This is a genomic window from Salimicrobium humidisoli, from assembly GCF_002295105.1.
In the GTDB taxonomy this organism is placed as follows: Bacteria; Bacillota; Bacilli; order Bacillales; family Halobacillaceae; genus Salimicrobium; species Salimicrobium humidisoli.
The window spans coordinates 1-56,641 of sequence record NZ_NSGH01000011.1 but is presented as its reverse complement, the minus strand read 5'-3'; the positions used below and the strand labels follow the sequence as shown (position 1 = coordinate 56,641).

58 protein-coding genes, 2 pseudogenes and 3 riboswitches (1 of these 63 cut by a window edge) are annotated in these 56,641 nt (G+C 48.5%); of the genes and pseudogenes, 42 read left to right on the top strand and 18 right to left on the bottom strand.

The genetic code is table 11. The features are described from left to right. The 3 genes from CKW00_RS08275 to CKW00_RS13715 form a co-directional block, all read right to left on the bottom strand. Positions 1-70 carry the 5' end (the start) of a GGDEF domain-containing protein gene (locus tag CKW00_RS08275; protein ID WP_269845287.1) on the bottom strand. Its footprint begins 1,004 nt before the window's first position, so the window shows 70 of its 1,074 coding nt (coding positions 1-70); its start codon is at positions 68-70; its stop codon lies off the left edge, out of view. A 130-nt stretch (positions 71-200) separates the two neighbouring features. Next, positions 201-1,202, bottom strand: a complete 1,002-nt coding sequence (locus CKW00_RS08270) for an MFS transporter (RefSeq protein WP_095822193.1) — start codon at positions 1,200-1,202, stop codon at positions 201-203. Between the two features lie 100 nt (positions 1,203-1,302). Further along, positions 1,303-1,443, bottom strand: a complete 141-nt coding sequence (locus tag CKW00_RS13715; RefSeq protein WP_158221297.1) for a hypothetical protein — start codon at positions 1,441-1,443, stop codon at positions 1,303-1,305. Between the two features lie 416 nt (positions 1,444-1,859). Here CKW00_RS13715 and CKW00_RS08265 point away from each other — a divergent pair, with 416 nt between their 5' ends. From CKW00_RS08265 to CKW00_RS08215, 11 genes are all read left to right on the top strand, one after another. Continuing rightward, positions 1,860-3,011, top strand: a complete 1,152-nt coding sequence (locus CKW00_RS08265; protein ID WP_095822192.1) for a betaine/proline/choline family ABC transporter ATP-binding protein — start codon at positions 1,860-1,862, stop codon at positions 3,009-3,011. Between the two features lie 15 nt (positions 3,012-3,026). Next, the gene (locus CKW00_RS08260) at positions 3,027-3,671 is read left to right on the top strand and encodes an ABC transporter permease (RefSeq protein ID WP_095822191.1); all 645 of its coding nucleotides are present in this window, start codon (positions 3,027-3,029) and stop codon (positions 3,669-3,671) included. Between the two features lie 67 nt (positions 3,672-3,738). Continuing rightward, positions 3,739-4,620, top strand: coding sequence for an osmoprotectant ABC transporter substrate-binding protein (locus tag CKW00_RS08255; protein WP_198951626.1), 882 nt, complete (start codon positions 3,739-3,741; stop codon positions 4,618-4,620). A 1-nt stretch (position 4,621) separates the two neighbouring features. Continuing rightward, a complete protein-coding gene (locus tag CKW00_RS08250) occupies positions 4,622-5,269 on the top strand; it encodes an ABC transporter permease (RefSeq protein ID WP_095822189.1) in 648 nt (215 codons plus the stop codon). Between the two features lie 43 nt (positions 5,270-5,312). Beyond that, a complete protein-coding gene (locus CKW00_RS08245) occupies positions 5,313-6,965 on the top strand; it encodes a CocE/NonD family hydrolase (RefSeq protein WP_095822188.1) in 1,653 nt (550 codons plus the stop codon). A gap of 79 nt (positions 6,966-7,044) precedes the next feature. Next, entirely contained in the window at positions 7,045-7,602 is a 558-nt protein-coding gene (locus tag CKW00_RS08240) for a GbsR/MarR family transcriptional regulator (protein WP_095822187.1), read from the top strand. Beyond that, positions 7,592-8,485 (top strand): BKACE family enzyme, encoded by an 894-nt coding sequence (locus CKW00_RS08235; protein WP_095822186.1) that lies wholly within the window; start codon positions 7,592-7,594, stop codon positions 8,483-8,485. Before CKW00_RS08240 ends, CKW00_RS08235 begins: the two co-directional genes overlap by 11 nt. A gap of 4 nt (positions 8,486-8,489) precedes the next feature. Further along, the gene (locus tag CKW00_RS08230; protein ID WP_095822185.1) at positions 8,490-9,485 is read left to right on the top strand and encodes a 3-hydroxyacyl-CoA dehydrogenase NAD-binding domain-containing protein; all 996 of its coding nucleotides are present in this window, start codon (positions 8,490-8,492) and stop codon (positions 9,483-9,485) included. Continuing rightward, positions 9,482-9,958, top strand: a complete 477-nt coding sequence (locus tag CKW00_RS08225; RefSeq protein ID WP_095822184.1) for a thioesterase family protein — start codon at positions 9,482-9,484, stop codon at positions 9,956-9,958. Before CKW00_RS08230 ends, CKW00_RS08225 begins: the two co-directional genes overlap by 4 nt. A gap of 197 nt (positions 9,959-10,155) precedes the next feature. After that, the gene (locus CKW00_RS08220; protein WP_095822183.1) at positions 10,156-11,553 is read left to right on the top strand and encodes an FAD-binding oxidoreductase; all 1,398 of its coding nucleotides are present in this window, start codon (positions 10,156-10,158) and stop codon (positions 11,551-11,553) included. Beyond that, positions 11,550-12,539, top strand: a complete 990-nt coding sequence (locus CKW00_RS08215; protein WP_095822182.1) for a bile acid:sodium symporter family protein — start codon at positions 11,550-11,552, stop codon at positions 12,537-12,539. The genes CKW00_RS08220 and CKW00_RS08215 overlap by 4 nt, the downstream gene beginning before the upstream one ends. Positions 12,540-12,616: 77 nt before the next feature. Here the strand turns inward: CKW00_RS08215 and CKW00_RS08210 are convergent, their stop codons facing one another. Next, positions 12,617-13,516 carry a DMT family transporter gene (locus CKW00_RS08210; protein WP_095822181.1) on the bottom strand — a complete coding sequence of 300 codons (900 nt, stop codon included), beginning with the start codon at positions 13,514-13,516 and terminating at the stop codon, positions 12,617-12,619. 184 nt (positions 13,517-13,700) lie between these two features. Between CKW00_RS08210 and CKW00_RS08205 the strand changes: the two genes are divergently transcribed. Continuing rightward, positions 13,701-14,546, top strand: a complete 846-nt coding sequence (locus CKW00_RS08205) for a nucleotidyltransferase domain-containing protein (RefSeq protein WP_095822180.1) — start codon at positions 13,701-13,703, stop codon at positions 14,544-14,546. Positions 14,547-14,729: 183 nt separating this feature from the next. Here the strand turns inward: CKW00_RS08205 and CKW00_RS08200 are convergent, their stop codons facing one another. Genes CKW00_RS08200 through CKW00_RS08180 form a run of 5 tightly spaced genes read right to left on the bottom strand, consistent with a single transcriptional unit; the run spans position 14,730 to position 18,468 of the window. Beyond that, on the bottom strand, positions 14,730-15,746 hold the full coding sequence (locus CKW00_RS08200) for a thiazole biosynthesis adenylyltransferase ThiF (protein WP_095822179.1): 1,017 nt from the start codon (positions 15,744-15,746) through the stop codon (positions 14,730-14,732). After that, a complete protein-coding gene (locus CKW00_RS08195; RefSeq protein WP_095822178.1) occupies positions 15,746-16,510 on the bottom strand; it encodes a thiazole synthase in 765 nt (254 codons plus the stop codon). The genes CKW00_RS08200 and CKW00_RS08195 overlap by 1 nt, the downstream gene beginning before the upstream one ends. Before the next feature lies 1 nt (position 16,511). Continuing rightward, positions 16,512-16,715: a sulfur carrier protein ThiS gene (gene thiS, locus CKW00_RS08190; protein WP_095822177.1), complete on the bottom strand. Its 204-nt coding sequence runs from the start codon at positions 16,713-16,715 to the stop codon at positions 16,512-16,514. Positions 16,716-16,739: 24 nt separating this feature from the next. Further along, a complete protein-coding gene (gene thiO, locus CKW00_RS08185) occupies positions 16,740-17,828 on the bottom strand; it encodes a glycine oxidase ThiO (RefSeq protein ID WP_095822176.1) in 1,089 nt (362 codons plus the stop codon). After that, a complete protein-coding gene (locus CKW00_RS08180) occupies positions 17,821-18,468 on the bottom strand; it encodes a thiamine phosphate synthase (RefSeq protein WP_095822175.1) in 648 nt (215 codons plus the stop codon). Before CKW00_RS08180 ends, thiO begins: the two co-directional genes overlap by 8 nt. A 97-nt stretch (positions 18,469-18,565) precedes the next feature. After that, a riboswitch (TPP riboswitch) is annotated at positions 18,566-18,676 on the bottom strand. Positions 18,677-18,896: 220 nt separating this feature from the next. On the opposite strand from CKW00_RS08180, the gene CKW00_RS08175 reads away from it, so the two are divergent. Continuing rightward, positions 18,897-19,412, top strand: a complete 516-nt coding sequence (locus CKW00_RS08175) for a pyridoxamine 5'-phosphate oxidase family protein (RefSeq protein WP_095822174.1) — start codon at positions 18,897-18,899, stop codon at positions 19,410-19,412. A gap of 116 nt (positions 19,413-19,528) precedes the next feature. Here CKW00_RS08175 and CKW00_RS08170 read toward each other — a convergent pair whose 3' ends face one another. The 3 genes from CKW00_RS08170 to CKW00_RS08160 form a co-directional block, all read right to left on the bottom strand. Beyond that, on the bottom strand, positions 19,529-21,142 hold the full coding sequence (locus tag CKW00_RS08170; RefSeq protein ID WP_095822173.1) for a sodium:solute symporter family protein: 1,614 nt from the start codon (positions 21,140-21,142) through the stop codon (positions 19,529-19,531). Positions 21,143-21,232: 90 nt separating this feature from the next. After that, a riboswitch (SAM riboswitch) is annotated at positions 21,233-21,340 on the bottom strand. A gap of 144 nt (positions 21,341-21,484) precedes the next feature. Beyond that, the gene (gene aspA / locus CKW00_RS08165; RefSeq protein WP_095822172.1) at positions 21,485-22,912 is read right to left on the bottom strand and encodes an aspartate ammonia-lyase; all 1,428 of its coding nucleotides are present in this window, start codon (positions 22,910-22,912) and stop codon (positions 21,485-21,487) included. Positions 22,913-22,941: 29 nt separating this feature from the next. After that, complete coding sequence (locus CKW00_RS08160) at positions 22,942-24,180, bottom strand: dicarboxylate/amino acid:cation symporter (RefSeq protein ID WP_095822171.1); 1,239 nt, start codon at positions 24,178-24,180, stop codon at positions 22,942-22,944. A 113-nt stretch (positions 24,181-24,293) separates the two neighbouring features. Here CKW00_RS08160 and CKW00_RS08155 point away from each other — a divergent pair, with 113 nt between their 5' ends. Further along, on the top strand, positions 24,294-25,583 hold the full coding sequence (locus tag CKW00_RS08155) for an ATP-binding protein (RefSeq protein WP_095822170.1): 1,290 nt from the start codon (positions 24,294-24,296) through the stop codon (positions 25,581-25,583). After that, a complete protein-coding gene (locus CKW00_RS08150; protein ID WP_095822169.1) occupies positions 25,561-26,466 on the top strand; it encodes a response regulator in 906 nt (301 codons plus the stop codon). The genes CKW00_RS08155 and CKW00_RS08150 overlap by 23 nt, the downstream gene beginning before the upstream one ends. A gap of 50 nt (positions 26,467-26,516) precedes the next feature. Here CKW00_RS08150 and CKW00_RS08145 read toward each other — a convergent pair whose 3' ends face one another. Further along, a complete protein-coding gene (locus CKW00_RS08145; RefSeq protein ID WP_095822168.1) occupies positions 26,517-26,939 on the bottom strand; it encodes a CBS domain-containing protein in 423 nt (140 codons plus the stop codon). Between the two features lie 208 nt (positions 26,940-27,147). On the opposite strand from CKW00_RS08145, the gene CKW00_RS08140 reads away from it, so the two are divergent. From CKW00_RS08140 to CKW00_RS08090, 10 genes and pseudogenes are all read left to right on the top strand, one after another. Next, on the top strand, positions 27,148-27,447 hold the full coding sequence (locus CKW00_RS08140; RefSeq protein WP_095822167.1) for a DNA-binding protein: 300 nt from the start codon (positions 27,148-27,150) through the stop codon (positions 27,445-27,447). 304 nt (positions 27,448-27,751) lie between these two features. Beyond that, on the top strand, positions 27,752-28,039 hold the full coding sequence (locus CKW00_RS08130; protein ID WP_233129747.1) for a hypothetical protein: 288 nt from the start codon (positions 27,752-27,754) through the stop codon (positions 28,037-28,039). A gap of 153 nt (positions 28,040-28,192) precedes the next feature. Further along, on the top strand, positions 28,193-28,858 hold the full coding sequence (locus tag CKW00_RS08125) for a DUF1028 domain-containing protein (RefSeq protein ID WP_095822165.1): 666 nt from the start codon (positions 28,193-28,195) through the stop codon (positions 28,856-28,858). Between the two features lie 43 nt (positions 28,859-28,901). Continuing rightward, positions 28,902-29,936: a S66 family peptidase gene (locus tag CKW00_RS08120; RefSeq protein ID WP_095822164.1), complete on the top strand. Its 1,035-nt coding sequence runs from the start codon at positions 28,902-28,904 to the stop codon at positions 29,934-29,936. 136 nt (positions 29,937-30,072) lie between these two features. Next, positions 30,073-30,831 carry an SDR family oxidoreductase gene (locus CKW00_RS08115; protein ID WP_095822163.1) on the top strand — a complete coding sequence of 253 codons (759 nt, stop codon included), beginning with the start codon at positions 30,073-30,075 and terminating at the stop codon, positions 30,829-30,831. Positions 30,832-30,994: 163 nt separating this feature from the next. Next, positions 30,995-31,110: riboswitch (SAM riboswitch) on the top strand. A gap of 86 nt (positions 31,111-31,196) precedes the next feature. After that, the gene (locus CKW00_RS08110) at positions 31,197-32,225 is read left to right on the top strand and encodes a methionine ABC transporter ATP-binding protein (protein WP_095822162.1); all 1,029 of its coding nucleotides are present in this window, start codon (positions 31,197-31,199) and stop codon (positions 32,223-32,225) included. Continuing rightward, complete coding sequence (locus tag CKW00_RS08105; protein ID WP_095822161.1) at positions 32,215-32,877, top strand: methionine ABC transporter permease; 663 nt, start codon at positions 32,215-32,217, stop codon at positions 32,875-32,877. The genes CKW00_RS08110 and CKW00_RS08105 overlap by 11 nt, the downstream gene beginning before the upstream one ends. A 16-nt stretch (positions 32,878-32,893) precedes the next feature. Continuing rightward, positions 32,894-33,727 (top strand): MetQ/NlpA family ABC transporter substrate-binding protein, encoded by an 834-nt coding sequence (locus CKW00_RS08100; protein WP_095822160.1) that lies wholly within the window; start codon positions 32,894-32,896, stop codon positions 33,725-33,727. Positions 33,728-33,739: 12 nt separating this feature from the next. Next, positions 33,740-34,933, top strand: a complete 1,194-nt coding sequence (locus CKW00_RS08095; protein ID WP_095822159.1) for a M20 family metallopeptidase — start codon at positions 33,740-33,742, stop codon at positions 34,931-34,933. Positions 34,934-35,031: 98 nt separating this feature from the next. After that, positions 35,032-35,644 (top strand): annotated as a pseudogene (locus CKW00_RS08090) (CadD family cadmium resistance transporter). A gap of 89 nt (positions 35,645-35,733) precedes the next feature. Here CKW00_RS08090 and CKW00_RS08085 read toward each other — a convergent pair. Further along, positions 35,734-36,309, bottom strand: coding sequence for a cytochrome c oxidase subunit 3 (locus tag CKW00_RS08085; RefSeq protein WP_095822158.1), 576 nt, complete (start codon positions 36,307-36,309; stop codon positions 35,734-35,736). Then, positions 36,299-37,078: a cbb3-type cytochrome c oxidase subunit I gene (locus CKW00_RS08080; RefSeq protein ID WP_233129746.1), complete on the bottom strand. Its 780-nt coding sequence runs from the start codon at positions 37,076-37,078 to the stop codon at positions 36,299-36,301. Before CKW00_RS08080 ends, CKW00_RS08085 begins: the two co-directional genes overlap by 11 nt. Here CKW00_RS08080 and CKW00_RS08075 point away from each other — a divergent pair. After that, positions 36,980-37,473, top strand: a pseudogene (locus tag CKW00_RS08075) (SDR family NAD(P)-dependent oxidoreductase). The gene CKW00_RS08080 and the pseudogene CKW00_RS08075 overlap by 99 nt on opposite strands. A 75-nt stretch (positions 37,474-37,548) precedes the next feature. On the opposite strand, the gene CKW00_RS08070 reads toward CKW00_RS08075, so the two are convergent. After that, on the bottom strand, positions 37,549-38,142 hold the full coding sequence (locus CKW00_RS08070; RefSeq protein WP_095822157.1) for a YdhK family protein: 594 nt from the start codon (positions 38,140-38,142) through the stop codon (positions 37,549-37,551). 219 nt (positions 38,143-38,361) lie between these two features. Between CKW00_RS08070 and mhqE the strand changes: the two genes are divergently transcribed. The 6 genes from mhqE (at position 38,362) to CKW00_RS08040 (ending at position 44,131) form a co-directional block, all read left to right on the top strand. Continuing rightward, a complete protein-coding gene (mhqE, locus tag CKW00_RS08065) occupies positions 38,362-39,315 on the top strand; it encodes a ring-cleaving dioxygenase MhqE (RefSeq protein ID WP_095822156.1) in 954 nt (317 codons plus the stop codon). Between the two features lie 51 nt (positions 39,316-39,366). Next, positions 39,367-39,960, top strand: coding sequence for an alpha/beta hydrolase (locus CKW00_RS08060; protein ID WP_095822155.1), 594 nt, complete (start codon positions 39,367-39,369; stop codon positions 39,958-39,960). Positions 39,961-40,041: 81 nt separating this feature from the next. Next, positions 40,042-40,950, top strand: a complete 909-nt coding sequence (locus tag CKW00_RS08055) for a DUF5996 family protein (protein ID WP_095822154.1) — start codon at positions 40,042-40,044, stop codon at positions 40,948-40,950. A gap of 114 nt (positions 40,951-41,064) precedes the next feature. Further along, positions 41,065-41,349 carry a GNAT family N-acetyltransferase gene (locus CKW00_RS08050; RefSeq protein ID WP_095822153.1) on the top strand — a complete coding sequence of 95 codons (285 nt, stop codon included), beginning with the start codon at positions 41,065-41,067 and terminating at the stop codon, positions 41,347-41,349. Between the two features lie 419 nt (positions 41,350-41,768). Further along, positions 41,769-42,971, top strand: a complete 1,203-nt coding sequence (locus tag CKW00_RS08045) for an MFS transporter (RefSeq protein WP_095822152.1) — start codon at positions 41,769-41,771, stop codon at positions 42,969-42,971. 11 nt (positions 42,972-42,982) lie between these two features. Continuing rightward, the gene (locus tag CKW00_RS08040; RefSeq protein WP_233129745.1) at positions 42,983-44,131 is read left to right on the top strand and encodes a CaiB/BaiF CoA transferase family protein; all 1,149 of its coding nucleotides are present in this window, start codon (positions 42,983-42,985) and stop codon (positions 44,129-44,131) included. Positions 44,132-44,195: 64 nt separating this feature from the next. Here CKW00_RS08040 and CKW00_RS08035 read toward each other — a convergent pair whose 3' ends face one another. Further along, a complete protein-coding gene (locus tag CKW00_RS08035; protein WP_095822150.1) occupies positions 44,196-45,050 on the bottom strand; it encodes an MBL fold metallo-hydrolase in 855 nt (284 codons plus the stop codon). Positions 45,051-45,286: 236 nt separating this feature from the next. Between CKW00_RS08035 and nagZ the strand changes: the two genes are divergently transcribed. From nagZ to CKW00_RS08010, 5 genes are all read left to right on the top strand, one after another. Further along, positions 45,287-46,936 carry a beta-N-acetylhexosaminidase gene (gene nagZ / locus CKW00_RS08030; protein WP_095822149.1) on the top strand — a complete coding sequence of 550 codons (1,650 nt, stop codon included), beginning with the start codon at positions 45,287-45,289 and terminating at the stop codon, positions 46,934-46,936. 120 nt (positions 46,937-47,056) lie between these two features. After that, positions 47,057-47,908, top strand: coding sequence for a DegV family protein (locus CKW00_RS08025; RefSeq protein WP_095822148.1), 852 nt, complete (start codon positions 47,057-47,059; stop codon positions 47,906-47,908). Between the two features lie 138 nt (positions 47,909-48,046). Beyond that, positions 48,047-49,132 (top strand): Mur ligase family protein, encoded by a 1,086-nt coding sequence (locus CKW00_RS08020; protein WP_095822147.1) that lies wholly within the window; start codon positions 48,047-48,049, stop codon positions 49,130-49,132. A gap of 21 nt (positions 49,133-49,153) precedes the next feature. Further along, positions 49,154-49,510 carry a glutamate ligase domain-containing protein gene (locus tag CKW00_RS08015; protein WP_408640532.1) on the top strand — a complete coding sequence of 119 codons (357 nt, stop codon included), beginning with the start codon at positions 49,154-49,156 and terminating at the stop codon, positions 49,508-49,510. Between the two features lie 110 nt (positions 49,511-49,620). Continuing rightward, positions 49,621-51,048 (top strand): aldehyde dehydrogenase family protein, encoded by a 1,428-nt coding sequence (locus tag CKW00_RS08010; protein ID WP_095822145.1) that lies wholly within the window; start codon positions 49,621-49,623, stop codon positions 51,046-51,048. Between the two features lie 137 nt (positions 51,049-51,185). On the opposite strand, the gene CKW00_RS08005 is transcribed toward CKW00_RS08010, so the two are convergent. Further along, the gene (locus CKW00_RS08005; protein WP_095822144.1) at positions 51,186-51,878 is read right to left on the bottom strand and encodes an HAD family hydrolase; all 693 of its coding nucleotides are present in this window, start codon (positions 51,876-51,878) and stop codon (positions 51,186-51,188) included. A gap of 80 nt (positions 51,879-51,958) precedes the next feature. Between CKW00_RS08005 and CKW00_RS08000 the strand changes: the two genes are divergently transcribed. The 5 genes from CKW00_RS08000 to CKW00_RS07980 all read left to right on the top strand — a co-directional run bounded on the left by CKW00_RS08000 (position 51,959) and on the right by CKW00_RS07980 (position 56,473). Beyond that, a complete protein-coding gene (locus CKW00_RS08000; RefSeq protein WP_095822143.1) occupies positions 51,959-52,498 on the top strand; it encodes a 3-dehydroquinate synthase II in 540 nt (179 codons plus the stop codon). A gap of 80 nt (positions 52,499-52,578) precedes the next feature. Further along, positions 52,579-52,878, top strand: a complete 300-nt coding sequence (locus tag CKW00_RS07995; protein ID WP_095822142.1) for a rhodanese-like domain-containing protein — start codon at positions 52,579-52,581, stop codon at positions 52,876-52,878. A gap of 177 nt (positions 52,879-53,055) precedes the next feature. Continuing rightward, entirely contained in the window at positions 53,056-54,591 is a 1,536-nt protein-coding gene (locus CKW00_RS07990; RefSeq protein ID WP_095822141.1) for a BCCT family transporter, read from the top strand. Positions 54,592-54,729: 138 nt separating this feature from the next. Further along, on the top strand, positions 54,730-56,094 hold the full coding sequence (locus tag CKW00_RS07985; RefSeq protein WP_095822140.1) for a hypothetical protein: 1,365 nt from the start codon (positions 54,730-54,732) through the stop codon (positions 56,092-56,094). Positions 56,095-56,275: 181 nt separating this feature from the next. Then, on the top strand, positions 56,276-56,473 hold the full coding sequence (locus CKW00_RS07980) for a cold-shock protein (protein ID WP_008588184.1): 198 nt from the start codon (positions 56,276-56,278) through the stop codon (positions 56,471-56,473). Positions 56,474-56,641: the final 168 nt, after the last annotated feature.

Here is a 56,641-nt window from a genome sequence, read left to right as displayed (position 1 = left end):
TAAGCTGGGAGTAGATGAACAGGCAGGTTATCAAAATGGCCAGATTAGATGTTAACTCTTTTAAAATCATACAGTCACCCCATGTTTCTGAAGCTGAATTATGAAGCAGATACAGTTTATAGTATACCATTTTCACAAATTTGGAAATCCGTATTAAAAGAAAGCTCCCGCACATTCTGATGCGGGAGCTTTCTGCTTTCCTAAGTGCGGTCCTGCAGGGTTTCTTTCATTTTTACCCAGACGATGATACCGGACAAAAGCGGAAGGAACGCGACGAGACCGATGGCCCGGGTAACGCTTAAAAGATCCGCGATAATACCTGCAATCAGAGCTCCGAAAGCGTAGCCGCTGTCTCTGAAGAAACGATAGATGCCCATGGATGTCGCCCGCCATTCGGGGTGAGCGACGTCGCTGATGGAAGCGAGGATCGTCGGGTAAACCATGGCGGTCCCGGTCTGTGCGACACTCAATCCTCCGGTCGTAAGGAAGATGGGGAACAGCCCCCACGCTATCCCGTCTTTTAAGTTGGTCGTCAGCCCGGCGAAGCTTCCGCTTGCGAGGTCGGGGTTTTTCCAGGAGGTACGTTTAAAAATCTCCCACCCGGACACACGCTCCACATCCTCCTGTTCGTTGGCCTGGGTTTTTACGTGTTCTTCCGTATTCCGTACGGCAAGAGAAAGAAGGAACCCGAGGACGACGAGTACAATTCCTATATAAAAAGGTTCCGGGCTGAGGGAGTAAGTGGAAGCCACGTACCCGGAAACCGAGGCCATAACTGCAAGTCCGAGGTAGCCTGCGAATTCATTGAAACCGACGGCAAGTCCCCGCTCTGTCGACTTTGCGAGGTCCACTTTCATATTGACCGTCATCGACCAGGTGAGCCCCTGGTTAACACCGAGAAAGATGTTTGCGACGATGATCACCCACCAGGCGTGGGCGAAGATGACCATAATCGGTACGAATAAACCGATGCCCCAGCCGGCCAGAAGGACCTTTTTCCGGCCGGCACGATCCGCCAGGTTGCCTGCGAATAAATTAACGAGCGCTTTCGAGAAACCGAAGCTGACGATGAAAGAAAGCGCAGCGCTGGTCGACAGCAGTCCGAAACGCTCTTCTCCTATCATCGGAAGTACGGTCCTTTCCAGACCGACCATAGACCCGACGAACAGGTTAATGATTACGAGCATTACAAATTGAACCATGTTTTCCCTGATTCCTACCTGAACTTTTTACACGCTTCTTCTCTCCTTTTCAAAACTGCATCGGAGTCCAAATATCTATATTCGTGTATGAAGATTTCCTTTACGAACGGCCGGATTCTGCTGCGGCCCGGCAATAAGCCACCACTTTCCTGTCGACCTCTTCTGATTTCGTAATGAAGTCTTCACGCAAAAGAATGATATCAGTAGTCCGGTCTGCGTCTAAGGATTTTATGGAGAACAAATCGACTGCCTCCGGGCTTGTCGATATTTACTGAACCGGGAGAGCTTGTAATAAATGATATCTTTGAAAGTTCTGATACCCAACCCGTACACCCTTTTTATTATATTTCATTCAACTAATCGATTAAATCTTATCATCGGCGAAAGTGAAATGTGAAGGATTATACAGCCCAAAGGATAAAAGAAGAAAGTGTGTTTAACCCCGGCAGCATCATGAGGATGCCTTCAATAAAATTTAGCAACCACCAGATAAGTCATTATAACGAAGGAATTGTACGATATACTTACGTAAACTTTATGCAATTTAAATTGTATAGAAATTTAAAAGTTTACAAGGTTATTTGGAAGTTTGTTTATCAGCTGCCGGCGTTTATACTTTCACACAGATTGAAAGAGAAAAATTTGGAGGTGGCGAGTTTGTTGCAATTTGAACGTGTAATGAAGAAGTATGCTGACGGGACGCCTGCTGTCAGTAATCTTAATTTGAACATTGAGGAAGGGGAGTTCGTCTGTTTCATCGGGCCGAGTGGTTGCGGAAAGACTACGACGATGAAGATGGTCAACAGACTGATTGATATTACCGAAGGCACGATTTACATAAACGGTAAAGATATAAAGTCCCAGAACGCTGTGGAACTGAGACGTTCCATCGGATATGTCATCCAGCAGGTAGGGCTGATGCCGCATATGACGATCAAGGAAAATATTTCTCTTGTAGGAACGCTGCTGAAGTGGCCTTCCGACCGTAAAGAGAAACGCGCTAAAGAACTTCTGGCACTCGTCGACATGCCGGAGGAGTACCTGGATAAGTATCCTCACGAGTTAAGCGGCGGGCAGCAGCAGAGGATCGGTGTCCTTCGTGCTCTTGCAGCCAATCCACCGTTGATTTTGATGGATGAACCTTTCGGAGCGCTGGACCCGATTACGCGTGACTCCCTGCAGGAAGAGTTCAAAAAACTTCAGAAGGAACTGAATAAGACGATCGTATTCGTCACTCACGACATGGACGAAGCTCTGAAACTCGGAGATCGGATAGTCATTATGAAAGACGGGGAAGTGGTGCAGGCAGATACCCCGGAAGAGATTCTGCGCAACCCGGCCAATGAGTTCGTGGAAACGTTCCTCGGTAAAGATCGTCTCATCCAGGCACGACCGGACGTCACGACGGTGGGTCAGATCATGGATACGGATCCGATTACGGTGACTTGCGGTACCAGCCTCAAGGACGCTATCGCAACGATGCGCGAACGCCACGTCGATACCCTGCTTGTCGTCGATTGTGACGGTACGCTTCGGGGATTCCTTGATGTGGAGGCGATCAACCTCAATTATAAAAAAGCTTCTTACGTGGAGGATGTTATGGAAACGGACCTGTTTTCCGTGTCCGAAGACAGCCTGCTGAAGGACACGACGCGTAAGATTCTGCGTCGCGGTGCCAAATACGTCCCCGTTACCGATGGGAATCATCACCTTACCGGAATCGTTACCCGGGCCACGATGGCGAATATAGTATACGACACCATCTGGGGAGAAGGTCAGGAGCTTGATAGTCTGACTGTTACTACATGATAGGGGGAGGAAATGATGCAGACATTTTTTACTGAACACGGAACAGAATTACTCGTGAAGACGTGGGAACACTTATATATATCGTTCACCGCGGTCGTGCTCGGGGTACTGGTCGCCATTCCGCTGGGGATTCTTTTCTCGAGGATGCCTAAGTTTGCGGATAAATTCATCTCGGTGATTGGGGTTTTGCAGACGATTCCGAGTCTCGCCATACTGGCGTTTTTCATTCCGCTCGTAGGTATCGGGAAAGTGCCGGCAATCATTGCTTTGTTCGTATATTCACTGCTGCCGATTTTGCGTAACACATACATCGGACTTCGTGATGTCGACAAAAACGTACTCGAAGCCGGATCCGGCATGGGTATGAGTAACTGGCAGTCCATCATGAAAGTGGAACTGCCGCTGGCGGTACCCGTTATTCTGGCGGGCGTGCGACTGTCCACTGTCTATCTTATCGGCTGGGCTACGCTGGCAGCTTTCATCGGCGGTGGCGGTCTCGGTGACTTCATCTTTGACGGCCTGAACCTGTATCAGCCTGTGCTGATTGTCGCCGGTACCGTTCCGGCTACGATCCTGGCCATTATCGCCGATCGCGGACTGGCTTTTGCAGAAGGAAAATTGACTTCGGATGGACTGAAAGACTCGTATAAAGCTGCTTAAATTTTGGAGGTGAGTGCACGTGAAGGAGAAAACGACCAAACTGCTGCTGATTGCAGTTGTTCTGGTAATGCTTACGGGCTGTACGCTGCCCGGGCTTGCCAGCGGAGGGAAAGACACGATTAAAATCAGCTCGCTGGCTACGTCGGAATCAGAAATTCTGGCGGAGATGCTGTCGATTATGATTGAACGCAATACGGAGGCGGGAACGGAGCTTGTCAGTAAACTGGGCTCCTCCATCGTCCAGCACCAGGGAATGGAACGCGGGGACATCGATATTTCTGCCACCCGTTATACGGGGACGGACATCGCCGGTGCCCTGGGTATGGACCCCATCAAAGATCCGGAGAAAGCACTGAAAACGGTGAAGGAAAAATTCCCGGAACGTTTCGATCAGACGTGGGCTCCGAGCTATGGATTTGAAAACAGCTATTCTGTTGCTGTGACGAAAGAGTTTGCGGAAGAAAATAATATAGAAAATGTCTCGGACCTCGAGCCGTATGCCGATGAACTGCGCTTCGGGGTGGATAACGCCTGGGTCAACCGTAAAGGGGACGGGTATGACGGTTTTCAGGAAACCTATTTTTCCTTCGGAGATGTATTTCCGATGGACACGGGTCTCGTGTATGAAGCCGCTGCAAGCGGGCATATGGACGTCGTGCTGGCTTATTCCTCGGATGGGCGCATCAAGGATTTCGATTTGAAAGTGCTCGAGGACAACGAACAGTTCTTCCCGCCTTATGACGCTTCCCCGGTAATTGCGAACGACACACTGGAGAAGTATCCGGAGATAAAGACCATCACGGAAAAACTGGCCGGACAGATTACTACGGAAAAAATGCAGGAACTCAACTTTAACGCGGCCGTCCAACACGTGAACCCGAGAAAAGTTGCCCGTCAGTTCCTCGAAAACAACAATTACTTTGAAGATGCAGCAAAGGAGGAGAACTGATATGGAAACGATTGTTGAATTCATCGATTATACCCTGCAGAACAGTGGATATATCTGGACCCAGTTTTATCGTCACTTTCTGATGGCGGCCTACGGTGTTCTGTTTGCGGCAATTTTCTCCATCCCTCTTGGCATTCTGATTGCCAGGTACGGCCGGCTCAGCAGCTGGGTACTGGCCGTCGGCAGTATGATCCAGACCATTCCGGCACTCGGGGCTATGGCGGTTCTCATGATTTTTATGGGACTTGGAACTAACACTGCGATCGTAACGCTGATGCTTTATTCTATTCTGCCGATTACCCAGAATACATATGTCGGTATTAAAGATGTCGATCAGACAGTCATCGAGGCCGGATATGCTTCCGGTATGACCCGTTTTCAGCTGCTGCGGATGGTCGAACTGCCACTGGCGATCAGTGTGATTATGGCCGGTCTCCGGACGGCTCTCGTCATCGGTATCGGAATTGCAGCTATCGGAGCTTTCGTAGGCGCCGGGGGCCTCGGAGCCATCATCCTTACAGGAACCAACGCCACCAACGGCACTGCGATCATTCTCGCCGGGGCTGTCCCGACAGCTGTCATGGCCATCGTCGCCGACCTGGTTCTCGGAGGAATCGAGCGGAAACTTCAGCCGGCTAATAACAACTGATCCCGGAAGTTTGAACGAAAACAGCAGTGGGAGGAGGCGGACGATGATTATTGAGAAGAACGCAGCGTGCACGCTTTCGGACGGAGAAGTACTTCGGGCCGATGTTTACCGGCCTGACGATGAGGAGCAGCACCCCGTATTAATGATGCGTCTTCCCTATGACAAAGAGACGCCGAGATATTTCGAAGAATATTTGTCTGTACCCCGAATGGTGGAGGCCGGGTATGTCGTGATTCTGCAGGATGTCCGCGGCCGATTCGCCTCCGGCGGAGAGTTCTATCCGTTCGTCCATGAAGGGAAGGACGGGTATGATGCGGTGGAATGGGCGGCGCGCCTCCCTTTCTCCGATGGCCGGGTGGGCATGTTCGGGATGTCTTATCACGGTTATACGCAACTGGCGGCGGCTTCCGGGCATCCTCCATCCTTGCGGGCGATAGCCCCCGTCATGACGATGGCTGACCCTTGGGAGGGACTTCTGAATGATTCGGATACAGTTTCCGCGACCGGAAAATTCGAGACCTGGGTGCTCGGTTCAATGATAGAGGACCATCTGAGACGGAAAGGTACACTGGATGAAGAAAAACTTCGGCATTATCTCGAGAACCTGCCGGATTATCTGTATGACTCCCCTGCTGAAACATGGGGACCTGTGCAGGATCTTGATCCGGACTCGTATTTTTTTGAAGTAATGCAGCGCCGTGTCCCGTCTGCGATAGTAAAAGAAGCTGACCTGCGACAGGCTCTGCAGTCGGCTACGGTACCCGCTCTATTCATGGGCGGCTGGTATGACGCCCTTCTCCCGTCGACTCTTTCGGCTTATCAGGCCTATAACGGAGAAAAATCGCTCTGGATCGGACCCTGGACGCATGAAGAGATGACGGGAAGGGCCGGCGAAGTCTTTTTTGAAGGAGCGGAGAAACAAATCGGGACTGAGCGTATTGAGGATACGACAGAGCTGCATATTGAATGGTTCGATCACTGGCTGAAATCAAAGCCGGTTCGAGCAAAAGAAAAAGTGAACCTGTACGTCACTGGGAGCGACAAGTGGCAATCCTTTCCGTCCATGCCGCATGGCAGGGAGGCAGAAACATTTTTTCTGAAAGGGTCTCACGAACTGTCAGCGGCTGAAGGGGGAGGCGGACTTGGTAAGGAGAAAGATCAGCAACACCTTCCTCACCATATGCTTCTGGACCCCGGGGCTCCCGTCCCCACTTACGGAGGGAGTGCTCTCGTTGCCGGCAACGAGTCCGGAATGTTCGATATCTCCGGATTGCAGACGCGGCCGGACGTTCTCGTTTATACGAGCGAACCTCTCAAAGAGAAAAAGCTTATTATGGGAGAAGTCAAAGCGCGACTGTGGGGAGAAGCACCTTCCGAATTATTCGATGTGTTCATCCGGCTGTCCGAAGTGGATGAGTCAGGGCGGGCCTGGAATATCACCGAGACGTATCACCGGGAGCGCGTCGTACCACATGAACCGGCCGAAATGAATCTGAGCGTCGGGGTCACAGCTCATGAGGTGAAGGCGGGGCACCGGTTACGGATCGACCTGTCGGCTTCGAACGCCCCTCATTACGACGTGAATCTGAATAACGGTCAGACGACAAGGACCGCCGCGCACGGGGAAAAGGCGACCGAGTTCATATATAGCGGGCCGGAAAGAGCTTCAGCCATCTATTTGCCTGTTGAACGTTAAACAGGTACCGGCTTCTGTTTGGAAACGGCACCGGCTGTGGTATTGTTCAGTTAACACAGGTGAAAAGGGTGGATGGAAAATGGAGAACGAGAATAAAAAAATAGAGGAAATAAGAACACAGTTCGTGGAAAAGATAGCTGATAATATGAATGCTTTCGGTGCCCCGACAAGTCTTGGCCGCGTTCTTGGAATTATCTATATGAATCACGAACCGATGACCCTCGATGAACTGTCGGCGGAAATGGGGATGAGCAAGACGAGGATGAGTCAGGTAGTCCGCGAGATGATAGATATGAACATTGCGGAACGGGTCTTCCAGAAAGGGGTACGCAAAGATTTGTATCAGGTCGAAGAAGACTACTATGAAACGTTCATTTCGATTTTCACCTCGACCTGGCAGAAGGCCAGCACCCGAAGCCGTCATTTTGAGGAACGGATCAACAAGAAGATAGAAGAAATACGGCAGCAGTCCGACCTGACGGAAGATGACGAAAAAGCAATCAATGAGTTATTGGAAGAACTTCATCGATGGACCGAATATTATGACTGGATCCGTCGTGTTACCCACTTTTTCGAAAGTGGTGAAATATTTAAACATGTACCAAAAACAACAGGAGGCGATGTAAATGAGTCGTAAAGTTATGATGTCGTGTGCACTGACAGGAGCAGGAGATACTACCGGAAAAAACCCGGACGTACCCGTAACACCGAAAGAAATTGCGGATTCGGCGATTAAGGCGGCGAAAGCAGGGGCCACTATAGCCCATATTCACGTGCGTGATCCGAAAACGGGAGCTCTCAGTCATGATGTGGAGCTGTTCCGCGAAACGGTGGAACGTATCCGTGAATCGGAAACGGATATCATCATCAACCTCACTTCCGGCGGCGGCGGTGACTGGGTACCGAGTGATGCAGATCCGACCCGCGGTGGAGAAGGGACGGACATGCAGACGCCGGAAGAACGTCATGAACCGATCGGTAAACTTCTTCCGGAAATGTGCACCCTGGACTGCGGAAGTACCAACTTCGGAAACATGCTGTACGTCGGTCCGACAGACTGGCTGCGCCGTCAGGCCAAACTCGTACAGGAGAGCGGTGTGAAACCTGAGCTTGAATGTTTCGACACCGGCCACGTGCGCTTTGCCAACCAGCTGATCAAGGAAGGGCTTATTGACGGAGATCCTCTGTTTCAATTTTGCCTCGGGATCCCGTGGGGTGCAGAAGCCGATGCGGAAACGCTCGCTTACATGAAGAGCCGCGTACCGGAGAACAGCCGTTGGGCTTCCTTTGGTATCGGCCGGATGCAGATGCCGATGGTCGCGGAGTCTGTATTGCAGGGAGGACACATCCGTGTGGGCCTTGAGGATAATCTCTATCTGAAAAAAGGTCAGCTTGCGACGAATGAGCAGCTTGTCGATAAAGCAGCGGGAATCGTGGAAACGCTTGGTGCTGATCTGATGACACCGGCGGAAGCCCGTAAGGAACTTAATCTGCTCGATCCATACGCAAAGAGGGGGTAATACAATGTCATCACCAGTTACACACATCACCGTCATAGGGACCGGTGTCATCGGCAACGGCTGGATCACCCGCTTTCTGGTTAACGGGTATAAGGTAACGGCTTATGACCCTGCTCCGGGTGCAGAAGAGAAAACGAGGGAAGCGGTCCGGAGTGCCTGGGACTATGCCGGGAAACTGGGACTTAAAGAAGGTGCTTCAGAGAATAACCTTACGTTTGAAGAGGATCTCGGGAAAGCTCTGGCTCATGCGGACTTCGTCCAGGAAAACGTTCCGGAACGGGAAGAGCTGAAAAGGAACGTTATCGCCTCCATCGACGAACATGCACCGAAGCATGCCGTCATTTCTTCCAGTACGTCGGGCATTTTACCGTCTGTACTTCAGGCGGACTGTACGCACCACCCGGAAAGAGTGATGGTAGGTCACCCATTCAATCCGGTATATCTCATGCCGCTGGTCGAACTGGTCGGCGGTAATAAAACGGCTGACAGTTTTGTCGAAGGAGCCCGGGAATTTTATGACGGTCTCGGTATGAAACCGCTCATCGTTCATCAGGAAATAGAAGGTCACATAGCCGATCGTCTGATGGAAGCGGTCTGGCGTGAAGCGCTCCATATCGTTAACGACGGTGTGGCTACGACCGAAGAAGTGGATGCTTCCATCGTTTACGGGCCGGGGCTCCGCTGGGCGCTGATGGGACCGTTCATGACCCTCCATATGGGCGGCGGAAAAGCCGGCATGCGTCATCTTCTGCATCAGTTCGGCCCGGCTTTGAAATTACCGTGGACCAAACTGGAAGCACCGGAGCTTACGGATGAGCTGGCGGAGAAAGTCATCACCGGCTGTGAAGCACAGACGGGGGACGTGGATATGCAGAAAATGGAAGAACGACGGGACGACTTCCTCGTGGAACTTCAGCAGCTGCTGGAAAAATACTGGCCGGGTGCCAACCTGACGACCGGGGACAGCAAAGAAGCTATGCAGGGAGGGGATAAGACATGAGTGAAGCCAAAACCCTCATTACGTCTAAAGTATCTGCCGACTGGATCGACTACAACGGACATATGAACGACGCCGACTACGTTCGTGCTTTCAGCATCGGCGTCGATGAGTTCATGAATGTAATCGGGCTGGACGAAGAAGCCCGCGGGAAGCATCAATATACGATATATACACTGGAAAACCACGTATGTTATCTCGACGAAATGCATCATGAGGAAGCGTACGAGGTACAGATGTATATTCTGGATTACGATGCAAAGCGTGTGCATGCGTTTCTCGAGCTTTACGGGGAAAATGGCAAAAGAGCCGCTACGAGTGAGCAGATGCTGATGGGTATGGACCAGAGCGAAGGCCGGCCGGCCCCTTTTCCGGAAGAGGTGGCTGCACAGCTTAAGGTATTCGCAGAACATCATACGCCTTTTGGGGTCCCCGGAGAAGCCGGACGGGTAATCGGTATCAGACGTAAAAAGTAGTACAACGAGCCAAACAACTGTAATAGACCAAAGACTTTCCATCCGTACGAGCGGGTGGAAAGTTTTTTATGAAAAAATGCAGCAGCGGTACTATCAGAAAACTTCATGGAAGTGTATAAGTCCCGTTCCATTTTTCAGATAATTGTGATAATCTGATGTAACAGTTTAATCTGAACATGTGAAAGGAGCCTTAGAACATGACTACATACCCGGCAACGCTGCAGGAAGAGCTGCTGAAGTTTTTAAGAGATGATCAGGTGAGTGCGAACGATACGGTACTCGCCAATCATAGCAAAGATGAATCTTACCACGAGGGGAGTCTCCCCGATCTCGTCGTTTTTCCGGAGAACGCGGAGGAAGTAAGTCAAATTATGAAAGCAGCTGAAACTTCAGGAGTCCCGGTCATTCCGTTCGGACTGGGATCGAGTCTTGAGGGGAATGTGATCGCTTATGATAAGGGGATTACGATCGACTTTTCCTCCATGAATAGAGTGACGGAAGTGCGGGACAAGGACTTCCTCGTGAAAGTGCAGCCCGGGGTGACGAGGTCACAGCTGAATAAAGAACTGAAAAAATACGGGCTGTTCTTCTCTGTGGACCCGGGAGCCGATGCTACGCTCGGCGGTATGGCCGCGACGAACGCAAGCGGGACTACTTCCGTGAAATACGGAGTGATGAAAGACCAGGTCCAGGATCTGGAAGTCGTTACACCGGGCGGAGACGTTATTCATACCGGGAGCCTTGCCAGAAAGTCATCCTCCGGCTATAATCTCACCAGTCTTTATGTAGGCTCCGAAGGAACACTCGGCTGTATTACGGAACTGACGCTCAGAGTGTACGGCATCCCCGAACATGTCATGGCCGCGAGAGCTTCTTTCCCGACCATCGATTATGCGGTGGGGGCAGTGATTTCCATGCTGCAGGCAGGGGTTCCGGTTGCCCGTGTGGAACTGCTGGATGAAGCCTCGATCCGGCAGGTGAACCGGTTCAATGATACGGATTACATAGAAAAGGCGACACTGTTCCTTGAATTCCACGGAAACGAAGCGGGGTTGCAGGAGGACGTCGCTTTTATGGAAGAGATCGTATCGAGTCATAAGTGTGAAGCCATTGATTTCGAAAAAGATAATGCGGCCCGCGTGAAGCTCTGGGAAGCGCGTCACAATCTCGCCTATGCCTACATCCATGACAGCCCGGGCAAAAAAATGATGGTTACGGACGTATGTCTTCCGATATCGGAGCTCGGCGGGGCCATCCGGCACGGCAGAGAAAAGATGACGGAGCTGGGTCTTAATGGAGGGATCCTCGGACATGTCGGCGACGGAAACTATCACGCCCTTCTCATGATTGATATGGATAAAGAGGAAGAACGCAGGAAGGCTGAAATGTTCAATGAAGAGATCGTGGAATACGCCCTGGCTCGCGGAGGCACCTGTACCGGGGAGCACGGCGTCGGAAAAGGGAAAATGAAATATCAGGAAAGAGAGCACGGAAAAGCCCTTGCTGTCATGAAGGCGATTAAAGAAGCGCTCGATCCTGAAGGGATTATGAATCCCGGTAAACTTATTCATAGCGGAAGGGGGAACGGACAATGAAGGTGATCGAGTCCATCAGTCACGTCGCCGGAAAATATTTTGCGCTGTGGGTCATAGCAGCCGCTCTTATATCTTTTTTTGTACCGGGAGTCTTTCTCGGCCTCGGGGCGTATATAACCATTCTGCTTGGAGTAGTCATGTTCGGCATCGGTCTTACGATGCAGCCGGTCGATTTTAAACTGGTCATGAAAAAACCGCTCCCGGTGATTGCCGGTGTGGCGGCCCAGTACGTACTTATGCCGCTGACGGCACTCGGAATCGCTTATTTGCTCAACTTACCGGCAGAGCTGGCGGCCGGCCTTGTCCTGCTCGGCTCTGTTCCGGGAGGCACGGCATCGAACGTAATGGTATATCTCGCCAAAGGGAACCTGGCACTGTCGGTCGCCATGACTTCCTTCTCGACACTGCTGGCCCCGATTCTGACACCTGCCATCTTACTGATGCTTGCAGGCCAGTGGCTGCCGGTGGACCCTGTTTCGATGTTTCTGTCGATCGTGCAGGTCATCATCGTTCCCATTACGCTTGGCCTTCTCGTCAGGAAACTGTTTCCGGAAGCGGTGGATAAAAGCGCTACGGCTGTTCCGCTCATTTCCGTACTGGCGATCATTACCATCGTCTGTGCGGTAGTAGCTGCAAACGTGGAGAGTATTACAAGTTCCGGACTGCAGATATTCGTAGCAGTGATGCTGCACAACCTGTTCGGGCTTATGCTCGGCTACGGAGTGGCTGTGTTGATGAGGCTCGATGAGAGTAAACGGCGTGCCATCTCCATTGAAGTAGGTATGCAAAACTCCGGACTAGGCGTAGCACTCGCTACGGCACACTTCGGCCCTCTCGCAGCTTTACCGAACGTGGTCGCGGCCGTTTGGCACAATATTTCCGGTCCGATTCTGGCCACCTTCTGGTCGAAGAAACCGGTGAGGGTAGAGGACGAGACTGAAGCTGAGGAGGAGCTGGAGAGCAGAGTGAAAAGGTCGGTAATGTAAGAAGGGAAACGTTACAAAAAAACTTTATGTATACAGAAAAAACACGAAGGCATCCTGGTATCCGGTGTCTTCGTGTTTTAGTGAGTGGGAAGTCTTTGTCCGGTGATACGCCGCTTCCGTTGATAGGTCGAGAATATGACACCGCCCACTATAAGTAGAGATCCTGCTATTTCAACATCCGTGATGGGTTTATGAAGCAGTACGAGTCCTGTAATCATGGCCACAAACGGCTCCAGGTTCGATAAGATGGAAGCTTTGGAAGCATCCACCTGCCGGATATTCGTATTCCATATGAGCGTAGCTATTCCGTGAACGGTAATCGCGGTTCCGATCAGGAAAGCCCAGTCGAAAGTCGTGACACCGAATCGTATCGGATCGTCCCACACAAAGACGAAAGGGATGGATATGAGAAAGCCGACAATATTGGAATAGAGAGTGATAGGGAGCGGGTCTATGCGTTTCGAGAGCACGCGTGTCATTATGATCATTATGGCGAAGGTTATCATTGTCAACACTATCCATAATAGTCCTCTATCCACCTGTAAAACCGTAAAACTTCCTTTCGTAACTACGAGAAAGATACCGGTAATCGCAATTACCGACCCGAGCAGCATACGGAACGTCAATTTCTCTTTCAGGAACGTGGCACCCAGAACGCCGGTTAAAATAGGCGTCGTAGCCAGAATAAGAGCAGACGTTGTCGGGTCTGCCGTTTCCAGTCCAACAAAAAAAGACCACTGGTTGATAAATACACCAATAACCCCTAAGACGGAAATCGCTATCCATTCTGTTTTACCTAAACGATCAACACGTTTCTTTGTGAAGGACGCCAGACCGAGCAACAGCAGCACAATAAAGAAAAGCCGCAAAGACGTCAGCAATGCGGGGGAGAAACTCTGCAGAAGTATTTTCCCGAAAACGAAATTGCTGCCCCACACGACGACGCAGAAAACCAGCCAGGAATAAGCTTTTAACATGTATAATCCAGTCTCCTCTTTCTAAAGTAACGACTTATATATCTTAAGCTTTTGAACATTGTTTGTATACCTTTCCGCTTTGATGGATGATATACGGTTTTCCGTGTAAAGTGAGCAGGAAAATCTGGAGAGAGAAAGAATAGATGAAGTATAGAAGAGAAAAAATGGGGGAATTACTTACAAAATGAATGAAATTAAAAAAATAGGTAACTTATGTCCTTTGGACGCTCACGGATACATCATCAATCAGGCCGATTTTACATATATTGATAATAAATTCCGGGAAGTCATCGAACTCATTAATGAAAACTGCCTGTCCGCTTTGCCGGGGGAAGTCCACAGTATCTATTTGAGAGGGTCCGTCCCAAGGGGAGCAGAAGTGGAAGGTGTGTCAGATGTAGACGTAATAGTCGTAACTTACTCCGATCCTGAAAATCTTGATTTGGAGTGGACAGAAGTGGCGACCCGCAGTATCGATGAGAAGTATTCTTTTATCAATGGTGTTGAGCTGGGATTCAGTTCCCTCAGGGAAGTAAAGGAGTACAAGTACTGTTCCATGATACCGTTCATCCTGAAAACTTACGGCGTATGCGTGTACGGGGAAAACCTTATCAGTGAGCTTCCCGATTACAAACCCGACCGTTCTCTTGCTAACGAACATCTCTTCCATCTGCCTGCTCTGATCGACAGAGCCAGACGTGAGCTTGAAGGGAATGAAGATATAGAGGATATTGAGGATTGCTGTTCATGGATCATGAGGATTATTGTGAGAGCGGGCGCAGCGCTTGTCATAGTGCAGGAGGGGGCGTATACGAGAGATTTATATCCGGCTTATGAATTGTTTTCGAAACATTATCCCGAGAAGGAGAAAGAAATGAGGCAAGCCCTCTGGTACGCGATCAATCCTTTATCAAGTGCCCGGGAAACGACAGAATTTCTGAACACTTTCGGAAGCTGGATGGAAAAAGAAGCCGGGAAGTGGCTTGAGACTTATAACAAGGAAAGAAAAGTTCATCTGCCACTTGTTTAATCCGGCACAGGAATCTGTGTGTTTAAAAGTTGATATGATGGAAGTAGTACGTACTTTCCAAATAAAAAAGTCCGGGGAGGTAGTGCACCCCGGACTGCGGAACTTTCAGGAATTGTAGCAGATAAACCTGCAAGGTTACTGCTCTGCATTTGATTAACAACGAGGAAAGTACTCCATTTAATCTTAACCAAAATATCGGTGATAAAGGGATCTGGCTTCCGAAACATCACTGGTGCCATGCACCAGTACGCGTCCATCCTGAAACAGGACTAGCCGGTTTGCATCAGTGGAGAAAGACAGGAGGAACGGGTTTTGTTCCACCTCACCCAATGGAGAAAGGTCTTCGGCCGTGCGCTTCAGATCCGGTTTATGTTTGGAGGAGGGGCGGATTTGAACTGTATCTCTTCCACACAGCACAGCTGTTCTGGTCTGGTTTTCATAATCGAGGAACGGGTAGGATGGAGAGGCGCCGCACGACGAACAGCTATCATTTTTAAGCCTCTGCACATCAATAGAAGAGTACTGATTGCTCCATAGATCGAAAGAAATCAGTTTCTCGCGTAACGCATCCCGGTTCCCGGTCAGAATCTTCAAACCCTCTGCAGCCTGGTGTGCCGTTACCAGTTGAACGATAGGGCTTATGATGCCCGCCGTATCACAAGTCAAACCGCCGAGCGGTATCTGTTCCATCATGCAATGGAGGCACGGGGTCTCACCGGGGATGATTGTGTAACTGATGCCGTAACTTCCGACAACTGCCCCATAAATCCAGGGGATACTGTGCTTCTGGGAAATGTCATTCATAACCATACGGATATCGAAATTGTCTGTAGCGTCGAGCATCAAGTCTACTCCGCCGACGAACTCTTCCAGAATCCGGGGCGTTACGTCCGTAACGTGGGCTTCGATTCTTACATCCCGATTAATAGCTTCCAGTTTCTCCTTCAATGCAATAGCTTTCGGCGTCCGGTTCTGTGCGTCTTCTTCAGTATAAAGCTGTTGTCGCTGAAGATTGCTCCATTCCACGTAGTCTCTGTCTGCAATTGTTATTTTACCGGCCCCGGCACGGGTGAACATTTCTGCAATACTGGTGCCGAGGGCTCCGGCACCGATGATAAGAAGATGAGTTTGCCGTAATTTCCTTTGGCCTTCAGTGCCGATGGGAGAAAATAATATTTGTCTCGAGTAACGTTGTTCCATCACAGACTGATTCCTTCATCCGGACTACTCGCAGTTGCGTAACGTTTTTTTGGTATCTTTCCGGCCTCGAACCCGAGTCTCCCCGATTGCACTGCAAGTTTCATGGCCTCAGCCATTTTTACAGGGTTCGGAGATCCGGACACAGCTGTGTTTAACAAAATACCATCCGCCCCGAGTTCCATGGCCGTGACTGCATCCTGTGGAGATCTTATACCTGCATCTACAATCACCGGTACACGAGACTGCTCAATGATCAGACTCAAGTTCAGGGGATTAATGATGCCTTGGCCCGAGCCGATTGGTGATGCTCCCGGCATGATAGCGTGAGCCCCGAGTTCTTCCAATTTCCTGGCTAAAACTACATCGTCGGAGGTGTAAGGTAGGACGATGAACCCTTCTTTCAGAAGTTCTTCGGTAGCTTTCAATGTTTCCACCGGATCCGGCAACAGCGTTTTTTTATCACCGATCACTTCCACTTTAATCATGTCACAAAGACCGGAGGCATAAGCCAGTTTGGCCGTTCGCACAGCTTCTTCGGCTGTATAGGCCCCTGCTGTATTCGGTAACAGGTCGTAGTTACTGGTACTGATTTTTTCCAGAAGATTGGGTTGGGAAGATTCAAAAATATCCATTCGACGGACAGAGAAAGTCAGTATTTCTGTTTCGGATATATCTACTGCCTGTTTTTGAACATTGACATCCGGATATTTGCCGGTCCCGAGCAGTAAGCGGGAGTGGAAAGATTTATTACCGATAGTTAACATGTCAACCACCTCCTACAAAATTAACCAGTTCTATTTTGTCGCCGTCTTTAATATTTACGGTCGAGTGACTTTCCTTAGTCAGAATGTTTCCATTGTGTTCAACAACGACTGCCGGCCGATCGGCTGTGAAATAATCGATGACGTCGGAAACTGTTTTAATATTGTCCGATAAATGCATCATCGTGCCATTAACTAAAAGTTCCATAGAATTGCCTCCTTAACGTATTTATCATTGAAGCTTAAAGGGTTCATATACAGGTTTTCCTTCAATATAATCCGCCATGAGCGATCCGGTTATCGGAGCTAATAAAACACCGTTGCGAAAATGGCCGGCCGCTACCCACAACCCATCGATTTCCGGGTGTTCCCCCATATAGGGGAGGCCTGTCTGTGTCTTGGGCCTGTGCCCGCTCCAAGCTTCGCCCCATTCCGCATGCTGCAGGTCAGGAATTAAACGGATGGCACGTTCCATTAATGAGTGAAGCCCTTCGACACTTACGGACTTATTCAAAACGTCCGGTTTTTGTGTAGCGCCGATAATGAACCTGTCGTGGGCCTTCGGAACAATATAACACCCCGGTGAAAATATACTTGCCGTCGTCAGACGTTTTTTATGATAAACGGAGAAACATTCACCTTTTACCGGGTACATATTCAACGTGTATCCTGTTTTTTCGAACAGTTCCCGGCTCCATACCCCACCAGCAGAAATGACCTTTTGTGCCAAAATATTTCCGGAAGTTGTTTTGACTCCGATTACGTGTCTGTTTTCGGTCAGAACATCCAGCACTTCCGTACGTTGCATAATCTCTGCGCCGAATTCAACAGCTGCATGTGCCAGTGCTTTCGTTAATGCCGGAGCATTGACCTGGCCATCTCCGGGCATGTAGAGTCCTCCTGTAACGGAGTGGTGAGAAAGGTGGGGTTCTTTCTCCTGTAACCGGTTTTGCGGAAGCCATACTGCATGATCTCCCGAACGTTGCTGGCGTTCGTTCTCCTGTTTTAAATGTTTTCCTTCTTCTTCTGTACGGGCGACTCTGACTATGCCGTTCTGGATTAGTTCAATGTCTATGCCGCTGACACATTTCAGTTCTTCGGCTAAAGAGGGGAACATTTCTCTGCTTTCATGAGCGATTCGGGATAGCGGGCTGTCAGGGCCCACTTCGTTTTGCGCCCCCAGCATTCCAGCCGCAGCTCTGGAGGCTTTTTGTCCGATTTCGTCCTTTTCTATCATGAGCACACGATACTTTCTTTTAGCGAGTTGAAAAGCAATCGAACTGCCGATGACACCTCCCCCTGCAATAATAACGTCATACATTTCCTGCTCCTCCTTTGCGCACTGCCTCTCTGTAGGCCGCCGCTTTTTTAACAGGATCATCAGCCAGCAGCACACCGGAGAGAACGGCAACTCCACTGGCCCCGGCCTCCATCACGGTGCGTGTGTTTTCCGGAGTAATCCCGCCGATTGCCAAAATAGGCACTCCTACTTGGTGAACGACTTTTTCAAGTTCTCGTATACCTTTAGGTGGTAATCCGGGTTTCGAACTGCTGGGAAACACGTGACCGAAGACTAAATAATCAGCGCCGGCGTGCCAGGCTGTGACAGCTTCCTGTACAGAGTGTACGGAGCAGCCTATCATCAAATCCGGATAAAGGCGGCGAACTTTTGCCTGATCCATACTTGCTTGAGTCAGTTGTACGCCTTTAGCTTTCACCTTGTCGGCAATGCTCGCCCGGTGGTTAAGGATAAGTTTATGCCTCGGTACACCGCTGGAATAAAGCTGCCGGGTAAAACGAACTGTCTGCTTATCGGACCACTCTTTTTCCCGGAGATGTACGGCATCCACATAGGGGAGAACTTGTCCGATTATTCCTATCAATTCTTCACCGGACTGTCGGCCGGTAGATATAACATGGATTTTTCCTGCACTGTCCTGATCTGGCTGCTTAAGTTTCACTGAGAACCCCCTTTATCGTTTTTTGAAATTAAAAAAGTCACTTTTCTGATAAAAGAAAAGTGACTTTGAACGTATAATTAAACAAAAGAATAGTGAAAATATCGTCCGTACACTTCCCTTCGCCGGTATCAACCGTATCAGGTTCCGAGGGTCTCAAAGTCGAGTACTCTGATCTCAGCCTTTTGAAAAGGCACCCCTAGTGATTTGTATTAAATTGTAAGTAAAATTCTAACATTTATGCAAGTATTGTCAACAGTGTGTTTTTTAACATTCATTTTTATAGTTATTTCTGTTTTTCATAGCTTCCACATTTTGCAGCTGTAAAAGCGTAATGTACAAGTTGGGGGAGCAGGTGTAACTGCTTCTACTACAGGGAACAGTATGGGTGGATATCAAAACATGCCTGGCACCAGGAGGAGGAAGTTATTATGACTGATAAACATTCGGAAAACGAAGAAACCCTTAAGCAGATCAAAGAACTGATCAAAGATGAAAAAGTGGCGATGCTGACGACCGTATCTCCGGAAGGAAGACTTAGTTCCCGGCCGATGCACACTCAGGAAGTATTGCTGGACGAAGAAGAATTCTGGTTTATCACGGAGAAAGATACAGACAAATACAGGGACATCGGTAATAACCCTGCGGTGAACCTGGCCTATGCCGGCAGCTCCTATGTCTCCATCAGCGGTACGGCAGAATTCGTTCAGGACGTGGAGAAGAAGAAAGAGTACTGGAATAAAATCGTCGAAAAAGTACTGAATGCTTCGGCGGAAGACCCGAACGTCGTGCTTGTAAAAGTGACGCCTGACGTTGCTGAATACTGGGAAGCAGGTGTGAACGTCAAAACCGTCAAAGAGTTCGTTAAAAAAATGGCGAGCAACAATTCCATGGACGATAAGAATAAACTGAAAGATACCGTCCATTTCGATGATAATTCGAACTAGATACGAGTATCTTTCCGAAAACAGAGAATCCCCGCCCGGAGTATTGACCCGGGACGGGGATTTTGTTTGTAACGGAGGATGTTTCTGTGTAGTGGGGACAAGGTTCTCAATAATTTTTAAGATACCACTTCCTTCTTCGCGGCCATTGTGGTCGATTTTGGTTTAATACACATGATACTCCCGATGAACAAGGCTAGTACATTCAGAAATAGCGTAAGTCCGATAACTCCGGCGGCGTGAAGTGTCTCGTAAAAATAACCGTTAACCGCCAGAAGGACAATGACCGTCCCGAGTACGGCACTGCTTTTAACAGGGTTAGTCATGGATATTTTCCAGGTGCCGTAACTGAAAACGACAGTGAATACTACCATGGTAAGAATATTGACGCTCATCCCCACCCAGACCGGATGGATATTGAGAAAGAAATCCGAAGGGTGCCAGTTACTCAGGTGATACCAGAGCAGACCTGCTGCGAAACCCCCGAACAACGAACCGAGGACAGCCCTTTTTGTAACGAGCGGCCAGAACAGAGCAGCAACTACGGGGGCGAAGGTGGCGGAGTTTCTCATCGTCCAGGCGAGCACGTTCCACCAGGCCGACTGTTCCGTACGCAGGAAGCCGAAGACGATCATCAGGCCTGTAAGGAACAGCAATGACCATTTCGTATACTTGACCAGCTTTTCGGGAGAAGCGTCAGGGAAGATCGCGCTCCCCACATCTTTTCCGAGACTTGTAGCGCCTGAGAACTGACACGGAGCGCCCCATCCGAGAGCGCAGGCCCAGATACCGAGGAAGAACAGCCCGACCAGAGGAGCGGGAAGGACCCCCATCAGGTACTGCGGCAGTGCGATAAGACCGAGACTTGCATCAGGTACGACTGCAGCCGCCGAGAGCCCGAAAAGAATACCGAAAAGAATGAAGGGGATGCTCATCGCTTCCGCCACGAGCAGCCCTTTCTGTCCCTCTTCCGGTGTTCTGCAGGACAGTGCCATCTGAAAAGCGGCCTGGGCTAAAATGACATTTACGAGAAACGTGGCGAACCACACGAGAATGACCTGAAGACCGGCCCCTCCCCAGTCGAACATCCCGGGCTGGTCGATGGCCAGCTGCTGCAGGCCGGAGATGCCCGGATTAATGAAGAAGGCCGCTGCTCCGATTACAAACATGATCGCGAAGACGATGGTGTTCATCGTTTGCGTAAAGGCGACCGCCCACATGCCGCCTGACTGTAAATAAACGAATAGAAGCAGGGCCGTGAACGCCACGGATAAAGACAGAGACACGCCGGTGAAGACGTGGAAGGCAGAAGCGAATGCGATGGCCGTGGCCACCGACCACATCGGGAAAGCGAAGGCCGTAATGGCCCCGGATAACGCTTTGGCCCGTCTGCCGAACTGATCACCTATCAATCCGGTGATGGTGACGATCAATTTCTCCCGGAACGATTTTATGAGCAAAAGAGCGATCAACAGGACCTGCAGTGTTTCTGCGACCCCGTACCATATAGCTGAGATTCCCGTAAGATACGAAAGTTCCACGATCGATATGTATGTCGACCCCGAGAAAAGTCCGGTGATACAAAAAGCGACCGTCCACCACTTGAACGTCCGTCCTCCTATGAAATACTGCTCGCCCCTGCCGGCTTTCCGTTTCGCCACGTTGCCGGCGATGATCAAAGCGAGCGTATACAGCAGCGCCAGTGTAATGACCCATACTCCGTAAGAATTCATTTCGTCTCCTCCTTTGCATATCTGTACATACAAAAAGAACCCTTCCACTTTTCCGTAAGAAAAATAGAAGGGTTCACCTGAACGTCCCTGCTCTTATCTTTCAGACAGAAAGTGTCTGCTGGAAGGAGCACCTTGTTCTTTACAAACAGGTTGCCGCGGGATCAAAGGACCAGATTCCTCCACCGCTCTTGATAAGATTTGTATGAAATTAACGTTTATTCTACCGGGAGGAGAAAAGGAATGTCAATGATTTTTAGAAATTTCAAAAAAACGGGAAAGATCCGGCCGTGTTCCTTCCGTAAAAAAAGGGACGCCGGAGTGCGTCCCTGTGAAGCTTTCGTATCAGACTGTCATTTCTTCTTTCAGGTGTGCTCCTGCAATACCCGGGTAGGTCATCTCGTAGCTATCGAGAATGATTTCCAGGTCTTCGTAATTCAAAACCTCATACTCCATACAGAGGGTGCGCACTGTTTTGCCGGTTCTGATGCCTTCCTGGGCGATTTGTGAAGAGCGTTCATAACCGATGTGCGGGCTTAAAGCCGTAATGATTCCGAGGCTTTTCTCCACGTTCTCCCGGAGTACTTCTTCGTTCGCCTGCAGATCTTTCAGACACAGATCCGTAAAAACACCGAACCCGTTGTTCATAATAGTGATGGATTCAAGCAGGTTGAAAATCATGACCGGTTCCATGACGTTCAGTTCCAGCTGCCCGGCTTCTGAGGCCATGCTCACGGTGTGGTCATTTCCCATAACCTGAAAAGCGATCTGGTTAATGACTTCCGGCATGACCGGGTTCACTTTTCCGGGCATAATGGACGAGCCCGGCTGTCTGGCCGGCAAAGTGATTTCGCTCAGTCCGGTTCTCGGCCCGGAGGCCATCAGACGAAAATCATTCGCTATTTTGGACATGCTCGTCATAGTGTTTTTCAAAGCAGAGGAAACTTCCGTGTAAGCATCGGTGTTCTGGGTGGTGTCCACCAGGTTCTCTGCTGCCCTGAGCGGAAGTCCGCTGATGTCAGCGAGATACTCCACTACGAGCTTCGTATATACCGGGTCGGCGTTCAGACCGGTACCGACCGCTGTTGCCCCCATGTTGATTTCGAACAGATTATCTTTGGAGCGTCTGATCCGGTTGAGGTCACGCTCGATTACCCGCTGGTAGCTTTTCAGTTCCTGCCCGAGCCGGATCGGAACGGCGTCCTGCAGGTGCGTTCGTCCCACTTTAATGATGTGATCGAAATCGGCCGCCTTCTTGCCGAATGTATCCGCCATCGTTTCCATCGTCTGTTCCAGCCGGGTCATCCCGGTTACAGCAGCGATATGCATCGTAGTAGGGAAGACGTCGTTGGTCGACTGTGCCATGTTCACATGATTATTGGGATTGATATAATCGTAGTCGCCTTTGTCCCGTCCCGCGATTTCAAGAGCCCGGTTTGCGATAACTTCGTTCGCATTCATATTCACGGAAGTACCGGCCCCGCCCTGGATAGGATCTACGAGAAACTGGTCATGGTGAAAGCCTTCCAGCAGTTCATCGGCAGCCCCGATGATAGCTTCGCTTATGTGAAGAGGGAGGTGACCGGCGTCCCTGTTCGCCATAGCTGCCGCTTTTTTAACCATAGCCACGGCCGTAATCATGGAATCATCGAGGTTGTACCCCGTAATCGGGAAGTTCTCTTTGGCACGCAGCGTCTGGATGCCGTAATAAGCTTCGGCGGGAATCTCTTTTTCCCCGATAGAGTCTGTTTCTGTACGATATAAACGGTTCATGGTATCTTTCCTTTCCGTGTGGATTCTTATTACCCGTAGTGGGCTGTTGTATAGTTTTCTTCGTCTTCCAGAACATCGGGGCGGTTCCTGTCAGATGGGCTTACAACGACTGCGGCTGATGCATCCCCGAGAACGTTCACGGAAGTTCTGATCATATCCAGAATACGGTCGATTCCTGCGAGCAGTGCTATACCTTCGAGTGGCAGACCGATGGAAGTCATAACCATCGACAGCATAATAAGTCCGGCACTCGGGACGCCGGCGGTTCCGATGGAAGCCAGTGTGGCGGTCAGCACGACGGTGAGCTGATCGATCAAAGTCAGCTCCATTCCAAAGTACTGAGCGACGAACAGCACGCAGACACCCTGATACAGGGCTGTACCGTTCATATTGATGGTCGCGCCGAGCGGCAGAACGAAACTGCTGATTTTTTGCGGTACTTTTAATTTTTCTTCGGAATACTTGATTGTCATAGGCAAAGTTCCCGAGCTGCTGGACGTACTGAAAGCCACCATAATGACCGGAATCAGTTCCTTGAAGAAAGTGACGGGACTCATCTTGCCGAAAACTTTCACGGAGAACGAGTAGACGAGCAGTACGTGCACGAGTGAGCCGACGAGCAGCGCGAGAATGACTTTGAATAAAGGCCACAGTACGGACACACCGTACTCCCCGACGGTAGGTGCGATAAGGCCGAATATACCGATGGGTGCGAATCTCATCACGACACCGGTGATTTTATACATGACTTCCGCCAGCTGATCGAATATTTGATAAAGCGTACGGGCTTTCTCACCTGCCATCGTGATGCCGATCCCGAGGAAGATGGCAAAGAAGATCACCTGCAGCATGTTGCCTTCCGTAAGTGCGGCAACCGGGTTGGTCGGCACAATGTTCAGCAGCGTCTCTTTAATACCGGGAGTCTCCTGGGCAGCGACCTGTTCCCCTTCCGGAACTTCAATATCGACTCCGGTTCCGGGAGAGAACAGATTTCCGCTCAGAAGCCCGATGGAGATGGCGACCGCTGTCGTCACCATATAATAGGAAACCGTTTTGAAACTCAGGTTCCCGAGCTCTTTCAGATCCCCGGTACTGGCGACTCCGACTACAAGGGAAGACAGAACGAGGGGAACAATGATAAATTTAATAAGTCTGAGGAAAAGATCCCCGAGCGGCTGTACTACTTGTATATCAGGTCCGACGAAAACGCCGAGAACAATTGCTAAAAAGAAAGCGATGAATATTTGGAATACGAGATTATTTTTCATAACAACCCTCCAGTCAATATGTAATACACAATGTAAGCGCATACCTACGGATACATACAGAAACCTACGCATACATACAAATAAATCCGTGAATTTTTGAAGGAGAGACCCTGATGATTAAAAAGAAACTGCTGATTGTTATAATGGTTATTGTGATGGTACCGCTGGCCGGAGAACTCAAGTTTTATCCGTTCGAAGGAAGTTTCCGGGTAAGTTTCGGGACCCCCCTGTTCTTCTTTTTTCTGTTGTGGAGGGCGAATCTGCGCCAGGTCACCCTGACGCTGGCAGTGGCGACGTCCGTCGTCCTGTTCCGGACGGGACTGGATATGTACGGGGGCGCCGTTCCGCTTGAGGAAGCGTTCCTTACCCACTTTCCGGTATTCTTTTACTATCTCACCTACGGCCTGCTGTTCCGTTTCCTGAAGGTTTCAAAGTACTACCATAAACCTATCGTCGTCGGACTGTTGGGTGTTTCCCTGGAGATTATGGCAAGTACGGCCGAGATCTTGCTGCGAAGCGGAGTTATGAACCAGCCGGTGAATTTCGGAACGATAGGGCTGTTGCTGGAAGTCGCTTTTATCCGCAGTTTTTTCGTGCTTGGTTTTTTCAACATTCTGCTGTATAAACAGGCGAAAACGGAAGAACTGCAGCAGAAAAAGCAGAAGGAGCATATGATGATGGTGTTGTCCGGTCTGTACACGGAGGCCGTTCATCTGTCCAAAACGATGCGGGATGCCGAAACGGTTACGAAAGAGAGTTACGAGCTTTACCGGAATATGAAAGAGGAAAGCGGAAGGGAGGAGTCTTCCTCTCTGCTTGTCATAGCGAATAAAGTGCACGAAATAAAAAAAGATAACCAGCGGATCTACGCCGGGTTATCGAACGTGATTGCAAGGGAAAGTGATACTTCCTGGCTGAGTATGGAAGAAATAGGAGACATACTGAAAAAGTCCAATGCTGCTTATGCTGAGCTTCTTCGAAAAGACGTACGTTTCACTCTCAGTAATAAGACGGGGGAGAACCGGTACCCTACCTACGTACTCCTTTCCGTACTGAATAACCTCATCTCCAATGCCGTAGAAGCCATCGAAGGGGAAGGAAACGTGGAAATGATGGTGGAAAGGAAAGAAAATCATCTGGAAGTAACGATTTCCGATAACGGACCGGGCATCCCTGAAAGGATGGAGGAGGTCGTTTTTGAAGAGGGCTATACGTCCAAGTTCGATTCTGCCGGTGCCCCCTCTACAGGGATAGGGCTGTCCTACGTACGGGAGGTCGTGAAAAAAATGGAAGGGAGAATCCGATTGCTTCCGTCAGTACAGGGAACTTCTTTTTTTATTCGGATTCCTGAAGAAAAATTAATGGAAATGGGGAGTGACAATGAATTACTTCATCGTGGATGACGATATATCGGTGAGGGCCATGCTCGCCGAAATGATAGAGGATGCGGATCTCGGAACGGTAGCCGGGGAGAGAACCGACGGCCGGGAGGTGGATGCTGCACTGCTTGAGGCTCACCAGGTGGACATTCTGCTGATTGATCTTCTGATGCAGGAAAGAGACGGCATAGAGACGATGCGAGAAATCAGTGGAAGCTATACGGGGAAAACGGTGATGATATCCCAGATGGAGAGTAAAGATCTGATAGGAGAAGCGTATTCGCTCGGTATCGAATACTACATTACGAAACCGTTGAACCGGATCGAAGTGGTCAACATTTTGAAAAAAGTTAACGAAAGACTGGTACTGGAGCGATCCATAGAAAGTATTCAGCAGTCCCTGCATGCGGTAACGGGAAAAAGTGGCGGAGCAGGGGTTCCGGCTCCTTCTAAAAGCATTAAGGAAGAAGGGTACAAAGTGCTGGTAGAACTCGGAATGGTCGGGGAGAACGGCTCCAGGGATCTGCTGGATATCATCTATTATCTGGATCAGAATAACATAGCAGGAGGAGAAGAAATCACCTCCCTGAAAAATGTTTATCAGAAAGCGGCTGCCGTCAAGATGAAAGAGGGGGAAAAACAGCCCGGCCTGCAGCGGGAAGTGAAAGCAGCGGAACAGCGTGTCCGGCGGGCTGTGCATCAGGGGATTTCGCACATCGCCTCGGTCGGACTGGATGATTTCAGCAACCCTGTATTCAGTAAATACGCTTCGACCTTTTTCGACTATGAACAGGTACGGAAGAAGATGATGGAGCTTGAGAAAGAGAAGAGATACAGAATAAGAGTGGATACGAAGAAATTTATTCAGATGCTGTACTGGGAGGCAAAACGCCGGATGCAGACGTAAAAAAGCTGAGACGAGGGAGGGAGAGCCCTGTCTCAGCTTTTTGTTTGAACTCAGTTGTTAGCTGAGCCTTTGGATAGTTCACCCATGATATAGCCTGCAATCTCATCGGATCCCTGCAGTCCGATATCACCGATACTTACGACACCGCTCACTTTATCTTCATCTACTACAAGCAGACGGCGGATTTGGTGATCCTGCATGAGACGTGCGGCTTCCTGCACTTCCATATCAGAAGTAGCCGTAACGACTTTGTCCGTCATGATGTCAGAGGCTTTCACGTTTTCCGCAGATCCTTTGGCGAGACCGTTCACTACGATATCACGATCCGTAATTACGCCTGCGTACTTATCCTGTTCTGTAATGACGACAAAGCCTACTTCTTCTTCTTTCATCCGTTTTGCTATCGTTGTCAAAGTGTCGGATGCCTCGCAAGCTACTACTTCGGTGTTCATATAATTTCTTAGTTCTGGCATGATTCCTCCACCTTTATGATTGAATAATTCGCTTTCCACTTAGGAGTTTTTACTTTTTATGGGTATTTTAAACAATAAATCCCTGGTTTTGCTTCGATTCCTACAAAAGTCAGGGGATGGTCCTGAAAAATAAAATTGAGTTTCTGCTGTTAATTTGAAATAATTGTAACTAATAAAAAAGGTGGAGGAAGAAAGGAGAGGAACGGAAATGGAATTCGATTTTTTCTGGATAGCAGTGGGGATAGCCTTTGCCGGATATTTTATCGGGGAAGGTCTTAAAAACTTCAAAAATCCCGAGGCCGGTGATTCGTTCAGTGAAATCTTCAGAGAGGAAGAAGACTACAAGTTAATAAAGGAAAAAGATGTACATTACTACATAGGCGTATCAAAAGAAGATGCCAAAACATTGCTGCAGGAGTACCCGGACATTCCGCACGTCACAATCAACGATAAAATTTACTACCCGAAAGCTCAACTGCACGAATGGTTGAAGAGTATTGGAACGTAACCTGAAGAGCGCACAATGATAGGGAGGGAACTTTCATGCTGAAAAAAAGTTTGCGGTTCAGCATAATATTCTTTGTAGTAACCACCATATGGCAGTGGAGCTTTCGACCAGTAATTTCGTGGAAGGAAAATGTAGGGAGCGCATGCGCAACCTTTCTGATTTATTTGCTGGTAGAGTGGGCCGCGAAGGATTTTGAGAAGCAAAAAGAACGCAGAAACAGTGAGCTTTAAATAAATGGAAACACGTCCTCATTTTAATCGTATGCTGATAAAAGCGGTTTTTCTCATAAAGGAGGTCCAGGCCAATGGAAATGTTTTTGGTGTTAATTCTTGCAATACTTCTACTTTTCGGTTTTAACCGGCTGATGGGTTACAAAAAAGGTAACATTACGATCGATTTTGACGATAGATATGTAAATCATAAGCAGTACGTAGAAGCTATAAAACAGGAACTCTCGTCACAGGGAAGGCAAGTCAGCTATGAAGGAAACCGGAAGTTTATCATAGATGGCCGGTCCTACGTTTTTATGGAGCAGAACGTTTCCATGGGCGGTGTTCCTCTCCAAAGGACGATTCTTAAACCTAAAAAATGACAGCCTTGCAGCTCGCAGAAATAAAGAAGAAGAAAATGCCTACTGCTCGTTTGAACAAGGCAGGCCTGCTGGTCATAAACAGGATTTCCGGATACAGGTAAGGTCCGATAACGTAGAATCTAACATAGAAATAAAATACAGGGAGGACAATAAATGACTTTTTCAATTACAGCAAAATGCAAAGAGACCGGTCAGTTTGGAGTGGCGGTCTCCACCAAAGTACCGGCGGTAGGGGCGCTCTGTCCGTTCACTGCACCAAGAGCGGGAGCCGTGGCTACCCAGTCTTTCGTTAATCCTTACATAGGTATTAACGGTATCCGTTATCTAAAGGAAGGATTTTCCGCAGAAAAAGTGAAAGAAAAGGTTTTAAAAGAAGACGCACAACCAGCTATCCGTCAGTTCTGTATCGTGGACAAAGATGGAAACAGTGCCGCTTTTTCAGGAGATGAGTGCGAAGGATGGTACGGACACCGGGAGGGTGATCACTTTGCGGTAGCGGGGAATATGCTTACCGGACCCGAGACCATTCAGGCGATGTATGACTCTTTTCTGGAAACAGAAGGTACCCCTCTCTCCGAAAGGCTTATTATGGCTCTGCAGGCCGGTCAGGATGAGGGAGGGGACAAGCGTGGCAGACAATCAGCCGCCGTCCGCGTTTCGGACACCGAAGAGTACCCTTTAGTCGATCTTCGGGTTGATGAGCATCCTGACCCTGTGAAGGAGCTGTACAGAATCCATCAGGTAGCGGAAGAGGAGCTCTTCCCTTTCGTCGGGGATCTTCCCACTAAAGATAATCCTAAAGGGAATTTCGATTCCTGATAGAGAGAGCTCTAATAATAAAGCAGGAAAGGAGACGTTTTCGTTGTTGATCAAGCCGCAAAAACTGAAGGCAGGAGACAAAGTGGCGACAGTAAGCCCTTCCTCAGGGTTAGCCGGGGATCCGGACATCCGGTGGCGATATGAGCAGGGCGTAAGAAGACTCAGAGAAGTGTTTCATTTGGAAGTGGTAGAGATGCCTGGCAGTCTCAAGGGATCGGACTTCATTTACGAACATCCGGAAGCACGTGCCGAAGACTTGATGAATGCATTTAAAGACGAAACGATTAAAGGGATTATAGCCAATATCGGAGGGGACGACAGCATCCGGCTGCTGCCATACATAGACTTTGATGTGATCCGCAATAACCCCAAAGTTTTTATGGGATTCTCGGACGTAACGGTCCCTCATCTGTTCTGTCACAAGGCAGGTCTCTCATCTTTTTATGGACCGGCGATCTTAACGGACTTTGCGGAAAACGTGGAAATGGATCCATATACAGTAAATATGCTGAAGCGGACTCTCTTCTCCGGAGAAACCATCGGTAACATCCCTCCTGCCGAAGAGTGGACGAGTGAACATCTGGAGTGGGAAGAGTCGAACAAAAACACCCGCCGTACGATGCAAAAAAACTCAAGTTATGAAGTTCTTCAGGGCTCCGGTATAGTGCGGGGAAGACTTATCGGCGGCTGTATCGACGTTCTGGAAATGGTGAAAGGAACGGAAATCTGGCCGGAGAAGGAAGCGTGGGAGGGCGGAATTATTTTCTTTGAAACGTCTGAAGAAAAAACTCCGCCTGAGGACATGAAACGCTGGCTTCGTAACTACGCGGCCCAGGGAATTCTGCAGAGGGCCGACGGTATCGTGTTCGGTAAGCCGAAAGATGAAACTTACTATGAGGAATACAAAGAAGTTATTTCCCGGGTAATGAAAGAGTATGATCTGATGAACTTGCCTGTGCTGTACAACTTGAATTTTGGCCATACGGAGCCGAAGTTCGTCCTGCCTTATGGAGCGCAGGCGGAAATCAATTGCAGCGAAAAGACTTTTTCTATTCTGGAAAGTGGAGTGAAGCAATAATTTTCCTTAAAGAATATTTGTTCTTTATTTTGAATATTGTGTATGAAGTGATAAGATAAAGACAGGGGATTTTTTCTCCGGATCAACTTTCGATTCTAAAAGGGTTCAACTATCTTTCAGGAGGGAGAACTGCTTTATGAAACTTGAAAGTCAGGTAGCCGTAGTAACCGGGGCAGGTTCAGGGATGGGAAGACAAATCGCTATATTGTATGCACAAGAAGGAGCGAAAGTCATCGTTTCTGACGTTAATGAAAAAGGATCAAAGGAAACGGTCGAGGAAATTGAAAAGAATAATGGAACGGCTACAGCGGTCCTGGCGGATGTGACGAAAGAGGCAGATGTACAGCATTTGATCGACACAGCTGTCGATACGTATGGCACGCTGGATATTCTGGTTAATAATGCCGGGATGATGGATAACATGATGCCTGCTGCCGAGGTGACCGATGAACTATGGGAAAAGGTGCTGGCGGTAAATACAACGGGACCTATGAGGGCTACTCGTAAAGCTCTTCCGATTTTTCTGGAGAAGGGCCGTGGTGTTATTGTTAACATGGGCTCATCCGCAAGCCTTGCAGGCTCCAGAGCCGGAGCTGCGTATACAGCTTCCAAGCATGCTCTGGCCGGTTATACAAAAAACGTAGGTTTCCAATACGCAAATAACGGAATCCGTTGCAACGCTATTGCTCCGGGCGGAGTGGCTACGAATATTGGAACCACCATGTCAGAACCGGATGAATTCGGTATGGAAAGAGCCCTTTCCGGGTCCGGGAACAACCCGAGGAATGGGGAGGCGGAAGAAGTAGCCAGGATCGCACTCTTTCTGGCCAGTGATGACTCCGCTTTTATAAACGGTGAAATAATCAGGGCCGATGCCGGCTGGCTGGCGTACTGACATTTAATCGAAGCGGCCCTCCCGAATTTTTCGGGAGGGCTTTATAATGTTCTTCACCTGCACACTCAGTAACTTATTTAATATAATTTTCAAAAAACTGATTGACGGTACAGTCATGATTGTATTAAGATAGGTCACATCACAAAAAAACTATAAACGTATCTTCTTATCCAGAGAGGTGGAGGGACTGGCCCTTTGAAACCTCGGCAGCGGAACTGATGGAATTCCATCGGAAACCGTGCCAATTCCAGCAGGTGCATCGCACTTGAAAGATGAGAAGAGACGGTTTTCTAAATTTTATTAGAAGGCCCCTCTTCCATTTTTCTGGAAGAGGGGTCTTTTCGTTTAAGTAAGGGGGAAGGAACATGATTCAGTTCGAGAACGTTTCGAAAGTGTACGAACACAACGGCAAAGAGTTGCGGGCGGTGGATGGCGTAGACATATCGATTGAGAAAGGCGAGATTTTCGGAGTAATCGGGTTCAGCGGAGCCGGGAAAAGTACGCTTGTCCGGTTGGTGAATCTACTGGAGCAGCCTTCCGGAGGCAATATATTGGTGGAGGGGGAAGACCTGTCCCGGTTATCCAAGCCCGGGCTCAGGAAAATGCGCAAGCGTATCGGGATGATCTTCCAGCATTTTAATTTGCTGGAGTCTAAAACGGTTTTACATAATGTCGCCTTTCCGCTGATCATTTCCGGTACTCCGAAGAAAAAAATAAAGGCCAGAGTGGAAGAAGTACTTGATTTCGTAGGACTTACGGATAAAGCGCATCAGTACCCGGAAGAACTCTCCGGTGGTCAGAAACAGCGGGTAGGTATCGCCCGGGCGCTTATTACATCACCGGATATTCTATTATGTGACGAAGCGACTTCGGCACTTGACCCGGAAACGACGAAGTCGATCCTTCAGTTGCTGAAAAGGGTACGCGACGAGTATAACCTTACGATCCTGATGATTACCCACGAAATGAACGCAGTGCGGGAAGTGTGCGACCGCGTTGCCGTCATGGAAAACGGCCGGGTTATTGAACAGGGGTCCATTTTCGAACTGTTCTCGAATCCTCAGCACCCGACGACAAAAAACTTTATCCAGTCCGTGATGGAGAGTGATATCCCGCCTTCCATCCTCTCGGGTATTGAAGAACGCGGGGGAGGACGTCACGTGTACCGGGTCACATTCGTCCGGGAGAAGGCGGCTCAGCCCATCTTTTCTCAGGTAGCCAAGAACTATCAGGTCGAAGTGAACGTTCTTTTCGGACAGATCACCGAGCTGCAGGGAATCCCGTTTGGCCAGCTGGTGGTAGAACTGCTGGGGGAAGACAGGGAGATTGTCAGAGCGCTCGATTACATACAGCGGACGGTAAGCGTTCAGGAGGTGGAAGCAGATGCAGGTTAATATACTTGAATTCTGGCCGAGAATTTTGCAGGCCATCAACGAAACATTGATTATGGTAGGGGTGTCCCTCGTCGTAGCGGCACTCATCGGTATTCCGCTTGGAATTGCACTTGTCGTTACGAGGCAGGGAGGGCTTCTCCAAAACAATGCCTTTTTTAAAGGATTGAGCGTAGTAATCAACTTCTTCCGCTCCATCCCGTTCATTATTCTACTTGTTGCCATCCTCCCTCTTACAAGATTTTTGGTCGGTACGTCCATAGGGACGGCAGCGGCTGTCGTACCGCTCGTACTGTTTTCGGGTCCATACATAGCAAGACTGGTGGAAAGCAGTCTCCTGGAAGTGAAACCAGGTGTCGTGGAGGCGGCAGAAGCGATGGGAGCCTCTCCGTGGCAGATCATATTACGTGTTTATGTACCGGAAGCCTTAAGTTCCATCGTGTTGAACCTGACGATAGCCACGATCGGCCTGGTCGGAGCATCTGCCATGGCCGGATTCGTCGGAGGAGGAGGTCTTGGAGACCTGGCGATCGCCTACGGGTACCAGCGGTTCGAAACGGATATCATGATCGTTACGGTGCTGCTGCTCGTACTGATTGTACAAATCGTGCAGACATTGGGAAATGTGTTATCCAAAAAAATGAGAAGACAATAGGCGGGAGGATTTATAAATGAAAAGATTTATTGTACTACTTGGTCTGGTAATAGCGGCAGGGACCTTATTCGCAGGATGCAGTAAAGAAAGCGGGGCTTCGGGAAGTGACGACGTCGTTAAAGTAGGTCTGAACGGTTCCGGCGTACCCATTTGGGAGAAAGTGAAGGAAAAAGCAGCTGAAGAGGGAATAAAAATAGAGCTCGTCGAGTTTTCGGATTACGTTCGTCCCAACATGGCTCTGGCGGACGGGGATATCGATTTGAATGCCTTTCAGACCGTTTCCTACTTCGATTCTTTTATTGAAGAACGGAACCTCGATCTGGAACCTATCGCTACCACAATGATTGCGCCGATGGGTGTGTACTCGGAAGAATATGAAGACGTGAAAAATATTCCTGAGGGAAGTTCGATTGCCTTGCCGAAAGAAGCCACGAACATGGGGCGTGCTCTGCTTCTGCTGGAGAAAGCGGGACTGATCGGTCTGCCGGAAGATTTTGACGGAAACGGTTCGCTGGATAAGGTGACGGACAACCCTAAAAATCTGCAGTTCGAACCGGTCGCGGCTGCCCAGACTCCGCGTGTACTAACTGATGTAGCAGCTTCTGTCATTAACAACGGGGTAGCTGTGGAGGCAGGTTTTGTTCCGGTGGACGACGCTATTTTCATAGAAGATGAGACAGCTGAACCTTATATAAACATTATCGCAGCGCAGGCCGGGGAAGCGGACAAAGAAGTGTATCAGAAAATTGCCGATATATACCAGCAGGAAGACGTAGCAGAACACATTCGTGAGGTGTTCGATGATTCATTGATACCGACGTTCGTCCCTCTCGAAAAAATCGGATGGTAAAGGAGTACAATTATGACTTTGACGACGGCACACGACTTACAGGAACACATCGCGAGTTCTATTGAAAACAGGAAAGAAACTTATATTACGACGAGTCACTCGATTCACGATAACCCCGAAACAGGAAACGAGGAATATTTCGCCTCGGGGCTGCTTACCTCTTTGCTGGAAGACGCCGGGTTCACTATTGACAGGCAGATTCCGGAGCACGAAACCGCCTTTTTGGCACGTAAGAAATCTCGACGGCCGGGCCCTGTCATCGGATATTTAGCGGAATATGATGCCCTTCCAGGTCTCGGACATGCGTGCGGGCATAATATCATCGGTACGGCATCGACAGCGGCAGCGATTGCTCTCGGAGAAGTGATAGAGGAAACAGGAGGGGAAGTGGTGGTTCTCGGAACCCCGGCAGAGGAAGGAGGGCCGAACGGAAGCGCTAAGGGAACGTTCGTAAGACATGGGTACCTCCGGGACATAGACCTCTGCATGATGGTCCATCCGCTCGGAACTACTTCAGGTTCCGCTCCGACGCTGGCGGTGGATCCGGTGGATTTTGAGTTTTTCGGTCAGGCTGCCCATGCTGCCAGTAATCCGGAAGATGGAATCAATGCTCTCGATGCTGTGCTTCAGTTATTTAACGGCATTAATGCTCTCCGGCAGCACGTATCTGAAGACGTACGTATGCATGGTGTGATCCTGGACGGAGGAGAAGCCCCGAACATAGTGCCGGAATATGCACGGGCCCGGTTTTACTTAAGGGCGAAGACGAGGGAGAACTGTGATCGGCTCACGGCCAGGGTAACAAAAGTCGCTGAGGGGGCTGCTGGGGCAACAGGTTCTTCCTATACTATGACGAGAATTCAGAACGGGGTGGATAATTTCAACGTGACGCCCGCGTTTGAGGAGATTTTCAAAGAGAAGATCGAAGGGCTCGGGGAAGATTACCGGAAGCTGGAGAAAGGGCTGGGCTCCACGGACGCCGGTAATATCAGCCAGGTGGTACCGACCATCCACCCTTACATCAAAATCGGCGAAGAGAATCTCGTTCCTCATACGAAGGAATTCAGGGAATCGGCCCGCTCGGAAGAAGGGGACGCGGCCTTATTGAAAGGAGCGAAAGCCCTTGCTTTCACAGGGCTCGACCTTCTTTTTGACCCGGAGCTGGTAACGAAGGTGAAAGATGAGCATAACAGTAAGAGAACCTGAAGTTTCCTCCTCCCCTGTCAAAGAAGGCCTGTAAAAGGGCCTTCTTTTGCATATAGAGAGATTTATAAGGGAAGATATACGGGGGGGAGGTACGCTTTATGGTTCAGACAATCATCACGTCAGCGGTTATCTATTCGGCAACTACTCTGGATTTAATCGTGATACTGCTACTTTTTTTCGCAAGGGCTGATACTAAAAAGCAGGTCCGGGACATCTATATAGGATAGTACGCGGGTTCTCTCTTCCTGATTGCCGTCAGCCTGTTTCTGGCTTATGTACTGGAGCTGGTACCCGAAGAATGGATTCTTGGACTGTTGGGGCTGATCCCCGTTTATTTCGGTCTGAAAATCGCTATTTTCGGAGATTCGGAAGAAGAGGAAGTCGAGGAGCGGCTGAATAAAAGTGGCCTCAGTAAACTGATGAGGACGGTCGCTATAGTAACGGTGGCCAGCTGTGGTGCCGATAATATAGGACTGCTCGTACCGTATTTCACTACTCTTTCGTTCAGCGAAGTACTTGTATCACTCCTAGTTTTCATCATCCTGATTTATATACTGGTGTTTACCGCTCAAAAAAATTGTTCACATTACAGGAATCGGTCAGGTCATCGAAAAGTACAGCAGATGGGTGATTGCAGCGATTTATACAGGTCTCGGGTTATTTATCATCTATACGAACGAAACGATTCAGACATTGTGGTCATTCATATGACAGAGTGTGAAGACGAAAGAAACCTCCGCGGGTTCAGGAAATTTTTTTCAACCCGGCGGAGGTTTTTTATTTATATTGTATTTTGAAAGTCAGAAGAGGTAGGGAATATAAACGACGAGAAGAATGACTATCCAGATGGCGTCTACGAAGTGCCAGTAGTAATTGAAAATTTTATGTTTTTCCTTGAACAGGTTGAAAGGCAGAAGTCTCCCCTGCACAAGAAGCACTATCATCCAGCCCAGCCCGAACGTTACGTGGACAGCGTGGAGACCGACTAATACATAGTACGCGGAAAGGAAGTTGTTCGTTGAGACGACGTGCCCTTCCGTGATGAATTTGCGGAATTCTTCTATTTCGAAGTACATGAAGCCGGCTCCGAGCAGAAACGTGATAACGACCCCTGTCATTATCAGCTTCATCTTCCTTTCATTCAGACCCTTCTCCGAAATGAGCAGGGTACCACTGCTCGAGATCAGAAAGATAGAAGCGAGAAGTGTCGTCTGCCACTCGAACAGTTCACCCGGGCGTGGCCCTGTCTGCGGGGGAGTATAAATGAGGTAAGTGGCGAACAGTGTCGTAAACATAATCGCTTCCACAAAGAGATATATGAAAAAGCCCGTCCTTTTGTCGGCAAACAGCTCTTCGGACATCAGTTTACTGCTCATTTTCCTCCTCCTCTCTCTTATATGCCTCCGTGCGTTCATCGGAAAACGCTCTGATGACGAAAGTACTTAACGACAGGATACCGCCGAAGATTTGCATCCACAACCATCCGTAAATGAAACCGAAACTTAAGATGAATAAGCTCCCGGCAAGAAACATCGGCTGGAACGTTCTTCTCGCAATGGGAGAAGGACGGGGATTTTTCGCGACCGGTAACGGCTTGTTATTGATTTTCGACCACCAGAACATGTCTCTGCGGTCGATGACCGGCATCTTTTCGAACGGATGCTCCGGAGGTGGGGAAGGAACGCTCCACTCCAGAGTCCTCCCGTCCCACGGGTCGTCTCCGGCTCTGGCGCCGCTGCGATGGGTTTTAATGATGTTCCACAGGAAAAACAGCATGGAGATAGCCATGAGATAGGCCCCGATACTGCTGATGAAATTGTAGGACCACACTCCGTCTTCCTGTGTATATTCATAGATACGTCGCGGCATTCCGTCGAGACCGGCCAGGTGCTGGAGGAAGAAAGTGAGATGGAAGCCGATAAGGAACAACCAGAAATGCCATTTCCCGAGTGTGTCGTCCAGTATTTTCCCGGTCATGATCGGGTACCAGTAGTAAATGGCAGCAAAGGCTGCCAGTATGGTGGATCCGATGATGACGTAGTGCAGATGGACGTTACAGATCGCGAGTCCGTGCAGAACGGAATAAACAAAACTGTGGAACAGTTCGGCACGGTGGACGTACTGTACAACGGCGCCGGAGTGCACGATGCTTATAAAAATGTCGTGGAAACGGATGAAGATACGTTCGATAAATTAATGAACGTGAATGTGAAGGGGCCGTACCTGGCATCTAACGCCGCAGTGCCGGAGCGGGCGGCAATACCTACGTAACGAGCAAACATGCTATACATGGATTTACAAAACAGCTGGCGTACGACTTTGGCAGTCAAGGCATCAAAGCGAATCTGATTGCTCCAGGATATATTGATACACCTATGACGGAAGGCATTGATGATGAGAGGCTGAAGGACATTCCTGCCGGGAGAGCGGGAAAACCTGAGGAGATTGCTGCAGCGGCCGTCTTTCTTTCCTCAGACGAGTCCGACTATATGCAGGGTGCGGAATTGAAAGTCGACGGCGGCTGGACCGTCGGTCGGTGACAGAAGAATAATCAACATGTACGAAGGCAGCCCGCTTTTTGAGCGGGCTGCCTTCGTACTATCGTTATTCCATTATTACTCTACGGGAGCCAGTTCTTCTTCCGTTACCCACTTGTGATTCTCCACTTGTTCTTCTGTATCGGTTGTCGTGAAATCGACCATGTATACAGTTGTTTCTTTCGCAGAGTCAATTGTGGCTGTGGCTCCTTTCATGCCCTTCATATGAGTGGCAGTCATTACCGCTTCTTCTCCTTCTTCCATCGGAGCTTCTCCCGGGTTTTCAAATTCCTCGTGGATCACCCATTTGTGGTTCTTCACCGGGTCTCCCCCGTTCGTAGGTGTATAGGAAACAGTATAGACCGTTGTGTTAAAAGCTCCGGAAATTGTACTTTCCGCACCTTTCATCCCTTTCATATGTTCGGCTTTGATTTCAGCTTTGTCACCGATTGCAAATTCAGGGTCTTCTGCTTTTTTTAGACCATCCGGTACAGAACCGTCACTGGACATCTCTTCCGCAGAGTGTCCCATTCCTCCCTCAGTGTCTTCTTTTTGTTCTTCCTGTTCTTTTTTGTCACCCGAACTTTCCGTTTCTTCTGAGGAGTTCCCGCATGCAGCGAGTAATGCGGCCAAAAACAGAGCCATTACACCGAAAATAATTTTCTTTTTCATTTATGGATCCCTCCTGAATCATTAATGTCACGTATATGGTACCTTTTCTATGTGCATTTTTCGTGCACCTCCGGTGACAGAATGGCGACAGTATCAAATGTATAAATGTTGACATATAAGGTAACTTATTTTAAGATATAATTATCTTGAAATCGAGATAAAAAATCTTAGACATTTAAATATGCAGATGAATACTATCAATTAAAGGAGTTGTAACACATGACAGACGGTTTGTTAGGAATTCACCACGTAACAGCGATTACGGACGATGCAGCAAGAAACTATAAATTTTTTACAGAAGTACTTGGTATGAGACTGGTTAAAAAAACGGTGAACCAGGACGACATCCAGACGTACCATACGTTTTTCGCAGATGACGTAGGTTCTCCGGGTACAGACGTCACGTTTTTCGACTTCCCGAACATTCCGAAAGGAAGACGCGGCACGAACTCGATCTCGAGAATCGGTCTGCGCGTACCTAACGATGCGGCACTGGAGTACTATCAGAATCGGTTTGAAGAGTTCGGCGTAAAAAATGACGGCATCCAGGAACTATTCGGGAAGAAAGTTCTTCCATTCGAAGAAGCCGACGGTCAGAGATTTCAGCTTTTTTCCGATGAAAACGATGATGGCGTAGCGCCGGGCACGCCATGGAAGAATGGTCCGGTTCCGGAAGAAAAAGCAGTATACGGTCTTGGTCCGATTGAAATCACTGTAAGCTATTTCGATGATTTCAAAAAATTGCTCGGTGACGTATACAAAATGAAGCCGATCCGCGAGGAGGAGAACGTAACGCTTCTTGAAGTGGGCGACGGTGGTAACGGTGGCCAGGTTATTCTGCGAAAAGACGAAACATCACCTGCCCGTCAGGGGCACGGCGAAGTCCACCACGTCTCTTTCAGAGTGAAAGATCACGATACTCTGAAACAGTGGGAAGAGAAGTATAATGAACTCGGAATGGGACACTCAGGAAACGTGAACCGTTTTTATTTCGAAGCCCTTTATACACGCATCGGAGACATTCTCGTGGAACTGTCGACAGACGGTCCCGGATTTATGGGTGACGAACCTTACGAAACGTTGGGAGAAAGTCTGTCCCTTCCACCATTCCTGGAGTCACAGCGCGAACAGATCGAAGCGAAGGTCCGCCCTTTCAACACTAAGCGTTCCTGAACAGGGGAACAGGAAGATAAGTATTTTTTTTGAAAAGGAGTTGTTTTACAAATGGAACATATTTATAAAGAAAACAAAAAAGGAGCCCCGGTATTTATACTGTTGCACGGTACAGGTGGTACAGAAAACGATCTCGTTCCTGTAGCCCAGTTACTGAACCCTGATTATAATATTCTAGGCATCCGGGGAAACGTTCAGGAAAACGGCATGAACAGGTACTTCAAACGTCACGGAGAAGGGAAGTATGACTGGGAAGATCTCGAATTCCGCGGTAATGAACTGTACGAATTCATTACAGAGAAGGCTGAAGAGTATGGATTTAAATTGGAAGATGCCGTACCTGTCGGCTTTTCGAACGGTTCCAATATTGCTATCCAGATGATGCTGAAGCATCCGGACGCTTTCAAAAAAGCCGCGCTGTTTGCACCCCTTTATCCCGCGGAAGTGGAAGAGGAACAGGATTTCAGCGACGTGGAAGTCTTCCTGTCACTTGGCAAAGGAGACCCGATCGTTCCTGAATCCGAAAGTGAAAGAGTCATCAACCTTTTTGAGGAAAGAGGAGCTGACGTTACCACGGCCTGGGTCCAGGGGCATACGCTTACAGAAGATGTAGCGCGCAAAGCGAAAGACTGGCTTAATAAGTAAGGCGGTCGAATGGACAGAAAAAGCCTCAAATGAAAAACTTATTCATTTCTTAACTAACCGAGACCGGGGAGGAGAATTTGTATGCTATACAAGGACTGGGCTGAAGAAAAGACTACGCTTCATCTGTTGTCCCAGATTTTGGGTAAATACCAATTGGAGCTTGAACATAAAGCTCCTCAATGGGAACACGTAATATTGGATATTACGACCCAGGGTGTTTCTACGGGGCTGTTAAGTTGCGACGGGAAAGCTTTTTCCATCGCCCTGAATCTCGTGCACCACCGTCTTGAAATAGTTACGAAAGAGAAAGAAGAATTTATCGATCTGAAGAATGGCCGTACTGTCAAAGATTACTATCTTACTTTAAAACAGATTCTCGAGAACGAAGGCATCGATATACCGATCAATACTGTACCTCAGGAAATGGAGTCGACTATACCTTTTGAAGAGGACACGGAGCATCATCATTACTCTGAACAGGTGTCGGAACAGGCACTCGGGTATTTTCAGTTCGCTTATGAAGTGGAGAAAAGCTTCCTGAACCCGTTCCGTGCCAGAAGAATCAAACCAGGGCTGTTCTGGGGGACATTCGATGTTTCCGGTGCACTCGTATATAACCGTCACGAGCCCTTCGAGGATGACAGTAAAGTGATTGAACGTGCCGCTTTCGATGAACACATGATAGAATTCGGATTCTGGCTCGGGGACGACACGTTTAAAGGACCGACGTTCTTCGTGCTTGCTTATCCGTTCCCTACTTCTGCATTTGAATGCGGTCCGTCTTTTCCGGAAAGCAGTTATTTCGATACGGAGATGGGAGAATTCATTCTGCAGCTTGAAAATGGCGGCGGAGCTCCCACTGCTGCTGATATAACCACTTTTTTTGACGAGTCGTATCATTTACTGAAAGATTATCTGGAGTGGGAAAACTGTGATCATTATCATATCGGGCTTAAGATGAGGGAGAACTTCAAAGACGCCGGCAGGTAAATGGAAAGTCCACAAGTTACAACTGAACCGGGGTACTCACGTAGAAAAAAAGAAAAGTGACTGATCTTACTGTTTCGTGATGAGAAACGAATAGAATTGAAGGAGGTCGTAGCAATGAGAGAGATCAACAAAGATGAAAACAAGTTTTATGCCGGCGAAAATCCTGAAAACCCTTTAGCCGAAATTCACTGGGTACCGACAGGGGAAGACCAGATTATTCTGGACCATAGCTTCGTGTCGGAGGAGTTACGCGGTGAGGGAATGGGCGAAGCCCTTGTCGAACGCGTAGTCGATTATGCACGGGAAGAGGATAAGAAAGTCATCGTGACCTGTCCTTTCGCAAAAGCACAGATACAGAAACACGAAGATTTTCAGGACGTGCTCGCAGAGGATCAATAACAGGCCGCTACATCGGAGGAACAGATTATGGCGCGGAACGTTGAAGCATTTTGAAAAGGTCAGCTTCTTTTGAAGTATTTGACGAAGTCTGTTCTTATCCTCGTCTCTATCTCACGGACGTGGCCAGGGCAGACTTTCTATATAAATAGAGACGGAAAAGGTTTTTTGGAACAGCGGGGCTGCCTTATTGATCCATTGCTCATTGAACCGGATATTTTATTGTTTCTGCAGCTGACTGTATTCTTTGTTAAGCCTCTGTATATTGCCTTAAGAGTTATACCGTATAGAAGACGTTTTGTCTGTTTCCCGGAGAATGGACAAAGCGTCTTTTTCTATATGCAGAGGGAGCGGTGAGAATGTTTTCTTCTCCTCCGCTGGAGGTAACATTATTCCACTATAGATGAGGAAGGAGAAAAACCATGAAACGCTTAGAGATCCCTCCGATTTCAATCCTCGGACTGCTGGCATTAGCTATTATTTTCGGATGGTTCAGATATGGGTACGGGCTTCTTCTGCCGGATTTCAGGGAGTCTTTCGGCTTATCTGCTTCCGTACTTGGAGTGATTTCCAGTTTAACTTTCATCACCTTTCTGACGGGCGCTCTTACCGTCATCATCTTCATTTCCAAGTCGGGACCCAGGCTCATGATTCTCGGTGGTATCCTGACCGCCTCCACCGGTCTTCTAGTAGCGTCACTTACGGATAGCTGGCTGGTTTTCGCTGGGGCCTATCTGGTGGCCGGCCTCAGCTCCGGGCTGACCTGGACCTCCTTCTCTGAAAGTGTAAGTGAAAATGTAAGGAAGCACATACAGAAAAGGACTCTATCCATCATCAGCACCGGCTCCACCATAGGGCTGGTTTTCATTTCCCTTTTATATATCCTTCTTGACGGTGCATGGAGATGGATATGGGGAGGAGGGGCAATGGTCGGGTATCTTATTCTCCTTTGGGCTTATAAATCCGTCCCGTCCCAGCAGAGAAATAAAGAAAGAACCGCTATCAAAATGAGAGATCTTCAGCCTTTATTCACAAAAGCATCCCTCCCGTTTTACCTGGCCTCTTTTCTGTTCGGTTTAACCGAGTCGACGTATTGGACGTATGCGGCAGATTTTGTCACCGAAAATTTTTCCGTTCCGAATGCCAACGCTATTCTTTTTCTAGTGGCGGGGGCCGGAGGGATCTCCGGCCTCTTTGGAGGAGATCTGATCAGCAGGATGGGGATGAGAAGGAGTTTCGTGCTTACTATCTTCCTTTATTCTCTCAGTATCGCAGTACTTTATTTCTCTGACGGCTGGTTTTTCGTGATGACTTCCGCTTTCGTTTTCGGCGCCTCGTTTATGCTTTATGCAGCCTACCTGCCTATTTGGAGCGCCCGCGTGTTTCCGGAAATACCTGCCCAGGGGTTCAGTATTTGTGTGATAATATTAAATGTAGGCGCTATCATAGGTCCGGCCGCTTTTGGGTGGATGTTAACGTTCGCCGCCTACAAACTGATTTTTTGGTTACGGGAGTCCTGGCGTTGTCGAAACTGCTGGTACTTCCTTTGCGAGCACAGGATTATGGAGAAAATGCCTCTTCGTAACGAGCAATGTCAGTCGAACCGTGAAATACATACCGGCTGAGGAAAGGGGAAATGGAAATGTCGCTGCCGCTTGAATCGATACGGGTGCTGGATCTGACACGCTTACTGCCGGGACCTTACTGCACACTGATGCTTGCAGATTTCGGGGCGGAAGTAATTAAAGTGGAGGATCCCTACCACGGGGACTATGCCAGAGGATATGAGCCGAATCTTAACGAAGACAGTACTTTTTTTCATTCACTGAACCGGAATAAAAAGAGCGTCTGTCTGGATCTGAAAACGGAGGAAGGAAAAAACTGTTTCCTGGAACTGGTGAAACAGGCAGACGTTGTGGTAGAGTCTTACCGGCCGGGAGTAATGGAGAGGCTCGGTCTTGATTACGACCGGTTGAAGAAAGTGAATGATCGCATTATATATTGCGCGATTACCGGATACGGCCAGACCGGTCCTTACCGTAATCAGCCCGGTCACGATGTGAATTACATAAGCTATGCCGGTATGCTGAACCTGACAGGAGAGAAAAAAGGAAAACCGATTATCCCGTCCGCCCAGATTGCCGATATCGGCGGTGGGGCGCTGCCGGCTGCTGTCGGTATTCTGCTTGCTCTGCTGGAGCGCGAAAAATCCGGCACAGGGCAGTTTGTCGATATTTCCATGCTTGACGGTGTCGTATCGTGGATGCAGCTGCTTCTCCCTGCTTTTCTTAAAGATAGAGAGGAACCGAAGCGCGGAGAACAAATGCTGAACGGCGGCCTGGCCTGTTATGAAGTGTATCGGACGAAAGACAGGAAATGGCTTTCGGTGGGGGCGCTGGAACCGAAGTTCTGGAAAAACTTCTGCGAAGCGATCGGCCGCGAAGATCTGATTCCTGAGCTCAATGCTCCTCCGGAAACGCAGGAACGTATGAAGGCCCAGATCAGCGGTATTATATTGACGAAAACTTCTTCGGAATGGATAGAAGTATTCCGTGAAGTGGAAGCCTGCGTCACGCCGCTGCTTACCTTTGAAGAAATGATAAAAGATCCACAGATAACGGCGAGAGAGATGATCCGGACATTCGAGCACGATACGCTCGGTTCTGTAAGGCAGATAGGAATTCCTATAAAATTATCAGAAACTCCTGGAATCATCCACTCCCTTGCCCCAAAACTCGGAGAACATACGGATGAAATACTTGAGCAGCTCGGCGTAAAGAAATGAAGCTGACTCAACATGAAAAGCCACCCGTGACTTTCAAGTCGCGGGTGGCTTACGTAAGAGCTGATTATTCTTCATCTTCCACGTGCCGGCCGTAATCCGGTACGGCAATTTCTTCGAAGTTATCGGCCAGATAACTTAGGTTTTTACTGAGTTCGTTATTTTCCATCGGGAGCCCGTGTCCCGTAATGGCCCGTGCCGGGTTCAGGTCTCTCAGTCTCCGGACTGAGGTGTGAGCAGCTTTCCAGTCAGGGGTAAAATAACGGGGAGGACCGCTGATGTCTTTCTTCTGCATAGTTACATCCATCAGATTCTCCTGCTTCACTGTAGTGAAAGCATCTCCCGCAATCAGCGCCTGGTCACTTTTCCTGAAAAAGGATACGTGACCGGGCGTGTGGCCGGGAGTGTGGATCCATTCCCACTCTTCAAGAAACGGTACGCTGCCATCTTGTGGAAGAGGATACACTTTGTCTCCAAGATCTACGGGATCTTTCGGAAAAAGACCGGATAGTTTAGCTACAGCCCCGCCCTGAACGGAAGAATCCGGTTTCATATAAGCTTTTTCTCCGCGCAGAAATGGAAGCTCCCGTTCGTGAGCATATACGGGCACATTCCAGTATTCAACGAGCTCTACTATCGAGCCAACATGATCGAAGTGCCCGTGAGTCAGTACGATAGCTTCAGGCGGGTTGTCTTTACCGAAAGTTTCCTCTGCCCGATTTATGATGTCGTCGGAGGAATTTGGCATGCCGGCATCAATAAGGACCCAGCCCCCGTTAGAGACGTTCGCAACGTAGCATAAGTTCACGATTTGAACAGTGTGGTACCACAGGTTCTCAGCAAGTTTCCCGAATCTTCCGCTTTCCTTCGACGTTGCCGGGATATTTTTATAGTCTTCTCCGTATTGAATATCATCTTTCATATTTCTGCCTCCTTTACCGGTCATTACCTTCATATGTGAATTTTTACCCTTGGAATTTTCTTATGAAACATGAGCGGGAGCCGCTGTCTTCTGAAGCGTAAGATTTGCAGTAAAGGGATAAATTCTGAAATATTTTCATAATACTGAACATCTCATGATTTCATGTATAATGTAGTCACAGTAATTGCCCTGCTTCAGAAAAATAAAACATGAGCGGGGGAGAGCGGAGGCGTAGTATGCGTAAAAGAATGGGGATCATTATCGGTATTATCGTTCTTGGTCTTAGTGTGTTCCTGATTTTCGGCAACGAACGGAGTGAGCCGGGGACCGGGAAAGAGCAAGGTACTTCCGAAAACGAAAACGGGGAAGCCGGTGGTCGTCCGGCGGAAATCTTTTCCCGTGCTGAAAAAGGAGAGGTGCCCGGGGTGCCGTTTACAGTCGGCGAAACGACCCGTGAAGAAGTGCGGGAGAAGTGGGGGGAACCGGAAGAGACAACTGATGAAAAAGGGGAGACTGTGCTGGACTATTCTTCCCGCAACGTGAAAATCGGACTTAGCGGCGACACGGTGACTATGCTGAAATCGGATAGGAAAGAAGAGAGTTCCTTCGGCATCGACGATGTTAAGTCCCACAAAAAGCCCGACCGTACGGAAAATAAGGGAAGCGGAAAGGACCAGACGCTCGTCTATGCGCTTTCCGGAGGACGCGTGCTGGAGTTTGTTTTTCCCCGGTCTGACGATGAAGCGAAGAAAACAGAAGTGGACTACGTGACGTTGAGTGCGGGGGCAAAAGAAGCGTCCGATACGAAAATCAGTAACATGAGTCTTGATGAAAAGATCGGTCAAATGATCTTCGGCGGCGTCAGCGGTACCGGGATGAATGAGGAGACGAAGGAAGTTATTGAAAAATATCACGTGGGCGGTCTTATTCTGTTCGGCAACAACATTACGAGTGCCCCTCAGACCGTCGATTTTCTGAATGAAATGAAGCAGGTTAATGAAAACAACCCTTATCCGCTTCTGCTCGGAGTGGACGAAGAGGGCGGACGGGTCTCACGTATGCCTCCGGAAGTCACTAAACTTCCGCCGGGCGGGGAGATAGGAGAGCTGGAGGACCCTGAACTCGCTTTTAAAACCGGTGAAATCCTCGGGGCACAGATGAATGAACTCGGCTTTAATCTGGATTTCGCCCCCGTTCTGGATGTGAACAGTAACCCGGACAACCCTGTCATCGGAGACCGCTCCTTCAGCAGCGATCCGGAAACCGTAAGCGAACTCGGTATTCAGGTAATGAAAGGAATTGAAGAGCAGGGAGTGGTACCTGTTATCAAGCACTTCCCGGGGCACGGAGACACGAGTGTAGATTCCCATCTGAACCTTCCGAAAGTGACGAAAAGTTATGAAGAGCTGAAACAGATGGAGCTTATTCCGTTCAAACAGGCTATCGAGGCGGGAGCGGACGTCACGATGACCTCCCACATTCTGCTGCCGGCATTCGACGACCAGTATCCGGCTTCGATGTCCGAAGCGGTGATTACGGACGTCCTGAGAGACGATCTTGGTTTCGAAGGTGTAGTCATTACGGATGATTTAACGATGGGGGCTATTACGAATGAATACAGTGTGGAAGATGCGGCCGTGGAGACGGTGAAAGCCGGAGGGGACCTGCTTCTTATGGCGCATGACTCCAACCTGATTTCCACTGTTTTTAACGAACTGAAAGCAGCTGTCGAGAATGGGGAACTGTCGGAAGCAAGAATAAACGAGAGCGTCGAGCGCATCGCAGATTTGAAGGAGAAATATCAGATTACCGGGGAAGAGACGCCCCCGCCTGACTTTCAGCCTCTTAACCGCAAAGTGGAGGAAGTTCTTGAGCGGGTGTCCTGACAAACACTATTAAAAGTTCTGCTGCAGGGAAAGGGAGAAGGATGGAACGTTTTCATGATCCGACGTACAGCAATATAATTCCGCAGGAGATTTTTCAACTGCGAACCGGGAGGAAAAAGCATGAAAGAAATCATCTTATCCACCGAAAGCGGTGCCGACCTGCCAGAGGATTTGAAAGTGAAATACAATCTTTACACAGTTCCTATGCACATTATTATGGATGATAAGGATTATCCGGATGGCTCTCTCCCCGTGGAGGAGATCTACAGTTATTATGAACGCACGAAAAAAATCCCATCCACTACGGCTACGAACGTACATGAATATGAAGAGCTTTTCACTGCAATTCGGAAGGCACACCCGGGATGCGATATTATTCATATCGGTTACACCTCCAAGGCATCTTCCTCTTTTCAGAATGCCGTCATCGCTGCGGAAGAATTTGAGGACATACATCTCATCGACGCATTGAATGTAACAGGAGGGCTTGCTGCAGTCGTACTTTATGCTGCAGAAATAGTGAAGAAGGAGCCTGAAACGGGAGTAGACCAGCTTATAGAAAGGATAAAACGGACGGTACCGAAAGCCAGACTGTCTTTTATCCCGGGCAGTCTTGAGTTTCTGAAAGCAGGCGGCCGGGTGAGTAATGCAGGATCACTGATCGGAACGCTGTTGAAAATAAAACCCCGGATAGACCTGAAAGACGGAAAATTGATTTCAACGAAGAAATACCGGGGGAAAATGAAAGGTGCCGGGAAGAAACTGCTCCACGATTATTTCAGTGAATACAACCTGGATCCCGATCAGCTGTATTTCATTTACTCTGCCGGTCTGGACGAGGAAACCAGGCAATTGATGGAACAAACAGCTGAAGATTACGGTTTTCGAAATATCAGATGGATTCAGGCAGGGGGTATGATCTCCACACACTCCGGACCCGGCGGTTTCGGGGTGGCCGGCCTCGAGAAATGAAAGCAGATGTACAAGTCAGGGTAGTCGCCCCGGCTTGTATTTTTTCCGTTCACTCGTATAATGAACTAATACATAACGAAATCAGATTTTGACAGCAGAGCAGAAATCCATTCTAAGATTTATAAAAGGAGTCCAGCTATGAAATTTGATCGGATAAACCATATATTGAAAGAAGAAGCAGTGGCACTCCCGGACGGATTGCCGAATGTAACGATTAAAGGAATAACTTATAACTCGCAGGAGGTGAAGGACGGGTACCTTTTCTTTGCAATTGAAGGATATCAGAGAGATGGCCACGACTATATCCAGGATGCGGTCGGGAAAGGTGCGGCTGCGGTTGTGGGGGAACAGGGGGACGTGGAAGTCTCCGTCCCTTATATCCAGGTGGCTGATGGCCGGAGAGCATTGAGCGTGATCAGCGATTACTATTACGGCTTCCCGGCAGCAGACAAGACGGTGATCGGAGTAACCGGGACCAACGGCAAAACTACGACCGGCCACCTCTTAAAAAGTATGTTTGAAGAAAGTGGGGTTTCCTGCGCCCTTTTCGGCAGCACGGGTAATATCGTCAACAAAGAAAAACATCCGGCAGGGAACACGACTCCCACGTTACTGGAAATCAACAGGCTCCTTGCGGTAAGTGATGATGAAGTTGTAATTGTGGAAGTGTCTTCCCATGCTTTAACGCAGCACAGAGTGGAAGGTCTTGTGTTCGATTACGCCCTCTTCACCAACCTTACCCACGACCATCTGGATTATCACGGTTCCATGGAGAATTACTTTGCTGCTAAGAAGAAGCTGTTCCGTATGCTGACAAAGAAAGGACAGGCGGTAATCAACACGCAGAATGAATGGGGAGAGAAGCTTGCCGGTGAACTGAGGAAAGAGAATACTTCCGTCGTGTCTGTCGATGCCGGAGAAGACAGTGATGTGTACATCAGTGAATATGACGATGGGGCCGGGGAACTCCTCCTTCGTCATAATGGAAAGGAAATCTTTCTGGAACCATCGATTGCCGGTATCCACAACATGTATAACATAGCTATGGCATATGGTACCGTGAAGCTGATGGGAGCAAGGGATGAGGCAGTCGCTCGGGCGGTTACCGGTTTCAAAGGAGTGGAAGGAAGGTTTTCGGTCCACTATTTATCCGGAGATCGTACAGTAGCGATCGATTACGCCCACACCCCGGATGCCCTGTATCATTCCCTGGACACAGTCTGAAGTCAGTGCACCGGTAAATTCATCCATCTGTTCGGTTTCCGGGGGGACAGAGACGAGGAGAAAAGAGAAGAGATGATTACAGTTTCCGCCAGAATGAGTGATCAGTATATCCTGACTCTCGATGACCTTAATTCAGTTTCAAAAGAAGAGATGGAAAAGATCCTTTATGAGATTCAGCGCCGGTACGGACGGGGGAACGGGGAAGTCATTCCCGATCGTACCCTGGCTATCGAAGAAGCTCTGAGAAGGAGCGGAGAGAAAGACTGGGTGGTAATTACCGGTAAGGGGGAGGAGTCTTATCAGCAGGAATATCATTACCCTGCTCCCACTGATTCGGAGACGGTTTTTTACCTTGAAAAAAGCACAACCCGGAGGTAGCTCTCTCCTGCACGACGGGTGCCTGATGTTTAACATTTGCAGAATTAGGAAAGACTCTCCTGTGTAGATAAAGATAGTACATTCAGTGAAAAATAAAGGAGGCTTTCATTATGAAACGATATCTTAAACACTATATTAACGGAGAATGGGTGGAGTCCACCGGTTCTGAAACGACAGAAGTCATCAACCCCGCTACCGAAGAAGCGTTCGGAGAGATAAGCCTCGGAACAAAAGAGGATCTGGACAAAGCGGTGCAGGCTGCACGCGATGCTTTCCCTCACTTTTCACAAATGCCTAAAGAGGAAAGAGTGAAAATGCTTGAGGATATTGCCGAAGAGTACAACAACCGCAAAGACGACATTATAGACACGATTACAGAAGAACTCGGTTCTCCTGTGGAAGTTTCGGAAAAAGTCCACTTCATGATGGGGTATAACCACTTCGCCCAGGCAGCGGAGTCGCTGAAGAATTTTCCGTTCATCGAAGAACATGAAGGACATACGAGGATGAAAGAGGCGAGTGGTGTCAGCGGCCTGATCACTCCGTGGAACTTCCCGACGAACCAGACATCGACGAAGATTGCCAGCGCTTTTGCTGCAGGCAGTCCTGTTATATTGAAACCGGCGGAACAGACGCCTTTTGCAGCGTTTATTCTTACGGAAATATTCGATAAGGTAGGCGTTCCAAAAGGTGTGTTCAACCTGGTGAATGGTACCGGAGAAGTTATCGGGGACGGCATAAGCTCTCATGAGGATATCGATTTCGTTTCCTTTACCGGGTCGGGAGCCACAGGTGAGAAGATTATGAAAAACGCGGCAGAAAATATTACGAATGTAGCGCTTGAGCTCGGAGGGAAATCTCCATTGATTGTGCTTGATGACGCAGATGTGAAAGATGCCGCCCGTGCAGCTTTGACACACATTACGAATAATACCGGTCAGGTATGTTCAGCAGCTACAAGGACCCTTATTCCTTCTTCGATGAAGGATGAATTTGAGCAGGCGATCAAAGACGTACTGCCTGAATTCAAAGTAGGAGACCCGCATGGCGGAAATCATATGGGGCCGATCGTATCCCAGAAGCAGTGGGATACTGTCCAGTCCTATATGGAAAAAGGGACAGAGGAAGGCGCCACGCTTCTCGTCGGCGGCCCGGGGAAACCCGAAGGTCTTGAGCAGGGATACTACGCGAAGCCGACTGTCTTCACGGAAGTCGACAATGACATGGTCATTGCACGTGAAGAAATCTTCGGACCCGTCATGTGTGTTCTCACATACGACTCCCTCGATGAGGCTATCGAAATCGCCAACGATACGGAGTACGGTCTTGCGGGATACGTATACGGAAAAGACGAAGAGAAACTAAGAAAAGCTTCCGCAGGTATACGCGCCGGCCGTGTTAAAGTCAATGATACGAAAGCGGACTTTGCTGCACCGTTCGGTGGTTATAAACACTCAGGCATCGGCAGAGAATGGGGAGACCACGGTATTGAAGAGTACCTGGAAGTAAAAACTATTCTGGGGTACCCTCATAAGTAAAGTTCCGGAGACGGTTCCTTCGTCCTGACAGGGATGAGGGATTCCGACGGAAAAAAGAGTGATTTTCTTTAGCAATACAAGAAAATCACTCTTTTTTTATAACGGACAGGGAGGACTTGGGATGAATCGCCGGAGATTTATTTCCCCGGAAATATTTGATTCTGTTCGACGGGTATAGTCTCCCAGTTCAGCTGATCGGCCACTTTTTTAAGTCTCGGTTCCGGCTGTACCGCGACCGGATTCCCTACGGCCTCAAGAACGTCGAGGTCGGAAAAACTGTCTCCGTACGCATAACTGCCGTCCCAGTCGATGACGGCCGAGCGGAGATGTTCCATCACTTTTTTCATTTTCCGGTCCCCGTTCACGTGCTGGATCCGTTTTTTATGGTCGAGGTAACCTTCTTTGTAGGGAACTTCTGTGCCGAGCACGAGATCAAAAGGCAGATCGTTCGTAATCGTTTCAAGCATCGGTTCGAAAGCGCCGGAGACAAGCACCGTATAATCTCCCCGGTTTCTGTGCCACTCCAGACGGTCGAGTACTTCCCGGTTCAGCCTTTTCTTCATCTGATTCGCAAGCTGGGCGAAAAATTTATCCACGTCTTCACGGGACGTTTTCTTAAAAGAAGAAATATAACTTCTCATGGAGTCTTCCTTCATTTTTCTTTCGGGATAGAGTTTCAGTTTGTAAGCAGTATACATAGGAGTTATCTTTCTCATGAAAGTGTTGTATTTTCTGTAATGCATCGGGTGTGTCTTAAGATGGGTCATCATGAGCGGGAAGGTTTCTTCCGGAAACAAAGTACGGTCAAAATCGAAAATGGCTACTCTCATCAGAATCCTCTTTTCGTTTATAGTAATACTAATAGTATAGAAGAAGGGTAAGTTGGAAATCAACCAAAGGAGAATGCGATATGAATGAGGAAAAATATATGGAAGTCACTAAAATCGAAGAAATCGGAGAAGGGGTGAGGGTATGTCTGGACTTCGTGGATATACTGAAGCCCGTTGATGGGGTGTTTGTAGGGAACACGGGGCACGGATATATCAAAGTACTCGCAGAAAACAGAGAGTCGGAAGGGTACCCCGCACGTCCTTTCAGGATCAATGCAGGGGCGCTTCATCAGTATATTCGTCAGGGTGAACAGACAAAATACCTCCATGAGTGCCGGGCGGGCGAAGAGGTCAGTATTACGGACGGGGAAAAAGAGCGGACGATTCCTCTCGGCCGCGTAAAAATGGAAAAACGTCCGCTTTTACGGGTGGAATGTAAGGACGGAAAACAACTCGTCTCGGTCACTCTACAGAAATCGGCCAGTGTATATGTAAGTGAGAAGGAAAAAGGGGAATGCCCTTTACTGGAACTTAAAGCCGGACAGGAAATTCTCGCTATCTCAGACGAGCCGGGGAGGCATCTCGGTACAAAAGTGGACGAAGAGATAATAGAGAGATAAAAAGTTTTGGAAAATGTTTTTTTGTCGTGCTGCTGAGGTAAACAGGGAACAAAGATTGAATGATAAAAGGAGGTTCATAGATGGCTATAGAAATTGGTGAAGAAACCCTGAAACAGAAACACAATCATAAGAATGTGGAAGTGCTCGATGTCCGTACAGATGAGGAAGTGAAAGAAGGCATGATCCCAGGGGCTATCCACTTTCCTTTGGATGAGATAGAAAGCAGGCTGAGTGAACTGGATAACCACAAAGAGTACGTAACAGTGTGTGCTGCAGGCCCCCGCAGTACCCAGGCTGCAGATATCCTTACAGAAAACGGGATACAGGCCCAGGTATTGAAAGGTGGCATGCGCGACTGGAGTGGCAGTATCAGTAAGTAGAAGCTCTCCAGGTTAATAGATTCAGCCTCAGGTGGATTCCTGAGGCTTTTTTATCCAGGAGATCACCTGCTTGAAAACCCTTTTGTTAGAAAATATGTTTAAACATGTAAATGAGTGGGGATTGTATAGTCGTTCTGCTTAAATTAAGTAACGAAAATATATATTAGGAGGATTCGAATGGGAAAGAAAGGTCTTATTGATTACAAAATATTTATACCCGCCTTATTGATTGTAATCGCCATTAGTATCCCTTTTGCCATGTACGAAGCAAAATCACTGGAGCTTTTGAACTCCATTTTTGATTCAATCGTCACATCATTTACATGGGGATATCTGTGGTACGGAATTATATTAGTTGTAGCAGGTTTGTATTTGTCATTTTCAAAATACGGAAAGGTAGTTCTTGGTGACCCCAAAGAGAAACCACGGTTCTCGTTGTTCGAGTATTCTTCCATACTTATCGCCATGGGACTCGGTTCCACTATCATGCGTACCGGTATGCTTCAGTGGACGTCGGTAGCCAACGATCCGCCCGCCGGAGTGGAAGCCGGGTCTCCGGAAGCGATACTGTGGGGAAATGCTTACAGTATGTTTCTATGGGGATTCCAGGTATTTGCGATATTCGTTCTGATCGCCCCTGCCATGGGCTACATTCTGCACGTGCGTAAGCGTCCGCTTATGCGTGTATCGGAAGCATGCCGGTCTTTATTCGGAGATAAATTCTCAGACGGAATAGGCGGAAAAATCTTCGACATTCTGTTCCTGATCAGTATTCTTTCCGGCGCTGCTGTTACTCTCGGCCTCGGCGCTCCGATTGTAACGTACAATTTGGCTCACCTTATGAATATTGAAATCACGTTCACATTAACGCTTATCGTTACTATCGTCTGGGTGTTTTTATTCTCCCTCAGTGCCTATGCAGGTATCGAAAAAGGGATCAAGAGGCTCAGTACGCTAAACATGTATCTTGCCGGAGCATTAGGTCTGTTCATTATCTTTGCAGGCCCCGGGATATTCATTCTCAACTATTTCTCCGACAGCGTGTCTTTCCTGATTTCAAATTACATCAATCTTTCATTGAACACGGATTCCGTTCATGAAGGCGGAATGTCCCACGTCCAGAGTAATACCGTATTCTTCTTTGCCTACAGTGCAACGTGGGCGATGCTGCACGGCGTGTTTGCGGCTAAAATCTCACGCGGTCGTACGGTCAAGGAAATGATTCTCACCTATTTCCTGGCACCGACTCTGATCTCATGGATAGCTACCGGCATACTCGGTGGCCTTGGAGTGTATCAATACCTGAACAAAGATATGAACATTCTGAAGCTTGTCCAGAACGAAGAGAGAATGGCAGCAATTCCTGAAATACTGTCCACTCTGCCTCTCGGCTGGCTTGCTATCACTCTTTTCATGATCGTTGCCCTGATTTTCCTTACGACGACGCTGGACTCCACGACTTATACCGTAGCGGCTTATACAAGTACGCGCGATATGAGTAAATTCGAACCGCCGAAAACGCTCCGCATCATCATAGCTGCGATTATTACCGTAGTAGCTTTAGTATTGATGCGTATCGGCGGTCTGCCACCGCTCGAAGTCGTCTCCGGTCTGATGGGACTCCCTATTATAGTCATTCAGTTCATTCTCATCTGGGCAGCTATAAAAATGATGAACGAAGACGAGGCATTCAAGTATAATATAAGGAAATGATACAGCTTCTCCCCGATACTTCAGAGGTATCGGGGAGTTTTTATAAAGCAGACGGATCGCGGGCTCCTTTATTGTAAATACGGACTTCTATAAATAGAGGGCCGCCCGGATTTTACGGTCGGAGGATGGGAGGAATATATGAGGGAATTTCTATACAGTCACCTGTACATTTTTTATTCGGCGGTATTTTTACTGAATATCATACATATATTCACTGAAAACGATACGCTTTATTTCGTTATCGGCGTTTTTAGTATCGTAATGATTTTACTCGCGTTTCCGAGAGCATCACGGGTGTTTCGGATTCTCGGCACAGTTCTGCTTACAGCCGGAGGATTTTTCTTCATTTCGGGCTCTCTTTCACTTCGGGATATACCGGGGTTATTCGCCGGGAACGTCGGACTTCTGCTTCTCTTATCCGTGCTACCGTGGATGAACAGTGCCGTGAAAGCGGGACGCTACAACAAATTGCTTAAGGATCTGCTGCAGTCAGGGACAGGAACACTCGGGCAGCTTTACGGAAGAAGTGAAGCGACGATGGTGTCGCTGGCTGCTTTTCTTAATCTTTCCTCGGCTACGATTTCCCAGGACTTACTGAAAGAGCAGTTAAGCAGATTCAGTCCGGAGGTGAGAAACAGCTTTGTTTCCATGGCTACGTTACGCGGCTACTCCCTCGCGCTGCTTTGGAGTCCGCTTGAGATTTTACTGGCGACCTCCATTTTCATTACCGGAGCAAATTATCTGCAGGTGCTCCCGTGGATGCTGCTCATTTCTCTGGCCGGTATTTTTCTGGATACACTGGCAGGTCGCCGGAAATTCGGGAGTCACGAACTGCAAAAGGAAACAAAACAGAAAAACAGTTATGGGAGAGCGAAGTTGAAAGAGTTTATTCTGGCACTCATTCTGTTTTTAAGTGTGGTAGTCTTTCTTGCGAATGTCATAGATTTTGAATTTCTTTTCTCTGTAACTATTGCCATCGTACCTTTTGCTTTTCTGTGGAGTACGATTTTGAAAAGACGGAAAAGTTTCTGGTTAATCGGATGGCCGGCCTGGAAGCGGCATACGAACCGCCTTGATAACTTTATCGTACTGTTACTGAGCCTTTCCGTTTTAACAGAGACGCTGAACGCCTCTCCATATCTTGAACTGCTGCAGCAGCCGGTCATCGCCTACAGTGATTCTCCTGTAGTCATTATGATCATCATTCAGCTGACTTTTCTGCTCATGACACTTGCCGGAGTTCATCCACTGGCTACTATGGGGATATTCGGAGGGATCAGCGGACTCCTTATGGAAGCTCTGCCCCCTGTTACTCTGGCCGTTCTGTTATCAAGTTCGGCGATCGCTACCGTCCCTTCTGCCCCGTATGGACTGATCGTCACCATCACTTCCGTCAACTTTCAGATGAATCCTTACCGTATCGTCTGGAAAAACCTCCCCTTTACAATTATTTGTGGAAGTATCGGTACTGCCGTCGCTTTGCTGACGATGATCGTGCATTAGTATAGATATATTTGAAAAGGGGTTGCTATTTGATAATAACGGTGCTATAGTAGTAATTAACTTATTGTTGTTCGGAACGAAAGCAACGAGCATGAGTGTGAAAGCTTGTCGTCTTGAATGCACGTCGTGAGCAGGAATAGTAATACATTGGTGATTAAGAATCACCGCAGGAGGAAACAATATGTTACAAGGTAACGTGAAATGGTTCAACGCAGAAAAAGGTTACGGCTTCATCGAAGTAGAAGGTCAGGACGATGTATTCGTACACTTCTCCGCTATTCAAGACGAAGGCTTCAAAACACTTGAAGAAGGTCAAACAGTATCTTTCGAAATCGTCGAAGGTAACCGTGGACCACAAGCTGCTAACGTTCAAAAATAATTGTTCGTTGCTATAGGAAATCCCCGCGTTCATTGCGAACGGGTAGTGAACCCCGGAAGTTAGAGTAAAAAATCTAACTTCCGGGGTGTTTTTATGTCCAAGTATAGTGAAGAATTTAAGGTAAAGGTGGTAAGGGAATATCTTGAGGGCTCTCTGGGGTACACTTCA

Bases quoted from the DNA above. Each gene is read 5' to 3' on its own strand.
- CKW00_RS08125 (WP_095822165.1), top strand. From the start codon at position 28,193: ATGACTTTTTCAATTACAGCAAAATGCAAAGAGACCGGTCAGTTTGGA.
- CKW00_RS08260 (WP_095822191.1), top strand. From the start codon at position 3,027: ATGCAGACATTTTTTACTGAACACGGAACAGAATTACTCGTGAAGACG.
- CKW00_RS08055 (WP_095822154.1), top strand. From the start codon at position 40,042: ATGCTATACAAGGACTGGGCTGAAGAAAAGACTACGCTTCATCTGTTG.
- CKW00_RS08025 (WP_095822148.1), top strand. From the start codon at position 47,057: ATGAAAGAAATCATCTTATCCACCGAAAGCGGTGCCGACCTGCCAGAG.
- CKW00_RS08150 (WP_095822169.1), top strand. From the start codon at position 25,561: ATGAATTACTTCATCGTGGATGACGATATATCGGTGAGGGCCATGCTC.
- CKW00_RS08170 (WP_095822173.1), bottom strand. From the start codon at position 21,142: ATGAATTCTTACGGAGTATGGGTCATTACACTGGCGCTGCTGTATACG.
- CKW00_RS08205 (WP_095822180.1), top strand. From the start codon at position 13,701: ATGAATGAAATTAAAAAAATAGGTAACTTATGTCCTTTGGACGCTCAC.
- CKW00_RS08175 (WP_095822174.1), top strand. From the start codon at position 18,897: ATGACTGATAAACATTCGGAAAACGAAGAAACCCTTAAGCAGATCAAA.
- CKW00_RS08240 (WP_095822187.1), top strand. From the start codon at position 7,045: ATGGAGAACGAGAATAAAAAAATAGAGGAAATAAGAACACAGTTCGTG.
- CKW00_RS08115 (WP_095822163.1), top strand. From the start codon at position 30,073: ATGAAACTTGAAAGTCAGGTAGCCGTAGTAACCGGGGCAGGTTCAGGG.
- CKW00_RS08195 (WP_095822178.1), bottom strand. From the start codon at position 16,510: ATGTTAACTATCGGTAATAAATCTTTCCACTCCCGCTTACTGCTCGGG.
- CKW00_RS08140 (WP_095822167.1), top strand. From the start codon at position 27,148: ATGGAATTCGATTTTTTCTGGATAGCAGTGGGGATAGCCTTTGCCGGA.
- CKW00_RS07985 (WP_095822140.1), top strand. From the start codon at position 54,730: ATGAGGGAATTTCTATACAGTCACCTGTACATTTTTTATTCGGCGGTA.
- CKW00_RS08145 (WP_095822168.1), bottom strand. From the start codon at position 26,939: ATGCCAGAACTAAGAAATTATATGAACACCGAAGTAGTAGCTTGCGAG.
- CKW00_RS07990 (WP_095822141.1), top strand. From the start codon at position 53,056: ATGGGAAAGAAAGGTCTTATTGATTACAAAATATTTATACCCGCCTTA.
- CKW00_RS08010 (WP_095822145.1), top strand. From the start codon at position 49,621: ATGAAACGATATCTTAAACACTATATTAACGGAGAATGGGTGGAGTCC.
- CKW00_RS08040 (WP_233129745.1), top strand. From the start codon at position 42,983: ATGGAAATGTCGCTGCCGCTTGAATCGATACGGGTGCTGGATCTGACA.
- CKW00_RS08210 (WP_095822181.1), bottom strand. From the start codon at position 13,516: ATGTTAAAAGCTTATTCCTGGCTGGTTTTCTGCGTCGTCGTGTGGGGC.
- CKW00_RS08220 (WP_095822183.1), top strand. From the start codon at position 10,156: ATGACTACATACCCGGCAACGCTGCAGGAAGAGCTGCTGAAGTTTTTA.
- aspA (WP_095822172.1), bottom strand. From the start codon at position 22,912: ATGAACCGTTTATATCGTACAGAAACAGACTCTATCGGGGAAAAAGAG.
- CKW00_RS08160 (WP_095822171.1), bottom strand. From the start codon at position 24,180: ATGAAAAATAATCTCGTATTCCAAATATTCATCGCTTTCTTTTTAGCA.
- CKW00_RS08225 (WP_095822184.1), top strand. From the start codon at position 9,482: ATGAGTGAAGCCAAAACCCTCATTACGTCTAAAGTATCTGCCGACTGG.
- CKW00_RS08235 (WP_095822186.1), top strand. From the start codon at position 7,592: ATGAGTCGTAAAGTTATGATGTCGTGTGCACTGACAGGAGCAGGAGAT.
- CKW00_RS07995 (WP_095822142.1), top strand. From the start codon at position 52,579: ATGGCTATAGAAATTGGTGAAGAAACCCTGAAACAGAAACACAATCAT.
- CKW00_RS08130 (WP_233129747.1), top strand. From the start codon at position 27,752: ATGGAAATGTTTTTGGTGTTAATTCTTGCAATACTTCTACTTTTCGGT.
- thiS (WP_095822177.1), bottom strand. From the start codon at position 16,715: ATGGAACTTTTAGTTAATGGCACGATGATGCATTTATCGGACAATATT.
- CKW00_RS08200 (WP_095822179.1), bottom strand. From the start codon at position 15,746: ATGGAACAACGTTACTCGAGACAAATATTATTTTCTCCCATCGGCACT.
- CKW00_RS08250 (WP_095822189.1), top strand. From the start codon at position 4,622: ATGGAAACGATTGTTGAATTCATCGATTATACCCTGCAGAACAGTGGA.
- CKW00_RS08050 (WP_095822153.1), top strand. From the start codon at position 41,065: ATGAGAGAGATCAACAAAGATGAAAACAAGTTTTATGCCGGCGAAAAT.
- CKW00_RS08045 (WP_095822152.1), top strand. From the start codon at position 41,769: ATGAAACGCTTAGAGATCCCTCCGATTTCAATCCTCGGACTGCTGGCA.
- mhqE (WP_095822156.1), top strand. From the start codon at position 38,362: ATGACAGACGGTTTGTTAGGAATTCACCACGTAACAGCGATTACGGAC.
- CKW00_RS08020 (WP_095822147.1), top strand. From the start codon at position 48,047: ATGAAATTTGATCGGATAAACCATATATTGAAAGAAGAAGCAGTGGCA.
- CKW00_RS08255 (WP_198951626.1), top strand. From the start codon at position 3,739: ATGCTTACGGGCTGTACGCTGCCCGGGCTTGCCAGCGGAGGGAAAGAC.
- CKW00_RS08070 (WP_095822157.1), bottom strand. From the start codon at position 38,142: ATGAAAAAGAAAATTATTTTCGGTGTAATGGCTCTGTTTTTGGCCGCA.
- CKW00_RS08105 (WP_095822161.1), top strand. From the start codon at position 32,215: ATGCAGGTTAATATACTTGAATTCTGGCCGAGAATTTTGCAGGCCATC.
- CKW00_RS08270 (WP_095822193.1), bottom strand. From the start codon at position 1,202: ATGGTTCAATTTGTAATGCTCGTAATCATTAACCTGTTCGTCGGGTCT.
- CKW00_RS08095 (WP_095822159.1), top strand. From the start codon at position 33,740: ATGACTTTGACGACGGCACACGACTTACAGGAACACATCGCGAGTTCT.
- CKW00_RS08060 (WP_095822155.1), top strand. From the start codon at position 39,367: ATGGAACATATTTATAAAGAAAACAAAAAAGGAGCCCCGGTATTTATA.
- CKW00_RS08230 (WP_095822185.1), top strand. From the start codon at position 8,490: ATGTCATCACCAGTTACACACATCACCGTCATAGGGACCGGTGTCATC.
- CKW00_RS08110 (WP_095822162.1), top strand. From the start codon at position 31,197: ATGATTCAGTTCGAGAACGTTTCGAAAGTGTACGAACACAACGGCAAA.
- CKW00_RS08085 (WP_095822158.1), bottom strand. From the start codon at position 36,309: ATGAGCAGTAAACTGATGTCCGAAGAGCTGTTTGCCGACAAAAGGACG.
- CKW00_RS08155 (WP_095822170.1), top strand. From the start codon at position 24,294: ATGATTAAAAAGAAACTGCTGATTGTTATAATGGTTATTGTGATGGTA.
- nagZ (WP_095822149.1), top strand. From the start codon at position 45,287: ATGCGTAAAAGAATGGGGATCATTATCGGTATTATCGTTCTTGGTCTT.
- CKW00_RS08245 (WP_095822188.1), top strand. From the start codon at position 5,313: ATGATTATTGAGAAGAACGCAGCGTGCACGCTTTCGGACGGAGAAGTA.
- CKW00_RS08005 (WP_095822144.1), bottom strand. From the start codon at position 51,878: ATGAGAGTAGCCATTTTCGATTTTGACCGTACTTTGTTTCCGGAAGAA.
- CKW00_RS08215 (WP_095822182.1), top strand. From the start codon at position 11,550: ATGAAGGTGATCGAGTCCATCAGTCACGTCGCCGGAAAATATTTTGCG.
- CKW00_RS07980 (WP_008588184.1), top strand. From the start codon at position 56,276: ATGTTACAAGGTAACGTGAAATGGTTCAACGCAGAAAAAGGTTACGGC.
- CKW00_RS08100 (WP_095822160.1), top strand. From the start codon at position 32,894: ATGAAAAGATTTATTGTACTACTTGGTCTGGTAATAGCGGCAGGGACC.
- CKW00_RS08035 (WP_095822150.1), bottom strand. From the start codon at position 45,050: ATGAAAGATGATATTCAATACGGAGAAGACTATAAAAATATCCCGGCA.
- thiO (WP_095822176.1), bottom strand. From the start codon at position 17,828: ATGTATGACGTTATTATTGCAGGGGGAGGTGTCATCGGCAGTTCGATT.
- CKW00_RS08000 (WP_095822143.1), top strand. From the start codon at position 51,959: ATGAATGAGGAAAAATATATGGAAGTCACTAAAATCGAAGAAATCGGA.